The following is a 57,671-nucleotide window of genomic DNA, read 5'->3' as shown; positions in this document are numbered from 1 at the left end:
GCGGTCATGCTCAAGGGCCTCACGGTGCAGTACCTGTTGCGCCAGACCTACCCGGTCCAGCCCGGCGAAACCATCCTCTGGCACGCCGCCGCCGGCGGCGTCGGGCTGATCGCCTGCCAATGGGCCAAGGCCCTTGGCGTGAAGCTGATCGGCACTGTCGGTTCGCCGGAGAAGGCGGCGCAGGCCAAGGCGCACGGCGCCTGGGCAACCATCGACTACAGCCGCGAGAACGTGGTCGAGCGGGTCCTGGAACTCACCGATGGCAACAAGTGCCCGGTGGTCTACGACTCGGTGGGCAAGGACACCTGGCCGATCTCCCTGGACTGCGCCGCGCAGCGCGGCCTGGTGGTCAGCTTCGGCAACGCCTCGGGCGCGGTGGACGGGGTCAACCTGGGCATCCTCGCGCAAAAGGGCTCGCTGTTCGTCACCCGGCCGACCCTGTTCGGCTATGCGAATACCCCGGAGCGCCTGCAGGCCATGGCCGACGAGCTGTTCGGCATGCTCACCACGGGCAAGATCAAGGTCGAGATCAACCAGCGCTACGCCCTGGCCGACGCGGCTAAGGCACAGACCGAACTGGCGGCGCGACGCACCACCGGCTCGACCATTCTGCTGCCGTGATGCCACTGGCGGATAACGCTGTCGGCGTTATCCGCCTGGCAGGCCGCTCAGGCCGGGCGCACCACCCGGCCGCTGATCAGGTCGCGGATCAGGCTGGGGTTGCGCCGCCCGCCCAGGGCGCCGCCGAGCACGCCGTCCAGCTCGCCACGGAAGTACTGCTCGATGCGCAGGCGCGTGCGCGCCGCCGGGCGCCCGGCCGGGTTGGCCGAGGTCGATACCAGCGGTCCGGTGAGGGCGCAGAGTTCGCGGACCAGCGGATGCGCGCTGACGCGCAGGGCGACGCTGGTGTGCTCGCCGGTGATCCACTCCGGCAGGCGATTCTGGTGCGGCACCAGCCAGGTATTCGGTCCCGGCCAGGTGCCGCCGAGGCGGTCCTGCCACTCCTGCGGCAGGTCGGCGAGGAGGAAGTCGAACTGGCGGATATTGTCGGCCACCAGGATCAGGCCCTTCTCCACCGGACGCGCCTTGATCGCCAGCAGGCGATAGACCGCGTCTTCGTTCCACGGATCACAGCCCAAGCCCCAGACCGCCTCGGTCGGATAGGCGATCACGCCACCATCCCGGACTACCTTGGCCATTCGCCGTACCCGCCAACTACTGATCATCGAGAAACTCCCACCGAACACGAATGCGCGGCAGTTTACGTGCTCAACGGGCTCGATGCATCCAGACACCCGCCTCGCAGACCACCTCCCCGGCGACTTCCAGCTCGGTGAGTGCCGCCAGCACCTGCGGCAAGGTGCAACCACTGCTCGCCGCCAGTGCCTCGCTGCTCTGCGGCGCCGCGCGCAGCAAGGCCAGCAGCGGGTGGATCGGCGTCTCCGGGGCCGGCGCCGGGGCGCCTTGGCTCCAGCCGCGCAAGCCTTCGAGGATGTGCTCGATGCTTTCCACCAGGGTCGCGCCCTGGCGGATCAGCTCATGGCAACCACGGGCACCGGGGTGATGGATGGAACCGGGGATGGCATAGACCTCGCGTCCCTGCTCGGCCGCCATCCGTGCGGTGATCAGCGAGCCGCTGGAGGGGCTCGCCTCGACCACCAGCACGCCGAGCGAGAGGCCGCTGATGATGCGGTTGCGTCGGGGGAAGTTGGCCGCGTGCGGGGCGCAGTCCAGCACCAGCTCGGAGAGCAGGGCGCCGCCCTGTTCCGTGATGCGCCGGGCCAGGTCGCGGTGCCGGCTGGGGTAGATGCGCTCCAGGCCGGTGCCGAGCACCGCCAGGGTCTGCCCGCCGGCCGCCAGGGCGCCCTCGTGGGCGGCGCCGTCGATGCCCAGGGCCAGGCCGCTGGTGATGGCGAATCCCCCCTCAGCCAGGGCGCGGGCGAAGGCGCGCGCGCAGTCCAGCCCCGGCCGGCTGGCGCGACGGCTGCCGACCACGGCCAACTGTGGACGCTCCAGTGCCTGCGGATCGCCCTGGACGAACAGCAGCGGCGGGGCATCGGCCAGCTCGGCGAGCAGGGCGGGATAGCCCGGGTCGTCCCACATCAGCAGGTGTCGCCCCGGCGCCTCCAGCCAGCGCAGGGCGTGGGACGCGCTGTCACGCACACGGGCGCTGCGGCGCGCCTCGGCGCAGCCGCTCGGCATGCCCAGCGCGCGCCAGGCGCTGGCTGGCGCGCTGAGGGCGGCGGACGCCGAGGAAAAGGCCGCGAGCAGGCCGGCGAAACGTCGGGGACCGATCTCGGGCAACGCATGCAGGCGCAGGCGCGCTTCGAGTTCGGCGGGAGATCGGCAAGCGGAGGGGGCGAGGGACATGGCGGCATTCCATTGCGCGGCAAGGGGAGTCCCGACTATGCCGCCCCTGCGCCACCATGCCTGTCGGACGCTTCGGAAAATCGCCCGGCGCAAAAGAAAAACCCCGCATCGGCGGGGTTCTTCTCGGGCATCGGGACTCAGGGATTGCGCACTTTGTCCTGCACTTCCAGCGAGCGGCTGGCCGTGAGCACCAGGCCATAGCTCAGGCGGTTGTAGGTGCGGAAGATCATCACCAGGCCGGAGCGCTCGTTGGGAATCTTCACCAGATCGCCGCTGACGCGGTCGCGCACGGTTTCACCGAGCTTGTAGATGGCCAGGACGTTGCCTTCTTCGAGGCCGTCGCGGGCGCCCTTGTCGATGGTCACCACGTCGTACTTGCCGATCTGCGTCACGCCGCGCGGCACGTCGATGATGGTGCCCTGGATGCTGCGCTTCGGCTCGCTGGGCATGAAGGTCGAGGTGATCGCGCGCTCCTCGGTGGGGAACAGGCGGTCGCCCGGGCGCACTTCCTGAGTGGAGCGGGTGAGGTTCAGCGTGGCGATGTCGTCTTCCTTGGCCACGACGTTGGCGCTGCCGACGTCCATGGCATCGATGCCGAGGACTTCCTTGGTGTCCGGGTCGGTGTAGACCTTGCCCTGGCGGAAGATGCCGTAGCTGCCCTCTTCGTTAAGCTGGCGGCCACGGGCATAGGCGCGGTCACCGGCGCCGCTGACCACGCGATCGGCGTCGCCGGCGACCATGTAGGGCGCATTGCTGAAGTCACCTTCGCTGTTGACGATGCGGTTGGACAGCAGGAAGGCGTTGATCTTCTCCAGCGGGATGGTCGGCACCGCCTCGGCGATGGGCGTGCTGCGTACCTGCGGGGACAGTTTGATGGTGCCGTGGGAGGCGCCGCGATTGAGGACGATGCGCGGCTGACCGTTCACGTAGACCAGGCTGAGGACGTCGCCCGGATAGATCAGGTTCGGGTTGCGGACCTGTGGATTCACCTGCCAGATTTCCGGCCACTTCCAGGGCTTGCTCAGGAACTTGCCCGAGATGTCCCAGAGGGTATCACCCTTGACCACCGTGTAGCGGTCGGGATGGCCATCCTTGAGCTGCACAGCCCCCTGCGCCACGCTCCCTGCCGCCAGCAGCAGCACGGCGAGTAGTGTTTTCCTCATGCGGTGAATCCCTTTATTATGTGTACCCACAAACGCGTGAAAGCCGCCCCTACCGGGCTTTCCAGCGATTTTTCGATGCTGCTCATCATCTTAGCAGCCGATTTTTACTTTATTCCACAAGTGCATCACAAACGCATATGGCCATTCTGAACATTCTCGAATTCCCTGATCCGCGCCTGCGCACGATCGCCAAGCCGGTCGCGGAGGTCGACGACAGCGTACGTCAACTGGTCGACGACATGTTCGAAACCATGTACGAGGCACCGGGCATCGGCCTGGCCGCTACCCAGGTGAACGTGCACAAGCGCATCGTGGTGATGGACCTGTCCGAGGACAAGTCCGAGCCGCGCGTGTTCATCAATCCCGAACTGGAGCTGCTCACCGAAGAGATGGGCCAGTACCAGGAAGGTTGCCTGTCGGTGCCCGGCTTCTACGAGAACGTCGACCGACCGCTGCGCGTGCGCGTCACGGCACTGGACCGCGACGGCAAGCCCTTCGAGGAGATCGCCGAAGGCCTGCTGGCGGTGTGCATCCAGCACGAGTGCGACCACCTCAACGGCAAGCTGTTCGTCGATTACCTGTCTACCCTCAAACGCGACCGCATCAAGAAGAAACTGGAAAAGCAGCACCGCCTCCAGGCTTGAGCCCGACGCCCGAAAGGCTTGCTCCGGCAAGCCTTTTTTCTTTTCAGCGCACCCGCATGAGTGACCCCGCATGAGCCAATCCCTCCGTCTGGTCTTCGCCGGCACCCCGGAGTTCGCCGCCGCACACCTCAAGGCCCTGCTCGACGGCCCGCACCAGATCGTCGCCGTCTACACCCAGCCGGACCGCCCGGCCGGCCGCGGGCAGAAGCTGATGCCCAGCCCGGTCAAGCAGCTCGCGCTCGAACACGGCCTGCCGGTGCTGCAGCCGGCGACCCTGCGCGACCCGGCGGCCCAGGCCGAACTGGCGGCGCTCGCGCCGGACCTGATGGTGGTGGTGGCCTACGGCCTGATCCTGCCGCAAGTGGTGCTCGATATCCCGCGCCTGGGCTGCATCAACAGCCATGCCTCGCTGCTGCCGCGCTGGCGCGGCGCGGCGCCGATCCAGCGCGCGGTGGAAGCCGGTGATGCCGAGAGCGGCGTCACCGTGATGCAGATGGAGGCCGGCCTGGACACCGGCCCGATGCTGCTCAAGACAACCACGCCCATCTCGCCCAGCGACACCGGCGGCAGCCTGCATGACCGCCTCGCCGAGCTCGGCCCGCAAGCCGTGGTGCAAGCCATCGAAGGCCTGGCCGCCGCCACGCTGCAAGGCGAAAGACAGGACGATGCCCTGGCCACCTATGCGCACAAGCTGAGCAAGGACGAGGCGAAGCTGGACTGGCGGCGCCCCGCCGAGGAGCTGGAGCGCCGCGTGCGCGCCTTCGATCCCTGGCCGGTGTGCCATACCACGCTGAATGGCGAAGCCTTGAAAGTCTGGGGTGCGCGCCTCGGTGAAGGCCGTGGCGAGCCCGGCAAGATCCTCGCCGCCAGCCGCGACGGCCTGCTGGTCGGCTGCGGCGAAGGCAGCCTGTTGCTGACCCGCCTGCAGCTGCCCGGTGGCAAGCCGCTGGCCTTCGCCGATCTGTTCAACAGCCGCCGCGACCAGTTCGCCATCGGCCTGGTGCTCGGCCAATGAACGCCAGCCCGCGCCTCGCCGCGGCGCGCGCCCTGACAGCGGTGCTGGCCGGCCGTGCCTCGCTGGGCAGCTCGCTGCCGCCGCAACTGGAGCAGGTCGCCCCACGCGATCGCGGCCTGACCCAGGAACTGGCCTTCGGCGCCGCCCGCTGGCAGCCGCGCCTCGCCGCGCTGGCGGCGCGCCTGCTGCAGAAGCCGTTCAAGGCCGGCGACCGCGATGTCGAGGCGCTGCTGCTGGTCGGCCTCTACCAGTTGCTGTACACCCGCATTCCCGCCCACGCCGCCATCGGCGAGACCGTCGGTTGCGCCGACAAGCTGAAGAAGTCCTGGGCCAAGGGCCTGCTCAACGCCGTCCTGCGCCGCGCCCAACGGGAAGGCGAAACGCTGCTGGCCGAGGTCGATCGCGACCCGGCGGCGCGCCTGGCGCATCCGCGCTGGCTGCAAAAGGCGCTGAAGCAGGCCTGGCCGGAGCAGTTCGAAGCCATCTGCGCCGCGAACAACGCCCACCCGCCGATGACCCTGCGGGTCAATCGCCGCCATGGCAGCCGCGACGCCTACCTTGGCGAACTGCAGGCTGCCGGCATCGCCGCCAGCGCCTGCGCGTACAGCCGCGACGGTATCCAGCTCGAACAGCCATGTGACGTCCGCGAGCTGCCGGGCTTCGCCGATGGCCGCGTCAGCGTACAGGACGAAGCCGCGCAACTGGCTGCGGATCTGCTCGAACTGGCCCCCGGCCAGCGCGTGCTCGACGCCTGCTGCGCGCCGGGCGGCAAGACCTGCCACCTGCTGGAAGCCGAGCCCGGCCTGGCCAATGTGCTCGGCGTCGACCTGGAAGCGGCGCGCCTGGTGCGCGTGCGCGAGAACCTCGCGCGCCTGCGGCTGGACGCCACCCTGGTCGCCGCCGATGGCCGCGATACCGCGGCCTGGTGGGACGGCAAGCCATTCCAGCGCATCCTGCTGGACGCGCCCTGCTCGGCCACCGGGGTGATCCGCCGTCACCCGGACATCAAGCTGACCCGCACCGCCGAGGACATCGCGGCCCTGGCGCAGTTGCAGGGCGAGCTGCTCGACGCCCTCTGGCCGACCCTGGAAGTCGGCGGTGTGCTGCTTTACGCCACCTGCTCGGTCATGCCGCCGGAGAACAGCGACGGCATCGGCGCCTTCCTCGCTCGCACGCCGGGCGCGCGTGAACTCGACCTGGCCGGTCCCTGGGGCATCAAGCAGGCCCATGGCCGCCAGTTGCTGCCGCAGGAAGGCGGGCACGACGGTTTCTACTATGCCAAGCTGATCAAGATTTCCGCCCGTTAACTCCGCGCGGCGCCGTCAGCAACCAGGCGTAGAGCCCATCCCATGAAGATCATCATCCTCGGTGCCGGCCAGGTCGGCGGCACCCTGGCCGAGCACCTGGCCAGCGAAGCCAACGACATCACCGTGGTCGACACCGACGGCGAGCGCCTGCGCGACCTCAACGACCGCCTGGACATCCGCACCGTACAGGGCAAGGCGTCGTTCCCCACGGTATTGCGCCAGGCCGGCGCCGACGATGCCGACATGCTGGTGGCGGTGACCAACAGCGACGAAGTGAACATGGTCGCCTGCCAGGTCGCCTACACCCTGTTCAACACGCCGACGCGCATCGCCCGGGTGCGCGAGTCGGCCTACCTGACCCGCACCGGTCTGTTCGACAACGACGCCATCCCGGTGGACGTGCTGATCAGCCCGGAACAGGTGGTGACCAACTACATCAAGCGCCTGATCGAGTACCCCGGCTCGCTGCAGGTGATCGACTTCGCCGAGGGCAAGGCGCAACTGGTGGCGATCAAGGCGCACTATGGCGGCCCGCTGATCGGCCAGGAGCTGCGCCAGCTACGCGAACACATGCCCAACGCCGATACGCGGGTGGCGGCCATCTACCGACGCAACCGGCCGATCATCCCCCAGGGCGACACCGTGATCGAAGCCGACGACGAAGTCTTCTTCATCGCCGCCAAGGCCCACATCCGCGCGGTGATGGGCGAGATGCGGCGCATGGAGGAAAACTACAAGCGGATCATCATCGCCGGCGGCGGCAACATCGGCGAGCGCCTGGCCGAGGCCATCGAAAATCGCTACCAGGTGAAGATCATCGAGATGAACGCGGCGCGCTGCCGGCATCTGTCGGACAACCTGGACAGCGCCATCGTCCTCCAGGGCAGCGCCTCCGACCGCGACCTGCTGCTGGAAGAGGATATCGGCGAGACCGACCTGTTCCTCGCCCTGACCAATGACGACGAGGCCAACATCATGTCCTCGCTGCTGGCCAAGCGCCTGGGCGCGCGCAAGGTGATGACCCTCATCAACAACCCGGCCTACGTCGATCTGGTCCAGGGCGGCGAGATCGACATCGCCATCAGCCCGCAGTTGGCCACCATCGGCACCCTGCTGACCCATGTGCGCCGTGGCGATATCGAAAGCGTGCACTCCCTGCGCCGGGGCGCCGCCGAAGCCATCGAGATGGTCGCCCACGGTGACGCCAAGTCGAGCAAGGTGATCGGCCGCAAAGTCAGCGAGGTGCACCTGCCGCCGGGCACCACCATCGGCGCGGTGATCCGCGATGAAGCGGTGCTCATCGCCCACGGCGAAACGCAGATCGAAGCGGGCGACCATGTGATCCTTTTCGTGGTCGACAAGAAACGTATCCGAGACGTCGAGCGGCTGTTCCAGGCCGGGCTGACGTTCTTCTGAGGGGCTAGCCGATGCTCGAAGGTCTGGAAAAGATGCTCGCCAAGGGTGTGGATAACCCACTGCTGCGCTTTGGCCTGGGCAAGGGTTACCTGGACGCCGGAGATGCGGCAACCGCGGCCGTGCACCTGCGCCGCTGCGTGGAGCAGGATCCGAAGTACTCGGCGGCGTGGAAGCTGCTGGGCAAGGCCCTGCAGGCCCAGGGCGACCTGGACGGCGCGCGGCGCGCCTGGAGCGATGGCCTGGCTGCGGCCCAGGCCCACGGCGACAAACAGGCCGAGAAGGAAATGACGGTATTCCTGCGCAAGCTGGACAAGGCGCGCTAGGAAGGAACGCGATAAGGCCGGCACCTTTCCGGCAAAATCATTACGAAATATGTCTAGACTCATCCAGCAGCAGGTCTTGGTCATTAGCCAATGCTGGAGCTCCCATGTCAGCCGCACGTCCCGTACTGACCCTGGCGGACTGGCGTCCGCATGCCACGCCACCGAGCGACACACTGATCGAACGACTGGAACGCGGCGCGGTGCTGCTGTTCCCGGACCTTGGCTTCGCCCTCAATGATGAGGAACAGGCGCTGCTCGACCCCGCCTGGGTCGATCGCGGGCGCAAGAATGTCAGCCTCACCCCGCTCGACGGCCACTTGAATGGCATCAGCGACCCCGGCGCACGCCGCATTGCCAGCCAATTGCTGGAGCGCTACTACCGCTTCAGCCTGAATTTGCTCGAACAACTCTTCGTCGCTTACCGCGGCAACCTGCACCACCCCACCACCAGTCTGCGCCTGCACGCCATTGCCAACTGGTCGGAGCGCAGTTCCTGGCGCAAGGACGACCGCCGCCTGCACATCGACGCCTTTCCTTCGCGGCCGATCCATGGCGACCGAATCCTCCGCGTCTTCAGCAACATCAACCCCGACGGCCAGCCTCGCCGCTGGCGCCTCGGCAGCGATTTCGAAAGCTTGTGCCGGCGCTACTTGAGCGATCAGAAAGGTGCGAATCCATTGCACACCTGGTTGCTCGCGCAGTTGAAGATCACCAAACGCCGCCGCAGCGACTATGACCACCTGATGCTGCGTTTGCACGATCGCATGAAAGCCGACGAACGCTTGCAGGAGGAGCCGGCGAACACGGTGGATTTCCCTGCGGGCAGTACCTGGATCTGCTTCAGCGACCAGGCAGCCCACGCGGTGAGCGCCGGCCAGTTCATGTTGGAGCAGACGGTGCTCTTGCCCGTGACGGCGATGCAGGACCCGCAGCGCTCGCCACTGGCCGTGCTGGAACGCCTCAAGGGCCGCCGCCTGGCGTGAGGGGAGGCCTCAGGCCATGGCCGGCGAGTGCGCGCCGAGCCGGCGCAGGATCGCCCGCAGCAGCATGCCGTAGAGCGGCACGAAGAGGATCAGGCTGACGCCCAGCTTGACGCTGTAGTCGACCGTGGCGATTTCCACCCAGTGCTCGGCCATGAAGGGGTTGGCGCTGTGCCAGAAGGCCACTGAAAAGAACGCGAAGGTGTCCATCAGGTTGCCGAACAGGGTCGACACCACCGGGGCGATCCACCACTGGCGCAGCCTGCGCAGGCGGTCGAAGACCTGGATATCGAGAATCTGCCCGAGGGCATAGGCGAAGAAGCTGCCCAGGGAGATGCGCGCGACGAAGGTGTTGAACTCGGCGAGGGCGGCGACGCCGCGGAAGGCCCCCTCTTGGAACAGCACCGAGACGCCATAGGATGCCAGCAGCGCGGGCAGCATGACGCGGGCGATGACCAGGCGCGCAGGGCCCTTGCCGAGCAGGCGCACGGTCAGGTCGGTGGCCAGGAAGATGAACGGGAAGCTGAAGGCGCCCCAGGTGGTCTGCCAGCCGAACAGGGTCATCGGCAGCTGCACCAGGTAGTTGCTGGCGATGATGATGAGGATGTGGAAAACGATCAGACCGGCCAGCGCGTTGCGCCGGGCCGCCGGGGAAAAGGCAGACATGGATGCGTCCTTTTTGGTCGATGGGGTTAGGGAACCCATGCCCGGCCCTATGCCGAGCGGCGCGCATTCTAGCGGATAACGGACCCGAAAGTCAGGTTTCTCGTCGCCTGGCGCTCAGTCGACGAAGCGCAGGCCGGCGCCGTCGCCATCGGTGCGGGTCACCTCCATCTGCAGCACCGGCGCCTCGATGGGCAGGTCCTGGACCTGGCCGGTGACGCGGGTACCGGCGGGGAGCGCGGCGAGGAACTCATGGCGGACATAGACGCCGCCGTCGGAGAGATCGCGGGTATGCCCGAATATCTCACCGAAACTCGAGTGGGCGATCTTGATCCTGCACTTCATCGGGGTACGCGGGTACTGCCTCTGATTGGCCATGTGCGGCATCCTTACCTGAATGTCAGCGCATAGTCCGCCTGATCTGGCGGCGCGGGTCAAGCCATGAATGGCATCGGCCGCCAGCGATCGGCGCCATCGATGACCAGGGACAATCCCCCGCTCGGGCCTTGCGTCGTCCGGCCGTTGACCCCGGCGGGGTAGAGAGGGGCGCCACGGCGGTGGTCGGCAAGCCGGACCGGGCGACGCCCGGTTGTCAGCTCAGTACCACTTGGCCTCGCCTTCGGGGCGCTTCTTGAAGCGCTTCATGCTCCACATGTATTGGCTCGGGTAGGCGCGCACGTACTTGGCCAGTTCGCGGCTGAGGGCGGCCACCGAGACCTCCATGTCCTTGTCGTACATGTCCGCCGGGGCGGCTTCGAGGATGACCTTGTAGCCGCTGCCGTCGGGCAGGCGCACGGCGTGGAAGAACACCCCGCGGGCCTTGCCGCGCGACAACAGCGAGGGTACGAACTTGCTGGTCAGTGCCGTGGTGCCCAGGTAAGGCACGAAGAGGCCGGCGCCGAGAGCCGGCTCCGGGTCGGCCGGAATGCCCACGCAACCGCCGCGCTTCACTTCCTTGATCACGCTGAGGATGCCTTCCGGGGTGGACGGCGCCACCCGGTTGCCGAGCTGCACGCGCTGCTTCTTCAGCAGGTCGTCCACGGCCTTCAGCTTCGGCGGGCGGTAAAAGATGATCGGCTTGGCGTAGGAGCAGTAGAAGTGGTTGAGCACTTCCCAGTTGCCCAGGTGGCTGGTGATGCCGACCAGGCCGTCACCCGACGCCAGCGCTTCTTCCAGAACCTCCATGCCCTCGACTTCGCGGATGTACTGCAGCGACTTCTGCGGCGGCCAGATCCAGGCACAGGCGCTCTCGGTGAGGGTCTTGCCGATGTCCATCAGACTCTGCCCGACCAGCGTCTCCAGCTCCGCCGGCGACAGTTCCGGGAAGCAATGCGCCAGATTGATGCGCACCACCTCGCGGGAGCGGTTGGGCAACTTCCACATCAACCAGCCGATGGCCGCCCCCAGCCCCTGCACCGCGCGCCAGGGCAGCATGGCGAACAGGCGCAGACCGCCCACCACCAACGCACCTTTGAATTTCTCCACGGAAAACTCCTTCAGCCAGATGCGCGCATTCTAACCAGTGGTCATGACCGAAGGCGAAAAGCCTGTGGCGATAGCGGTGACAGACGTGCTAAAGCGTACGAACCGTACCATCACGGCACCCGCACAAGGACGTCGACATGATCCAGCAGACCGAACCGATCCGCCCCCTTCGCTCAACGCAACCTTGCGCGCTTCGCGCAGCGAAACCCTGCGAAGGGGCTCTTCAGGGCCTCCCTGAAAGAAAAGGATCCATCCCATGTCGAAAGAACTCTTTGGAGCCGCCGCTCTCCTCCTGATGGCCATCGGCGAACTGCTGGCCATCTACGCCGAACTGCTCGCCGCCCGCCTGGCCCAGGATGCCGGGCAATCGCTCACACCGCTCTGGCTGCCACTGCTGCTGATCAGCATCGCTGGCATCTGCCTGGTGCTGGCCTACTGGACCGGCTACCGCGCCCTCGGTGATATCTGGCTGGTCTCCGTGCTGTCCATCGTGCTGCTGTTGCTGATGGAGCCGCTGATCATCTGGCTGATGTTCGCTGAACTACCCAAACGCGGCGCCGCCCTGGGCTTTCTCTTTGGGGCACTGGGACTGGCGGCGGCAGTGATTCTCTGACGCCGCGACGTTCACGTCCGCCCTTACGGAGAAATGCCTTCGTGGGAGCGGGCGTAGCCACCTCAAGCCCATGCCCGCGGCTCCCGCGTTTCAGGACAGCTCGGCGTGTCGATCGCAGTCGGTGGTGTGGTCCATGACCATGCCGCTGGCCTGCATGAAGGCGTAGCAGATGGTCGGACCGACGAAGGTGAAGCCGGCTTTCTTCAGCGCCTTGCTCATCGCCTCCGCCTCGGGCGTTACCGCCGGCACCTCGCTACGACCGCCGAAACGATTGATCTTCGGCGCACCGCCGACGAAGGACCAGAGAAACGCCACTGGATCGGGCAGCGCGAGCCAGGCCTGGGCGTTCTGCCGGGCGGCCTTGAGCTTGGCCAGGTTGCGAATGATGCCCGGGTCCTGCATGCGCGCCGCGATTTCCTCGTCGCTCATGCGCGCCAGGCGTTCGGCATCGAAGCCGAACAGGACCTCGCGGTAGCGTTCGCGCTTCTTCAGCACGGTGATCCAGGAAAGCCCGGCCTGGGCGCCTTCGAGTATCAGCAGTTCGAACAGCGCTTTCGGATTGCGCTGAGGGACACCCCATTCGCTGTCGTGGTAGGCGATGTACAGAGGGTCGTCGTTGCACCAGAAGCAGCGTGGCATAAGGCCTTCCGTGTGGTCGGGCGGGGCGCTGGAGCGCACGCGGATGGGGTATACTCCGCGGTTTTATCTTGACACCCCAGCACAGGTGATTTTCGTGAGCCAGACTACGCCCGCCGTGCGCACCTTCCAAGACCTGATCCTGGCCCTGCAAAAATACTGGGCCGACCAGGGTTGCGTGGTGCTGCAACCCTATGACATGGAAGTAGGCGCCGGCACCTTCCATACCGCCACCTTCCTCCGCGCCATCGGCCCGGAAACCTGGAACGCTGCCTACGTGCAGCCCAGCCGCCGTCCCACTGACGGCCGCTACGGCGAAAACCCCAACCGCCTGCAGCACTACTACCAGTTCCAGGTGGTGCTCAAGCCGAACCCGGAGAACTTCCAGGAGCTGTACCTGGGCTCGCTGAAGGCCATCGGCATCGACCCGCTGGTGCACGACATCCGCTTCGTCGAGGACAACTGGGAATCGCCGACCCTCGGCGCCTGGGGCCTGGGCTGGGAAATCTGGCTGAACGGCATGGAAGTGACCCAGTTCACCTACTTCCAGCAGGTCGGCGGCATCGAGTGCTACCCGGTCACCGGTGAGATCACCTATGGCCTGGAGCGCCTGGCCATGTACATCCAGGGCGTCGACTCGGTCTACGACCTGGTGTGGGCCGATGGCCCGTTCGGCAAGGTCACCTACGGCGATGTATTCCACCAGAACGAGGTGGAGCAATCGACCTACAACTTCGAACACGCCAACGTCGAGAAACTCTTCGAGCTCTTCGATTTCTACGAGAGCGAGGCCAACCGCCTGATCGAGCTGCAACTGCCGCTGCCGACCTATGAAATGGTCCTCAAGGCTTCGCACACCTTCAACCTGCTGGACGCCCGCCGCGCCATCTCGGTAACCGAGCGTCAGCGTTACATCCTGCGGGTCCGCACCCTGGCCCGCGCCGTGGCGCAGAGCTACCTGCAGGCGCGCGCGCGCCTGGGCTTCCCGATGGCCACCGCCGAACTGCGTGACGAAGTACTGGCCAAGCTGAAGGAGGCCGAATAATGAGCGCGAAGGATTTCCTCGTCGAACTGGGCACCGAAGAACTGCCACCCAAAGCGCTGAAAAGCCTCGGTGAAGCCTTCCTCGCCGGTATTGAGAAAGGCCTGAAAAGCGCCGGCCTGAGCTATTCGGCTGCCCGCTACTACGCCGCGCCGCGCCGCCTGGCCGTGCAGATCGATGGCCTCGCCGCACAGCAACCGGATCGCACCGTCAATCTCGACGGCCCGCCGCTGCAAGCTGCCTTCGACGTCAACGGCAATCCCACCCAGGCCGCCCTCGGCTTCGCCAAGAAGTGCGGCGTGGACCTGGCACAGATCGACAAGAGCGGTCCGAAGCTGAAGTTCAGCCAGAGCATCGCCGGCCAGCCGGCAGTGAGCCTGCTACCAGCCATCGTCGAGACCTCACTGAACGAGCTGCCGATTCCCAAGCGCATGCGCTGGGCGGCGCGCCGCGAAGAGTTCGTCCGCCCGACCCAGTGGCTGGTGATGCTCTTCGGCGACGACGTGGTGGAGTGCGAGATCCTCACTCAGAAGGCTGGCCGCGAATCCCGCGGGCACCGCTTCCACAACCCGGATCAGGTGCGCATCTCCAGTCCGGCCAACTACCTGGAAGACCTGCGCAGCGCCCATGTGCTGGCTGACTTCGCCGAGCGCCGCGAGCTGATCGCCAAGCGCGTCGCCGAACTGGCCGCCGAGCAGAAGGGCAGCGCCATCGTCCCGGCCGACCTGCTCGACGAAGTGACAGCACTGGTCGAATGGCCGGTGCCGCTGGTCTGCTCCTTCGAGGAGCGCTTCCTCGCGGTGCCCCAGGAGGCACTGATCACCACCATGCAGGACAACCAGAAGTACTTCTGCCTGCTGGATGCCAACGGCAAGCTGCTGCCACGCTTCATCACCGTGGCCAACGTGCAGAGCAAGGCGCCGGAACACATCGTTTCCGGTAATGAGAAGGTGGTGCGCCCACGCCTGACCGACGCCGAGTTCTTCTTCAAGCAGGACAAGAAGCAGCCGCTGGAGCAGTTCAACGAGCGCCTGAAGAACGTGGTGTTCCAAGCCCAGCTCGGCACCGTATTCGACAAGGCCGAGCGGGTTTCCGCGCTGGCGGCGTTCATCGCCGAGCGCATCGGCGGCAACGCGCAGAATGCCGCGCGCGCCGGCATCCTGTCGAAGTGCGACCTGGCCACCGAGATGGTCGGCGAGTTCCCCGAGATGCAAGGCATCGCCGGCTACTACTACGCCACTGCCGGCGGCGAGGCGAACGATGTCGCCCTGGCCTTGAACGAGCAGTACATGCCGCGCGGCGCTGGCGCCGAACTGCCGAGCACCCTCACCGGTGCTGCGGTAGCGGTGGCTGACAAGCTCGACACCCTGGTCGGCATCTTCGGCATCGGCATGCTGCCCACCGGCAGCAAAGACCCCTACGCCCTGCGCCGTGCCGCCCTTGGCGTGCTGCGCATCCTCATCGAGAAGCAACTCGACCTCGACCTCGGCGAGGCCATTGCCGTCGCCGTTGGCCAGTACGGCGACAAGGTCAAGGCCGAGGGCCTGGCTGCCCAGGTCCAGGACTTCATCTTCGACCGCCTGCGGGCGCGCTACGAGGACGAAGGCGTGGATGTCGCCGTGTACCAGGCGGTACGTGCGCTGACCCCGACCGCGCCGCTGGACTTCGACCAGCGTGTGCAGGCCGTGCAGGCCTTCCGTCAACTGGCCGAAGCCGAGACCCTCGCTGCAGCCAACAAGCGCGTGTCGAACATCCTCGCCAAGGCCGAAGGCGAAGTGCCGGCGTCGGTCAACGACAGCCTGCTGAACGAAGCCGCCGAGAAGGCGCTGGGCAGCGCCGTGGCAGCCGCCGCAAGCGAAGTGGCTCCGCTGGCCGCGGCACGCGACTATCGTGCCGCCCTGGCACGCCTGGCCGCCCTGCGCGCGCCGGTCGATGCCTTCTTCGAGGAAGTCCTGGTCAACGCCGACGACAGCGCCGTACGGGCCAACCGCTACGCACTGCTGGCGCAGTTGCGTGGGCTGTTCCTCGGCGTCGCCGACATTTCCCTGCTGGGATAAGGAATGCGAAGAGCCGCCGGCCCCCAGGGCCGGCGGTTCGGAGCCCAGGCCATGAAGCTACTCATTCTCGACCGCGACGGTGTCATCAACGAGGACTCCGACGCCTATATCAAATCCCTCGACGAGTGGATTCCGATTCCCAGCGCCATCGCCGCCATCGCTCGCCTCAGTCGCGCCGGCTGGACCATAGCGGTCGCCACCAACCAGTCTGGCATCGCCCGCGGCTACTACGACCTGGCGACACTGGAGAGCATGCATGCGCGCCTGCGTGAACTGGTGGCGGAGCAGGGCGGTGAAGTCGGCCTGATCGCCTACTGCCCGCACGGCCCCGACGACGGCTGCGAATGCCGAAAACCGAAGCCGGGCATGCTCTGGCAAATCGCGGCTCACTATGACGTTTCGCTCAGCGGCATCTGGTTCGTTGGCGACACCCGGGGTGACCTGGACGCGGCCCTGGCCGTCGATTGTCAGCCCGTTCTGGTGAAGACCGGCAAGGGCGAACGTACCCTGGCCAAGCCGCTGCCCGAAGGTACGCTGGTATTCGACGATCTCGCGGCGGTCGCCGCCCACCTCTTGCCCTAAGGACCCGCTGAACATGTCGACAGTGCAGGCTATCAGAACCACCCTTTTCTACCTGCTGCTGTCATTCAGCGCCTTTGTCTGGGGCACCCTGAGCCTATTCATCGCTCCGTTGCTGCCCTTCCGCGCGCGCTACCGCTTCGTCGTCCAGCGTTGGTGCCGCTTCGCCGTCTGGCTGGCCTGGGTATTCGTCGGCGTGCGCTACCGGATCCGTGGCGTGGAGAATATTCCTGAACAGCCCTGCGTGATCCTTTCCAAACACCAGAGCACCTGGGAAACCTTCTTCCTCTCCGGCTACTTCGAGCCGCTCAGCCAGGTGCTCAAACGCGAGCTGCTGTTCGTGCCTTTCTTCGGCTGGGCGCTGGCGCTACTCAAGCCTATCGCCATCGACCGCAGTCAACCGAAGATCGCGCTCAAGCAACTGGCCAAGCAGGGACATGAACGTCTGCAGCAGGGCGCCTGGGTGCTGATCTTCCCGGAAGGGACCCGCATTCCCACTGGCCAGATGGGCAAGTTCTCCCGTGGCGGCGCCGCCCTGGCAGTGAATGCCAAGCTGCCGGTACTGCCGATCGCGCATAACGCCGGACATTGCTGGCCGAAGAACGGCTGGGCCAAGCATCCGGGTGTGATCGACGTGGTCATCGGACCATTGATGCAGCCGGAAGGCGAAGGGCCACGCGCCATCGCCGAACTCAACCAACGCGCCGAGGAATGGGTGATTCAGACCCTTCGCGAGATGGGCGAACTGCCGCCCCAGGACCAGGCCGACGTCGCCTGAAGACGACAGCGCATCCTCATTTGAGAACAGGGCCGAAAGGCCCTGTTTTCGTTTCTGCGGCATGAAAATGGGTGAGGGTAGGGGAGACTCAACCTGAGTCATAGTGATCGCCCGTAAGCGTTTTTTCCTTGTCGGAGCCGCTGCGATAACTACTCCGTCGTCTCCACTTAAATCAGTATCCAGGCAAGCCAAAGCGGATGGCTCGTTCGCCACCCATAAAAAAGCCCCCGACCACGAAGTGGCAGGGGGCTTTTCGATGCAGGCGGGTCAGATACCCGCCTCGGTCGAGTAGCGGTCAGACGTCCAGGTTCGACACCGCCAGGGCATTGCTTTCGATGAAGTCGCGGCGCGGCTCCACGGCATCGCCCATCAGGGTGTTGAAGATCTGGTCGGCGGCAATGGCGTCCTCGATGGTCACCTTGAGCATGCGCCGCACGTTCGGATCCATGGTGGTTTCCCACAGTTGATCCGGGTTCATCTCTCCCAGTCCCTTATAGCGCTGGATGCTGTGGCGCTTGGTGCTTTCGTTCATCAGCCATTCGAGCGCTTCCTTGAAGCTGCTCACCGGCTTCTTGCGCTCGCCCTTCTGCACATAGGCGCCATCTTCCAGCAGGCTGGTGAGTTGCTGGCCCAGCTCGGTGACAGAGCGGTAGTCGTTACTGGCGAAGAAGTCGCGGTTGAAGGTGACATAGCTGGAAAGGCCATGGGCGACCATCTCCACCTCTGGCAGCCACAGGTGGCGCTCGCGGTCTTCGCGCAGGCTGGCCTTGAGGGTCAGGCCGGACTTCTCGGCTGCCTTCAGGCGCGCTTGATACAGCTCCAGCCAGGCACGCATGGCCGACTCCTCACCCAACTGCTCGACGCTGATACGCGGCAGGTAGACGAAGTGCTCGGTCAGGTCCTGCGGATACAGGCGCGACAGGCGGGAGAGGGTACGCATCACCCCACGGTACTCGTTGACCAGTTTCTCCAACGCTGCGCCAGACAGGCCAGGAGCGCTTTCATTGACGTGCAGGCTGGCATCTTCAAGAGCCGACTGGGTCATGTACTCTTCCATGGCCACGTCGTCCTTGATGTACTGCTCCTGCTTGCCTTTCTTCACCTTGTACAGCGGCGGCTGGGCGATATAGATGTAGCCGCGCTCGACCAGCTCGGGCAACTGACGGAAGAAGAAGGTCAGCAGCAAGGTACGGATGTGCGAACCGTCAACGTCGGCATCGGTCATGATGATGATGTTGTGGTAGCGCAGCTTCTCGATGTTGTACTCCTCACGTCCGATACCGCAGCCGAGGGCGGTGATCAGGGTGCCGACCTCCTGGGAGGAGAGCATCTTGTCGAAGCGCGCCTTCTCGACGTTGAGGATCTTGCCCTTGAGCGGCAGGATCGCCTGGGTCTTGCGGTTGCGGCCCTGCTTGGCAGAACCGCCCGCGGAGTCACCTTCCACGATGTAGAGTTCGGAGAGGGCAGGGTCCTTCTCCTGGCAGTCGGCCAGTTTTCCCGGCAGTCCCGCGATATCCAGGGCGCCTTTACGGCGAGTCATTTCGCGGGCCTTGCGGGCGGCCTCGCGGGCACGCGCGGCGTCGATCATCTTGCCGACCACGGCCTTGGCTTCGTTGGGGTTTTCCAACAGGAAGTCGGCGAAGTACTTGCCCATCTCCTGTTCCACCGCGGTCTTCACCTCGGACGAGACCAGCTTGTCCTTGGTCTGCGAGCTGAATTTCGGATCCGGTACCTTGACCGAGATGATCGCGGTCAGGCCTTCGCGGGCATCATCACCGGTGGTGGCGATCTTGTACTTCTTCGCCAAACCCTCGGTTTCGATGTAGTTGTTCAGGTGACGAGTCAGTGCCGAACGGAAGCCGGCCAGGTGGGTGCCACCGTCACGCTGGGGAATGTTGTTGGTGAAGCAGAGGATGTTCTCGTTGAAGCTGTCGTTCCATTGCAGGGCGACTTCGACACCCACACCGTCTTCTTCACGCTGAACGTTGAAGTGAAAGACTTCGTTCACCGGAGTCTTGTTGGTGTTCAGGTACTCGACGAACGCGCGCAGACCACCCTCGTATTTGAACAGCTCTTCCTTACCGCTGCGCTCATCACGGAGCACAATGCCCACGCCAGAGTTGAGGAAGGACAGTTCGCGAATCCGCTTGGCCAGGATGTCCCAACTGAAGTGGATATTGCTGAAGGTCTCAGCCGACGCCTTGAAGTGTACTTCAGTGCCGGCGCCCTCGGTCTCGCCGACCGGGCGCAGCGGGAACTGGGGCACGCCATGGCGATAAATCTGCTCCCAAACCTTGCCCTCGCGGCGGATGGTCAGACGCAGCTCCTCGGAAAGCGCGTTGACCACGGAAACACCTACACCGTGGAGACCACCGGACACCTTATAAGTGTTGTCGTCGAACTTACCGCCGGCATGCAGCACGGTCATGATGACCTCGGCCGCGGAGACCCCTTCTTCCTTGTGGATATCCACCGGAATGCCGCGGCCATTGTCGCGAACGGTGATCGACTCGTCGGTATGGATGGTGATGCTGATCTCGGTGCAGAAGCCAGCCAAGGCTTCGTCGATCGAGTTATCCACGACCTCGAACACCATGTGGTGCAGACCGGTGCCATCGTCCGTGTCGCCGATGTACATGCCAGGACGCTTGCGTACCGCGTCCAGCCCTTTCAGCACCTTGATGCTGGAAGAGTCGTACGTATTGTTCTCGCTCATTCTTCACTCCCGAGGGTGGTCTGAGAGACTTGCCCATGTTCCACGTGGAACATGGAAACCGGCGTATCCGTTCGCCAGCCGTCCTTCAATAATTCAGGGTCGACACAGGTGATGAATACCTGGCAACCCAAGTCTTCGAGCAACCGGCATAACGCACGCCGATGCTTCTCGTCCAACTCAGAGGGGAGATCGTCTACCAGGTAGACGCATTGTCCTCTCTTTGCCTGATTGATCAGGTAGCCCTGGGCGATACGCAGGGCACAAACCACTAGCTTCTGCTGCCCTCGCGACAGGATATCCGCCGCGTTGTGTCCGCCCAGACGAATTCGTAAATCAGCCCGCTGAGGTCCCGCCTGGGTGTGTCCCATCTGCTGGTCACGGAGCAGACTGCTGCTGAGCACCTCGCTCAACTCACGGTCCTTATCCCAGCCGCGGTAATAGCTCAAGGTGAGTTGATCCAACTGAATCAACTCACCGAGGGTCTCTTCGAAGACCGGCTTTAGTGCCTGGATATACGACCGCCGATAGGCATCGATTTCTTCACTCGCGCTGCATAATTCGCGGTCCCACGCAGCTTGCGAAGCATCGTCCAGTTTACCATGCCGGAGCCACGAGTTCCGCTGGCGAAGCGCTTTCTGCAGCCGCTGCCAGGCGACCATGAAGCGTTGTTCCACGTGGAACACACCCCAATCGAGGAACTGGCGACGAACTTTGGGCGCCCCTTCCAGCAATCGGAAGCTATCTGGATTGATCAGTTGCAGCGGCAGGGTTTCCGCCAACTGTGCCGCGCTGCGGGCATTCTGTCCGTCGACACGAATCTGGAACTCCCCTTGGCGATCACGGGAAACCCCAAGATTACTGGGCACGCCGTTCGCGAGCATCACCTGACCGAATACCGTACAGGCAGACTGCTCATATTGAATGACGGGGTTAAGACGCAAACTACGGAACGAGCGCGCGAGGCCGAGCAGGTGAATGGCTTCAAGCAGGCTGGTCTTGCCGCTGCCATTTTCGCCGTAAAGGATGTTGATGCGGGGGGAGGGGGAGAAGGTCACCGGGTGCAGATTGCGCACCGCGGTGACCGAGACGCGGGTCAGGGACATTCAGTAAATGTCAGAGCCGCATCGGCATGACGACGTAGGCGGAATCATCGTTGTCGGCTTCCTGCAGCAGAGCGCTGCTATTGGCATCCGACAAGATGATGCGAACCTGCTCGGTACTCATTACGCCGAGGACGTCGAGCAGATAACTAACGTTGAAGCCGATCTCCAGGCTACCGCCGTTGTAATCCACTTGTACCTCTTCTTCAGCCTCTTCCTGCTCCGGGTTATTGGCCTGGATCTTGAGGAGACCGGAAGACAGCTGCAGGCGGATACCACGGTACTTTTCATTGGATAGAATCGCGGTGCGGCTGAAGGCTTCGCGTAGAAGCTGCCGATCGCCAACCACCAGCTTGTCTCCACCCTTCGGCAGCACACGCTCGTAGTCTGGGAACTTGCCGTCGACCAGTTTCGAGGTGAAGGTGAACTCACCGGTGGTCGCGCGAATGTGATGCTGGCCGAGCACGATGTCGACTTGGCCATCCTGCTCGGTCAGCAGACGAGCGAGTTCGAGGATACCCTTGCGCGGAACGATCACTTGGTGACGGTCCTGTGCTTCCGGCACGGCGCCACTGAAAGAGCACATGGCCAGGCGGTGACCATCGGTGGCCACTGCGCGCAGCACACCGCTGCCGACTTCCAGCAACATTCCGTTCAGGTAGTAGCGGACATCCTGTTGTGCCATGGCGAAGCTGGTACGGTCGATCAAACGACGAAGCTTGCTCTGCACCAGGCTGAAGGTCATCGACCCCGGGCCTTCTTCGACAGTGGGGAAATCATTCGCCGGCAGCGTCGAAAGGGTGAAACGGCTACGGCCTGCCTTTACCAGCAACTTCTGTTCATCGACACGAATGTCGATCAGCACATCGCTAGGCAGACTCTTGCAGATGTCCATGAGCTTGCGCGCCGGCACGGTGATCTCGCCGGGCTCGGCAGGCTCTTCCAGATTGACGCGCCCTACCAGCTCGACTTCGAGATCGGTACCGGTGAGAGACAGTTGCTGACCCTGGACAACCAACAGAACGTTGGAAAGAACCGGCAGCGTCTGGCGGCGTTCCACAACGCCAGCGACCAGTTGCAGGGGTTTCAACAGAGCTTCGCGTTGAATTGTGAAATGCATGGTCTATCCCTTGCCTCGTGGGGCTGCAGCTTGGCCTCAGGTGGTCAGCGTGCGCAGCAGGTTCTTGTAGTCCTCGCGGATATCCGCGTCGGATTCCTTCAATTGAGCGATCTTACGACAGGCATGTAGCACGGTGGTGTGATCCCGACCGCCGAAGGCCACGCCGATCTCCGGCAGGCTGTGGTTGGTCAGTTCCTTGGACAAGGCCATGGCTACCTGCCGCGGGCGTGCCACCGAACGCGAGCGGCGTTTGGACAGCAGGTCGGCGATCTTGATCTTGTAGTACTCGGCGACAGTGCGCTGAATGTTGTCGATGCTGACCAGCTTGTCCTGCAGGGCAAGCAGATCCTTCAGCGACTCACGGATCAGTTCGATGGTGATCGGTCGCCCCATGAAGTGCGAGTGAGCGATCACCCTTTTCAGGGCACCCTCAAGCTCACGCACGTTGGAACGAATACGCTGGGCGATGAAGAACGCCGCATCGTGCGGCAGCTCGACTTTGGCCTGCTCGGCCTTCTTCATCAGAATCGCCACGCGGGTTTCCAGCTCAGGTGGCTCAACGGCGACGGTCAGTCCCCAGCCAAAGCGCGACTTCAGGCGCTCCTCGAGTCCCTCGATTTCCTTCGGGTAACGATCGCTGGTGAGAATGACTTGCTGTCCCCCTTCCAGCAACGCGTTGAAGGTGTGGAAAAACTCCTCCTGGGAGCGCTCTTTGCGCGCGAAGAACTGAATATCGTCGATCAAAAGCGCGTCCACAGAGCGATAGAAGCGCTTGAACTCGTTGATGGCGTTGAGCTGCAGCGCCTTGACCATGTCCGCGACGAAACGCTCGGAGTGCAGATACACGACCTTGGCGTTAGGGTTTTTCTTCAGCAGGTGGTTACCCACGGCATGCATCAAGTGAGTCTTGCCCAGGCCGACACCACCATAAAGGAACAGCGGGTTGTAACCGTGCTTGAGATTGTCCGCGACTTGCCATGCCGCTGCACGAGCCAACTGGTTGGACTTGCCCTCGACGAAGTTCTCGAAGGTAAAGGTCCTGTTCAGATAGCTGGTGTGCTTGAGCGCGCCTTCCACCTGGACATTACGCTCGGTGCGCACCGCCGGAGCCGTCGTCGGAAGAGCGGCCGCCAGCGGATCGATGCTCGGGCTGGATTCGTCCAGATCGGCCAGCGGTTGCTGCATGGACAACTGCATCTGCTGCACGTTGTCCGCCACCGCCTGCGCGGGCAATTCGGCTTGATAGGCCTCAGCCTTGGCCGCGCGTACCTGGGCAGGGGTCGGCTGCGGTGTGATGGTGGGCGCCGGCATCGCATGGCTCTGCGGAACCAAGGCCGGTCGCGGTGCACGGCTGCGACGGCTGCCGATCAACAAGGAGAGCGCTGGGATCTGCCCATTGCCGCGCTCCCCCAGGAGCTCGAGCAAGCGACCCATGTATTTTTCGTTGACCCAGTCCAACACGAAACGGTTAGGCGCGTAGACACGCAACTCCTCTCCCTCGGCTTCGACCTGCAGAGGACGGATCCAGGTGTTGAATTGCTGGGACGGCAACTCGTCGCGGAGCAATTCCACGCACTGCTGCCAAAGTTCCACGGACACGGATATCCCCCAAAATTGGAAAGGCGCGGAGCGAAAATGAAGCGCCTATTGTAGCTGCCCGCTGATGACTTATCCACACGAGAAATCAACAAGTGGGTAAGCAAAATCAATACCTTAATGGGCGCATACGGCGTATGGGATGGCCATTGGCATGCTTGTGGATAACGCCTCGTGGAGGCAGTGTAAAAGCCCCTTTGAAAGGCTGTTGAAAACCAGCCTGTGGACAAACCCGCTTTTCCTCCCCAGCTTGTCCACCGGAGCCGCACAGCTGGAGCACCGCTTCTCGACAGAACCATAAAATCCGCCAAGCGTCGAAACCAGTGGCTTTTGAGCGCTTATCCACAGCTGATACGACCGCTAACAGTAGTAAGCTCCACAATTCTTTCAAAGAAATCTTTTCCCCTCTTTTATCTATTTTCCAAACGACGTTGGTTGGAAATTGACCTGCCCCGGTGTTTTCACTAGAATCGCCGGTCTCTTTAAACGGGGTCACTGCGACCTCAAGTCGTCAACCCAGGTACCGAACAATGAAACGTACTTTCCAACCCAGCACTCTCAAGCGCGCTCGCGTCCATGGTTTCCGCGCTCGCATGGCTACCAAGAACGGCCGTCAGGTCCTGTCGCGTCGTCGCGCCAAAGGCCGTAAGCGTCTGACCGTCTGATTCGCCCGGCACAGGTGGTGAGTCGAGGATTCGACCGGGAAAAGCGTCTTCTGACAGCCCGGCACTTCACTGCGGTCTTCGACTCCCCCGACGCCAAGGTTCCTGGCAAGCACGTCCTGCTGCTGGCGCGCGAAAACGGTCTCGATCACCCCCGGCTCGGCCTGGTGATCGGCAAGAAGAACGTCAAGCTCGCCGTCGAACGTAACCGCCTCAAACGCGTAATCCGCGAGTCATTCCGGCACCACCAGCAGACACTGGTCGGTCTGGATATCGTGGTGATCGCACGAAAAGGCTTGGGCGAGCTGGAGAATCCCGAACTGCATCAGCAGTTTGGCAAGCTCTGGAAACGCCTGGCGCGTAACCGACCACGGCCGGAAAGCCCGCCCGAACCTCCGGGGGTAGCCGATAGTTCCCATGCGTAAACTGGCGCTTCTTCTGATCCAGTTTTACCGCTATGCCATCAGCCCTTTGATGGCTAATCACTGTCGCTTCCACCCCAGCTGTTCCTGCTACGCGCAGGAAGCCATCGAACATCATGGTTTCCTGCGCGGTGGCTGGCTGGCCCTGCGCAGATTGGGCCGCTGCCATCCCTGGCATCCCGGTGGCTACGATCCAGTACCACCTGCCAACTCCAAGCCCCGCCCTTCCTCGATGGCCGAGTAACCATGGACATTCAACGCTCGATCCTAATCGTCGCCCTGGCCGCCGTGTCCTACATGCTGGTTCTCCAGTGGAACAAGGACTACGGACAGCCCGAACTGCCGGCTCAGACCGCGTCGTTCAACCAGCAGACACAAGGTCTGCCGGATACTTCCGTGCCTGCCGCCAGCGGCACCAGTGCCGATGTGCCCCCGGCTCAAAGTGCGAGCGCTTCGCTGCCTTCGACGCAGCAGCCGGCAGCCGCCAATGGCCAGATGATCCAGGTGAAGACCGATGTCCTCAGCCTGGCTATCGATCCGCGCGGTGGCGATGTGGTGCAACTGGGACTGACCCAGTACCCGCTACGTCAGGATCGTCCAGACGTTCCCTTCCCGCTGTTCGAGCATGACCAACAACGCACCTATCTGGCACAAAGCGGCCTGACGGGTACCGATGGTCCGGATGCCGCGGTCGCTGGTCGCCCGCTGTACAGCAGCAGCAAGACCGAATACCAGCTGGCCGACGGCCAGGATCAGCTGGTTGTGGATCTGAGCTTCGCCCACGAAGGCGTCAATTACATCAAGCGCTTCACCTTCCACCGCGGGCTCAAGGCCGACTGCAGTGAGAAAGAGAAGGCTCAGAAGAAGCTCGACTGCATCAACCCGAATGCCTACCAGGTCGACGTCAGCTACCTGATCGATAACCAGAGCGCCAAGGCCTGGAGCGGCTCGCTGTTCGCCCAGCTGAAACGCGACGCCAGCGCCGACCCGTCGTCGACCACCGCCACCGGCGTATCCACCTACCTCGGCGCAGCCGTATGGACCCCTGAAAAGGCCTATACCAAAGTGTCGATGAAGGACATGGACAAAGAATCCTTCAAGCAGAGCGTGCAAGGTGGCTGGGTAGCCTGGCTGCAGCATTACTTCGTCACCGCGTGGGTCCCGGCCAAGGGCGAAACCCACAACGTCATGACTCGCAAGGACAGCCAGGGCAACTACATCGTCGGCTTCACCGGTCCGACGCTGAACGTCGCTCCCGGTGCCAAGGCAGAAACCAGCCTGACCCTTTACGCGGGTCCGAAACTGCAGAAGTACCTGGGCGAACTGTCCCCGGGCCTGGAACTGACCGTCGACTACGGTCCGCTGTGGTTCATCGCCCAACCGATCTTCTGGCTGCTGCAACATATCCACAGCCTGGTCGGTAACTGGGGCTGGTCGATCATCCTGCTGACCATGGTCATCAAGCTCGCCTTCTTCCCGCTGTCCGCCGCCAGCTACAAGTCGATGGCGCGCATGCGTGCCGTATCGCCGAAGATGCAAGCGATCAAGGAACAGCACGGTGACGATCGCCAGAAAATGTCCCAGGCGATGATGGAGCTGTACAAGAAGGAGAAGATCAATCCGCTGGGCGGCTGCCTGCCGATTCTGGTGCAGATGCCGGTCTTCCTCTCCCTCTACTGGGTTCTTCTGGAAAGCGTCGAGATGCGTCAGGCCCCGTGGCTGGGCTGGATCATCGACCTGTCGGTGAAAGATCCGTTCTTCATCCTGCCGATCATCATGGGCGGCACCATGCTCGTCCAGCAGATGCTCAACCCGACTCCGCCGGACCCCATGCAGGCCAAGGTGATGAAGCTGATGCCGGTCATCTTCACCTTCTTCTTCCTGTGGTTCCCCGCTGGTCTGGTGCTGTACTGGGTAATCAACAACTGCTTGTCCATCACTCAGCAGTGGTACATTACCCGGCAGATCGAAGGGGCGGCGAAGAAGGCCTAAACAGCCTCACGCCGTTACCAGCCAAACGCCAGAACGCCCCCTCGTGGGGCGTTCTGCTATCTGGAGAAAGCCCATGAACGCAGCCCAGGAAACCATCGCCGCCGTCGCTACCGCCCAAGGCCGAGGCGGGGTCGGCATCGTCCGCGTCTCCGGGCCTCGCGCCCTGGCAATCGCCATCACCCTCAGTGGTCGCGAACCACAGCCGCGCTATGCGCATTACGGGCCTTTCCACGCCGACGACGGTGAAGTCATCGACGAAGGCCTGTTGCTGTTCTTCCGCGGGCCCAATTCCTTCACAGGTGAAGACGTCCTTGAACTGCAGGGCCATGGAGGCCCGGTCGTCATGGATATGCTCCTGCAGCGCTGTCTGGAGCTTGGCGCACGCCAGGCACGTCCAGGGGAGTTCAGCGAACGCGCCTTCCTCAACGACAAGCTCGATCTGGCCCAGGCCGAAGCCATCGCCGACCTCATCGAGGCCAGCTCGGCCCAGGCAGCACGCAATGCCGTACGCTCACTGCAAGGCGAATTCTCCCGGCGGGTGCACCTGCTGACCGAGCAGCTCATCCAGCTACGCATCTATGTCGAAGCGGCAATCGACTTCCCCGAGGAAGAGATCGACTTCCTGGCCGACGGGCATGTCCTCGCCCAATTGGACAAAGTGCGCGCCGAGCTCGCCGGCGTGTTGAGAGAAGCCGGACAGGGCGCACTGCTGCGCGACGGCATGACGGTGGTCATCGCCGGCCGGCCGAATGCCGGCAAATCCAGCCTGCTCAACGCCCTGGCCGGGCGCGAAGCAGCTATCGTCACCGACATCGCCGGTACCACGAGGGACGTGCTGCGCGAACATATCCACATCGACGGCATGCCTCTGCACGTGGTCGACACCGCTGGCTTGCGCGACACCGAAGATCATGTGGAGAGAATCGGCGTGGAGCGCGCGCTCAAAGCCATTGGCGAAGCCGATAGAGTCCTGCTGGTGGTCGATTCGACAGCCCCTGAAGCGGCGGATCCTTTCGCCCTCTGGCCGGAATTTCTCGACGAACGGCCCGATCCGGCGCGGGTAACGCTGATTCGCAATAAAGCTGACTTATCCACATGTGCGATCGGCCTCGAAGAAAGTGCCGATGGCCATGTAACCCTGACCTTATCCGCGCGTTCGGGCGACGGGCTGGATCTGCTTCGCGAGCACCTCAAGACCTGCATGGGCTTCGAACAGACCGCCGAGAGCAGCTTCAGCGCCCGCCGACGCCATCTGGAAGCGCTACGCCTGGCCAGTGCTCATCTGGAGCATGGCCATGCGCAACTGTTGCTGGCTGGCGCGGGAGAATTGCTTGCCGAGGACCTGCGCCAGGCCCAGCAGGCGCTTGGCGAAATCACGGGGGCCTTCAGCTCCGATGACTTGCTGGGACGGATCTTCTCGAGCTTCTGCATCGGTAAATAGCAGGCTGTGGACAATCCATTCGCCAAGCGGCCAGTTGGCGTGATTGTTCATATGTGGAAAAAATCCATTGCCGCTGATACGCCACCATAGGCTTGTGTCGAATCACGCCCTGGCCTGTGGATAAGGCATTGATAGCCTTGCCCAGCCGCTCTGGATAGGGCTTTTAAAGCGATCGTTCTCTCCCCCGAATAAAACCCGCAATATCCTCGTTAGCCGCACAGGCCTGATTATTCCCCAGCCTTGGGCGCCCAATCAGGCCTCGCATGGCTAGCGGTGACCCGCATCTCTTCCCGTCCCCACACTAAATGGGCGCTCTCTATCCACAGCCCAGCTCTACCGTCGTTGCGCCGTTCATTCTGCCCCTGCCCAGGCGGAAAGAAGCTGCGGCCAGCGCGGATCGCCTGCATGCAATCCCTAGCCATTGTGGATAGCGCTATTCCGAATACGCCTGAATTGCCCGGCAGGCTTGGCCTCTGGACGGCTATTCACACCCAGGATTGAACCCTGTGGAAAACTACCGTATAGACCAGTAGACAAGGCGGTGTGTAAGACCTTGGATAACTGCCCTGTGAATAACCTTGCCATTCATGCACAGGTGATCTACCGGCAATCCCCCGTTTCCAGACATCTTCAGCACACCCTTATCCTTGGCCGAAACGCCTGAATCTGCTGGGGTAAAAGGTGTTATCCACAGAAGATGTCCACACCAAACATAATCACTAGCTCTAAAAAGATTTAAAAATTCCCTTCTCTCTTTTTTATGACAACAAGGTCTCTCGCTGATCCAGGGATCGAAAAGGTTGGCTATTTTTTATCCACCTACCTTCAATCCCCAGCGCTAAATCCCCTATACTGTGCGGCTCTCTTTTTCTCCTGATCGACAGGCACGAGGTGCGTGGTGGATTTCCCTTCCCGTTTTGACGTGATCGTGATCGGCGGTGGCCATGCCGGCACAGAGGCCGCGCTTGCGGCTGCACGCATGGGCGTGAAGACCCTGCTGCTCACCCACAATGTGGAAACCCTTGGACAGATGAGCTGCAACCCAGCCATCGGCGGGATCGGCAAGAGCCATCTGGTCAAGGAAATCGATGCACTCGGCGGGGCAATGGCCCATGCAACCGACAAGGGCGGTATCCAGTTCCGCGTCCTCAACAGCCGCAAGGGCCCTGCAGTGCGTGCCACCCGAGCGCAAGCGGACCGCATTCTGTACAAGGCGGCCGTGCGCGAAATCCTGGAAAACCAGCCGAACCTGTGGATATTCCAGCAAGCCTGCGATGACCTGATCGTCGAACAGGATCAGGTGCGCGGCGTGGTCACGCAGATGGGGCTCAAGTTCCATGCCGACAACGTGGTTCTCACCGCCGGTACCTTCCTCGGCGGACTTATCCACATCGGTCTGGAGAACTACTCCGGCGGTCGAGCCGGAGACCCGCCTGCCATCGCTCTGGCCAAGCGCCTGCGTGAACTGCCGTTACGCGTGGGTCGCCTGAAAACCGGCACGCCTCCCCGCATCGATGGACGCAGCGTGGACTTCTCGGTGATGACCGAGCAGCCGGGCGACACACCGATCCCCGTGATGTCTTTCCTCGGTTCGAAGGAAGAGCATCCACGCCAGGTCAGTTGCTGGATCACCCACACCAACGCGCGTACCCACGAGATCATCGCCAGCAACCTCGATCGCTCGCCGATGTACTCCGGAGTCATCGAAGGCATCGGCCCGCGCTACTGCCCGTCGATCGAGGACAAGATCCATCGCTTCGCCGACAAGGACAGCCACCAGGTCTTCCTCGAACCCGAAGGCCTGACCACCCATGAGCTGTACCCCAACGGCATCTCCACCTCGCTGCCGTTCGACGTGCAATTGCAGATCGTCCGCTCCATCCGTGGCATGGAGAACGCCCATATCGTTCGCCCCGGCTATGCGATCGAATACGACTTCTTCGATCCCCGCGACCTGAAGTACAGCCTGGAAACCAAAGTCATCGGCGGCTTGTTCTTCGCCGGGCAGATCAACGGCACCACCGGCTACGAAGAAGCTGGCGCCCAGGGCCTGCTCGCCGGCACCAACGCCGCGCTGCGTGCGCAGGGCCGTGACAGCTGGTGCCCGCGTCGTGACGAAGCCTACATCGGGGTACTGGTCGACGACCTGATCACGCTCGGCACCCAGGAGCCGTATCGCATGTTCACTTCGCGCGCCGAGTACCGGCTGATCCTGCGAGAGGACAATGCCGACCTGCGCCTGACCGAAAAGGGCCGCGAGCTGGGCCTGGTCGACGACCGCCGCTGGGCGGCCTTCGAGGCCAAACGCGAAGGCATCGAACGTGAAGAACAGCGCCTGAAGAGCACGTGGGTGCGGCCGAACACCCCGCAGGGCGATGCCATCGCCGAGCGTTTCGGTACGCCGCTGACCCACGAATACAACCTGCTCAACCTGCTTGCCCGCCCGGAGATCGATTACGCCAGCCTTGCCGACGTCACCGGCGTTTCCGCCGAAGACCCGCAAGTGGCGGAACAGGTCGAAATCCGCACCAAGTACGCGGGTTACATCGATCGCCAACAGGAAGAAATCGCTCGCCTGCGTGCCAGCGAAGACACCCGGCTGCCTGCGGATATCGACTATGCGAGCATTTCCGGTCTGTCCAAGGAGATTCAGCACAAGCTGACCCAGTCCCGTCCGGAGACGCTTGGCCAGGCCGGGCGTATTCCCGGCGTCACCCCGGCAGCCATCTCGCTGCTGCTGATCCACCTGAAGAAACGTGCGTCTAGCCGCCAACTGGAGCAAAGCGCCTGATGTCCCTGGTTACCCAACGCCACGCCGATGAGCTCGTGCGTGGCGCAACGGCGCTTGGCGTGCCACTCGACGCCGACAAGCAAGAACGACTGCTAGCCTACCTGGCCCTGCTGGCGAAGTGGAACAAGGCTTACAACCTCACCGCGGTGCGCGACATCGACGAAATGGTTTCGCGCCACTTGCTCGACAGCTTGAGCATCGTCCCCCAATTCATCGCTGCCGGCGGTGAGCGTTGGCTCGATGTCGGCAGCGGCGGCGGCATGCCAGGCATCCCGCTGGCCATTCTGTTCCCCGAGAAGCGCCTGACGCTGCTCGACAGCAATGGCAAGAAGACGCGTTTCCTGACCCAGGTGAAGCTGGAGCTCAAGCTGCACAATCTCGAGGTTATCCACAGCCGGGTCGAAGCCTACCAGCCGGACCAGGCGTTCAACGGTATCGTCTCGAGGGCTTTCAGCAGCCTCGACGATTTCTGCAACTGGACTCGTCATCTCGGCGACGGCGAAACCCGCTGGCTGGCGATGAAGGGCGTGCACCCGAACGATGAGCTGGCGGCACTCCCGGAGGATTTCCGGGTCGAAGCCGAGCACGCCCTGAGCGTGCCGGGTTGCCAAGGCCAGCGGCATCTGCTGATACTGCGCCGGAGCATGACGGGGAGTGGGGAACACCATGGCTAAGGTATTCGCGATCGCCAACCAGAAGGGCGGCGTCGGCAAGACCACGACCTGCATCAACCTGGCCGCGTCGCTGGTCGCCACCAAGCGTCGCGTGCTGCTGATCGATCTCGATCCACAGGGCAACGCCACCACTGGCAGTGGTGTGGATAAGTTGTCCCTCGACCACTCCATCTACGATGTCCTGACCGGCGAATGCGATCTGGCGCAAGCCATGCAGTTTTCCGAGCACGGTGGCTACCAGTTGCTCCCGGCCAACCGCGATCTGACCGCGGCGGAAGTGGTGCTGCTGGAAATGGACATGAAAGAGCACCGGCTGCGTCAGGCGCTGGCGCCGATCCGTGAAAACTACGACTACATCCTCATCGATTGCCCGCCGTCGCTGTCGATGCTGACGGTCAACGCCTTGTCCGCCGCCGATGGGGTGATCATCCCCATGCAGTGCGAGTATTACGCGCTGGAAGGGCTGACCGACCTGATGAACAGCATTCAGCGCATCGCCGAGCGCCTCAATCCCGCCCTGAAGATCGAAGGTCTGCTGCGTACCATGTACGACCCGCGCATCAGCCTGACCAATGACGTCAGCGCGCAATTGCAGGAACACTTCGGCGACAAGCTCTACACCACCGTCATCCCGCGCAACGTGCGACTGGCCGAGGCGCCCAGCTTCGGTATGCCGGCGCTGGTCTACGACAAGCAATCCCGCGGTGCCGTCGCCTACCTGGCGCTGGCTGGTGAACTCGCGCGCCGTCAGCGCGCCTCCCGCACTACTGCCCCCGTTTAAGGAATTAAGGAACCCGCATGGCCGTGAAGAAACGAGGTCTCGGACGCGGGCTGGATGCCCTGCTCAGCGGCTCCAGCGCCGCCACCCTGCAGGAAGAGGCAGTCCAGACAGACAGCCGTGAGCTGCAGCATCTGCCGCTCGACCTGATCCAGCGGGGCAAGTATCAACCGCGTCGCGACATGGACCCGCAGGCTCTGGAAGAGCTGGCCCAGTCGATCAAGGCGCAGGGGGTGATGCAGCCGATCGTGGTGCGTCCGATCGGCGGCGGCCGCTACGAGATCATTGCCGGAGAGCGCCGTTGGCGTGCCGCCCAGCAGGCTGGCCTGGATAAGATTCCGGCCATGGTCCGCGAAGTGCCGGACGAAGCAGCCATCGCCATGGCGCTGATCGAAAACATCCAGCGCGAGGACCTCAATCCCATCGAGGAAGCCGTCGCGCTGCAGCGACTGCAGCAGGAATTCCAGCTGACCCAGCAGCAGGTCGCCGACGCGGTGGGTAAATCCCGCGTGAGCGTGGCCAACCTGTTGCGTCTTCTCGCCCTGCCCGAAGAGATCAAGACCTTGCTCTCCCATGGCGACCTGGAAATGGGCCATGCCCGTGCTTTACTCGGTTTGCCCGAGGCAAAGCAGGTCGAAGGTGCGCGACATGTTGTCGCACGCGGGCTGACCGTGCGCCAGACTGAGGCACTGGTGCGCCAGTGGCTGAATGCCCCGGAGGAACCTGCCAAAGCGGTCAAGACCGATCCGGACATCAGCCGCCTGGAACAGCGCCTGGCTGAGCGTCTAGGGGCTCCGGTGCAGATTCGCCATGGACAGAAAGGCAAAGGCCAATTGGTCATCCGCTACAATTCGCTGGATGAGCTGCAAGGGGTTCTCGCCCACATCCGCTGAGACAAAGGTCTATGTAGCGATAGTCGGAAATGACTACCCGGCTGTTGAATGGGTATGCCTGGCCCCCTATACTCTGCGCGCAATTTTGTCGGCACAAAGTATGCCAAGTTATTGATTTACGAAGCCGACGCCAGAGGACTGTGAGACAGATGGAACCCAGCAAGCCGAACCGTTTGCCCTTCCATCGCCAACCGGCTTTTCGCCTGTTGCTCGTCCAACTGGTGGTGCTGCTTTTTGGTGCTGCGGCCCTGTGGTTCATCCGGGGTTCGGTCGCAGGTTACTCGGGACTGCTCGGGGGCCTGATCGCGTGGCTGCCGAATGTTTATTTCGCACGCAAGGCGTTCCGCTACAGCGGCGCGCGCTCGGCTCAGATGATCGTCCGCTCTTTCTATGCGGGCGAAGCCGGGAAACTGGTTTTGACGGCAGTGCTCTTCGCACTGGCGTTTGCAGGAGTGAAGCCACTGGAGCCTCTGGCTCTGTTTGGTATCTACCTGCTGGCCTTGCTGGTCAGCTGGTGCGCACCCCTGCTGATGGGACACACATTTACAAGACCTTAGAGCGATTGAGGCAAACATGGCAGCAGAAAGCGCTTCGGGTTACATCCAGCACCACTTGCAGAACCTGACCCTGGGTCGTCTGCCGGATGGTTCCTGGGGGTTTGCCCACACAGCCGAACAAGCCAAGGAAATGGGCTTCTGGGCATTTCACGTTGACACCTTGGGCTGGTCGGTATTCCTCGGCCTGGTGTTCATCTTCCTTTTCCGCATGGCGGCCAAGAAGGCTTCCAGCGGAGTTCCGGGGGGCCTGCAGAACTTCGTCGAAGTTCTGGTGGAGTTCGTCGACGGCAGCGTGAAGGACACCTTCCACGGCCGTAACCCGCTGATCGCGCCCCTGGCGCTGACCGTGTTCGTCTGGATCTTCCTGATGAACCTGATCGACCTGGTGCCGGTGGACTTCCTGCCGCTCGCCGCGGCCAAGATCACCGGCAACGAACACCTGTTCTTCCGTGCCGTCGCCACCACCGACCCGAACGCTACCTTTGGCATGTCCATCGCGGTGTTCGCCTTGATCATCTTCTACAGCATCAAGGTCAAGGGCATCGGCGGTTTCCTCGGCGAACTGACCCTGCATCCGTTCCACAGCAGCAACATCATCGTGCAGATCATCCTGATCCCGGTGAACTTCCTGCTCGAGTTCGTGACCCTGATCGCCAAGCCGGTTTCCCTGGCTCTGCGTCTCTTCGGCAACATGTACGCCGGCGAGCTGATCTTCATCCTGATCGCCGTGATGTTCGGCAGCGGCCTGCTGCTGCTCGGCGGTCTCGGCGTGGTGCTGAGCTGGGCGTGGGCGGTGTTCCACATCCTGATCATCACCCTGCAGGCCTTCATCTTCATGATGCTGACCATCGTCTACCTGTCGATGGCGCACGAAGACAGCCACTGATCCACCGGTTCTGAAACCCCTTCCCCCCGCGGGAAGGGGCGCGCGGGTCACCCTGCGAACAGAAAGAAGTTTCACCACTTAACTTGCTTCAACCTTTAACCAACACGACAAAAAGTCGGGAGGAAAAATGGAAACTGTAGTTGGACTCACTGCTATCGCCGTTGCACTGCTGATCGGTCTGGGTGCCCTGGGTACCGCTATTGGCTTCGGTCTGCTGGGCGGTAAGTTCCTGGAAGGCGCTGCTCGCCAGCCGGAAATGGTTCCGATGCTGCAGGTGAAGATGTTCATCGTCGCCGGTCTGCTCGACGCCGTAACCATGATCGGCGTTGGTATCGCGCTGTTCTTCACCTTCGCTAACCCGTTCATTGCTCAGGTAGCCCACTAATTTCCGGCTTCCGGAAATCTGTGACTGACAACGAACGAGCGAGGTGTTGGCGTGAACATTAATGCAACTCTGATCGGCCAGGCCATTGCGTTCGCCATCTTCGTCATCTTCTGCATGAAGTTCGTATGGCCTCCGGTCATCGCGGCTCTGCACGAGCGTCAGAAGAAGATCGCCGACGGCCTGGACGCTGCCAACCGTGCAGCTCGTGATCTGGAGCTGGCCCATGAAAAAGCGGGTCAGCAACTGCGCGAAGCCAAGAATCAGGCAGCCGAAATCATCGAGCAGGCGAAGAAAAGCGCTAACCAGATCGTTGACGAAGCCCGCGAGCAGGCTCGTGCCGAAGGTGATCGCATGATCGCCCAGGCCAAGGCCCAAATCGAACAGGAACTGAACAGCGTCAAGGATGCCCTGCGTGCCCAAGTGGGTGCTCTGGCCGTGTCCGGCGCCGAGAAGATCCTGGGTGCTTCGATCGATGCCAACGCGCAAAAGCAGCTGGTTGATCAACTGGCCGCTGAGATCTAAGCGAGGGCGATATGGCAGAACTGACCACGTTGGCTCGACCTTACGCGAAGGCGGCTTTCGAGTACGCCCAGGCTCATCAGCAATTGGCCGATTGGTCTGCTGCTCTGGGTGTGCTGGCTGCAGTGTCGCAGGACGACACCGTGCGCCAGCTGCTCAAAGAGCCTCAGCTGACCGCTTCGTCCAAGGCTGATGCCCTGATCGACGTGTGTGGCGACAAGCTCAATGCTCCGGCCCAGAACTTCGTCCGGACTGTGGCTGAAAACAAGCGGCTCGACCTGCTGCCGATCATCGCTGAGATGTACGAGCAGCTGAAGGCCGAGCAGGAAAAACTGGTCGAGGTCGAGGTCACCAGTGCCTTCACCTTGAGCCAGGAACAGCAGGACAAACTCGCCAAGGCTCTCAGCGCCCGGCTCAGTCGCGAAGTGCGGCTACATGCGTCGGAAGACGCGAGCCTGATCGGCGGCGTGGTGATCCGCGCCGGTGACTTGGTAATCGATGGCTCGGTGCGCGGCAAGCTCGCGAAACTGGCCGAAGCGTTGAAATCTTGAGTTTGAAGGGGCAGCGGCATGCAGCAACTCAATCCTTCCGAAATTAGTGAAATCATCAAGGGGCGCATCGAGAAACTCGATGTAGCGTCCCAAGCGCGCAACGAAGGCACCATCGTCAGTGTTTCCGACGGCATCGTGCGCATCTACGGTCTGGCCGACGTCATGTACGGCGAGATGATCGAGTTCCCGGGCGGCGTCTACGGTATGGCGCTGAACCTGGAGCAAGACTCCGTCGGCGCTGTGGTACTGGGTGAATACCAGGACCTCAAAGAAGGCATGAACGCCAAGTGCACCGGCCGCATCCTGGAAGTTCCGGTTGGTCCGGAACTGCTGGGCCGCGTGGTCGACGCACTGGGCAACCCGATCGACGGCAAAGGCCCGATCGATGCCAAGCTGACCGACGCCGTGGAAAAAGTGGCGCCGGGCGTGATCTGGCGTAAGTCGGTAGACCAGCCGGTGCAGACCGGTTACAAGTCGGTCGACGCCATGATCCCGGTAGGCCGTGGCCAGCGCGAGCTGATCATCGGTGACCGTCAGATCGGTAAGACCGCCCTGGCCATCGACGCCATCATCAACCAGAAGAACAGCGGCATCCGCTGCGTCTACGTTGCCATCGGTCAGAAGCAATCGACCATCGCCAACGTCGTCCGCAAGCTGGAAGAGAACGGCGCCCTGGCCAACACCATCGTGGTGGTTGCCAGCGCTTCCGAATCCGCTGCTCTGCAGTACCTGGCTCCGTACTCCGGCTGCACCATGGGCGAGTACTTCCGTGACCGCGGCGAAGACGCACTGATCGTTTATGACGATCTGTCCAAGCAAGCTGTCGCCTACCGCCAGATCTCCCTGCTGCTGCGCCGTCCGCCGGGCCGTGAAGCTTACCCGGGCGACGTGTTCTATCTCCACAGCCGTCTGCTGGAGCGCGCTTCCCGCGTTTCCGAAGAGTACGTAGAGAAGTTCACCAACGGCGAAGTGAAAGGCAAAACCGGTTCCCTGACCGCTCTGCCGATCATCGAAACCCAGGCTGGCGACGTTTCCGCGTTCGTTCCGACCAACGTGATCTCGATCACCGACGGTCAGATCTTCCTGGAATCGGCCATGTTCAACTCGGGCATCCGTCCGGCGGTCAACGCCGGTATCTCGGTATCCCGTGTTGGTGGCGCGGCCCAGACCAAGATCATCAAGAAGCTCTCCGGTGGTATCCGTACCGCACTGGCGCAGTACCGCGAACTCGCGGCCTTCGCCCAGTTCGCTTCGGACCTGGACGACGCGACTCGCAAGCAGCTCGAGCATGGTCAGCGCGTTACCGAGCTGATGAAGCAGAAGCAGTATGCGCCGATGTCCATCGCCGAGATGTCGCTGTCCCTGTATGCCGCCGAGCGTGGCTTCCTGCAGGACGTCGAGATCGCCAAGGTCGGTAGCTTCGAACAGGCGTTGATCGCCTACTTCCAGCGCGAGCACGCTGCTCTGCTGGCGAAGATCAACGAGAAAGGTGACTTCAACGACGAAATCGACGCTGGCATCAAAGCCGGTATCGAGAAGTTCAAGGCCACCCAAACCTGGTAAGCCGCAGCGGGGGCCTGTGAGGGCCCCCGCCTGCTAACCCGATAGGTGTGAAATGGCAGGCGCAAAAGAGATTCGCAGCAAGATTGCGAGCATCAAAAGCACGCAGAAAATCACCAATGCCATGGAAAAGGTGGCGGTGAGCAAGATGCGCAAGGCACAAATGCGCATGGCGGCCGGCCGTCCCTACGCGGAGCGCATTCGCCAGGTGATCGGCCATCTGGCCAACGCCAACCCGGAATACCGTCACCCGTTCATGATCGAGCGTGAAGTCAAGCGCGTCGGTTATATCGTGGTGAGTTCCGACCGTGGCCTGGCTGGCGGCCTGAACATCAACCTGTTCAAGGCGCTCGTCAAGGACATGAGCGGGCAACGCGATCAAGGCGCAGAAATCGACCTGTGCGTGATCGGTGCCAAGGGCGCATCCTTCTTCAAGAACTATGGCGGCAATGTGGTCGCAGCCATCAGTCACCTGGGCGAAGAGCCGTCGATCAACGATCTGATCGGCAGCGTCAAGGTCATGCTGGATGCCTACCTGGACGGGCGCATCGATCGCCTGTACGTGGTTTCCAACAAGTTCATCAACACCATGACCCAGAAGCCGACCGTGGAACAGCTGATTCCGCTGGTGGCCGAGGACAACGAAGCCCTGAAACACCACTGGGACTACCTCTACGAGCCCGATGCCAAGGCCCTGCTCGACGGCCTGCTGGTGCGCTACGTGGAATCCCAGGTGTATCAGGCGGTGGTTGAGAACAACGCCTGTGAGCAGGCGGCCCGGATGATTGCAATGAAGAACGCTACCGACAACGCCGGCGATCTGATCAGCGGACTGCAGCTGATCTACAACAAGGCGCGTCAGGCGGCGATCACCCAGGAAATCTCGGAAATCGTCGGCGGCGCTGCCGCGGTGTAAGAACAGGTTCAAAATTCAGAGGAACCAGACATGAGTAGCGGACGTATCGTTCAAATCATCGGCGCCGTGATCGACGTGGAATTCCCGCGCGATGCCGTGCCGAGCATCTACGAGGCCCTGAAGGTTCAGGGCGTCGAAACCACCCTGGAAGTCCAGCAGCAGCTGGGTGACGGCGTGGTCCGTTCCATCGCCATGGGTTCCACCGAAGGCCTCAAGCGTGGTCTGAACGTGGACAGCACTGGCGCAGCCATCTCCGTACCGGTCGGCACCAAGACCCTGGGCCGGATCATGGACGTACTGGGTAACCCGATCGACGAAGCCGGTCCCATCGGCGAAGACGAGCGCTGGGGCATCCACCGTGACGCTCCTTCCTACGCGGACCAGGCAGGCGGCAACGACCTGCTGGAAACCGGCATCAAGGTCATCGACCTGGTCTGCCCGTTCGCCAAGGGCGGTAAGGTCGGCCTGTTCGGCGGCGCCGGCGTGGGCAAGACCGTGAACATGATGGAGCTGATCCGTAACATCGCCATGGAACACAGCGGTTACTCCGTGTTCGCTGGTGTGGGCGAGCGTACCCGTGAGGGCAACGACTTCTACCACGAGATGAAGGATTCCGGCGTACTGGACAAGGTAGCCCTGGTCTACGGTCAGATGAACGAGCCGCCGGGCAACCGTCTGCGCGTCGCCCTGACCGGCCTGACCATGGCCGAGAAGTTCCGTGACGAAGGCCGTGACGTACTGTTGTTCATCGACAACATCTACCGTTACACCCTCGCCGGTACCGAAGTATCCGCACTGCTGGGCCGTATGCCTTCCGCAGTAGGTTACCAGCCGACCCTGGCCGAAGAGATGGGCGTTCTGCAAGAGCGCATCACTTCCACCAAGAAAGGCTCGATCACCTCGATCCAGGCCGTCTACGTTCCCGCGGACGACCTGACCGACCCGAGCCCGGCGACCACCTTCGCCCACCTTGACGCCACCGTCGTACTGTCCCGTGACATCGCCTCGCTGGGTATCTACCCGGCCGTCGACCCGCTGGACTCGACCTCCCGTCAGCTGGACCCGCTGGTGATTGGCCAGGACCACTACGACACCGCTCGTGGCGTGCAGTACGTTCTGCAGCGCTACAAAGAGCTGAAGGACATCATCGCGATCCTCGGCATGGACGAACTGTCCGAAGCCGACAAGCTGCTGGTGGCCCGTGCTCGTAAGATCCAGCGCTTCCTGTCCCAGCCGTTCTTCGTGGCTGAAGTATTCACCGGCTCGCCGGGCAAATACGTCTCCCTGAAGGACACCATCGCTGGCTTCAAAGGCATCCTCAACGGCGACTACGACCACCTGCCCGAGCAGGCGTTCTACATGGTCGGCGGCATCGAAGAAGCCATCGAGAAAGCGAAGAAGCTGTAATCCGTGCGCCCGGTAACGGGCGCCCAGGCCGTCGATGAGCGTCGCGAACGCCGCCTGGCCTAGCGCAGTAGCTCATCGACAGCCTAATTACGTGAGGCAAGGGTATGGCTATTACTGTCCACTGCGACATCGTCAGCGCCGAAGCGGAGATCTTCTCCGGCCTGGTCGAGATGGTCATCGCGCACGGCTCCCTGGGTGATCTGGGTATCGCTCCGGGCCACGCGCCGCTGATCACCGAGCTCAAGCCGGGTCCGATCCGTGTGGTCAAGCAAGGTGGCGACCAGGATGTGTACTACATCTCCGGTGGCTTCCTGGAAGTACAGCCGAACATGGTCAAGGTTCTCGCCGACACCGTGATCCGCGCTGGCGACCTCGACGAAGCGGCCGCTCAGACCGCTCTGAAAGAGGCTGAGAAGGCTCTGCACGGTAAAGGTGCCGAGTTCGACTACAGCTCCGCCGCAGCCCGCCTGGCCGAAGCCGCAGCGCAACTGCGCACGGTCCAGCAGGTTCGCAAGAAGTTCGGCGGCTGAGTCGTTCGCCGGAGTCCTTGGGCTTCAGCGAGCAAATGGAAAAGGGTAGCCTTGGCTACCCTTTTTCTTTTTCCACCCCATGATTCTCCAGGACGGTCCTTCTCCCATGTCCCTCGAAATCGTCATTCTCGCCGCCGGCCAGGGCACCCGCATGCGCTCGTCCCTGCCGAAAGTCCTCCACCCGGTCGCCGGCAAGCCCATGCTGGCCCATGTGATAGACACCGCGCGTGGTCTGAACCCCGAGCGGATCCATGTGGTGATCGGGCATGGCGCCGACCTGGTCCGTGAACGCCTGCAAGGGGACGACCTGAACTTCGTCGTCCAGGAGCAGCAGCTCGGTACCGGCCACGCGGTGGCCCAGGCCGCGCCCTTCCTCAGCGCCGACAGCGTGCTGATTCTCTATGGCGACGTGCCGCTGATCGAGCAGCCGACCCTGGAACGCCTGCTGCAGCAAGCCAGCGGCGAACAACTGGCGCTGCTCACCGTCGAGCTGGACGATCCCACCGGCTATGGGCGGATCATTCGCGACGCGGCCGGCGAGGTGCAGGCCATCGTCGAGCAGAAGGATGCCAGTGCCGAGCAGCGCGCCATCCGTGAAGGCAACACGGGCATCCTGGCGGTGCCGCGCGGGCGTTTGGCCGGCTGGCTGAGTCGCCTGTCCAACGCCAATGCCCAGGGCGAGTACTACCTCACCGACGTCATCGCCATGGCCGTGGGCGATGGCCTGCGCGTGGCCACGGCCCAGCCGCAGGCGGCCATGGAAGTGCAGGGCGCCAACGATCGCCTGCAACTGGCCGAGCTGGAGCGTTACTACCAGTTGCGCCTGGCTCGCCGCCTGATGGCCCAGGGCGTCACCCTGCTCGACCCCGCGCGGTTCGACGTACGCGGCGAGGTGAGCGTCGGCCGCGACGTACAGATCGATATCAACGTGATCCTCGAAGGCCATGTGGAAATCGAAGATGGCGTGCAGATCGGCCCCAACTGCGTGATCAAGAACAGCATTCTGCGCAGCGGCGCCATCATCAAGGCCAACAGCCACCTGGAAGGCGCCGATGTCGGGCCGGGCAGCGATGTCGGTCCCTTCGCGCGGCTGCGCCCGGGCAGTGTGCTGGAGCGCCAGGTACATGTGGGTAACTTCGTCGAACTGAAGAACGCCCACCTGCAGGACGGCGTCAAGGTTGGCCACCTCACCTACCTCGGCGACAGTGACGTCGGCAGCCGCACCAACATCGGCGCCGGCACCATCACCTGCAACTACGACGGTGCCAACAAGTGGCGCACGGTGATCGGCGAAGACGTCTTCATCGGCTCCAACAACTCCCTGGTCGCACCTGTGGATATCGGTGCCGGCGCCACCACTGGCGCGGGTTCCACCATCACCGCCGACGTTCCGACGCAGACCCTCGCGATCGGCCGCGGCAAGCAGCGGGTCATCGACGGCTGGAAACGCCCGGAGAAAATCAGAAAATCCTGATTGCCCTGTGGGTAATCCACATCCACGCTGACCGGCCAGTTGGAATAAGGGATATCCACAGATGGCCGGAGCATTTTCGACCTGGCGCTACACTGAACTATCCACAGAGTGGCGCAAGGATTCGGCTCGGCGCATCGGCGCCGACTCGTTGTGCCTGGAGTTATTCACAATGCTCGGCGTTGCCATCCTGATCTTTCTGATCACCGACCCTTTCGGCAACATCGCGGTGTTCCTTGCCGCCCTCAAGTCGGTTCCGGCTGAACGTCGCCTCAAGGTCGCGCTGCGCGAGCTGCTGTTCGCGCTCGGCCTGCTGCTGCTGTTCCTCACCCTTGGCGAACACATCCTCACCGGCCTCGGCCTATCCCGCGAGGCAACCGGCATTGCCGGCGGCATCATTCTCTTCGTGGTCGCCATGCGCCTGATCTTCCCCACCCCGCAGGGGGTATTGGGCGATATGCCGGACAGCGAACCACTGCTCGTGCCCCTGGCGACCCCCGCAGTGGCAGGCCCCTCGGCGCTGGCCATGCTGATCACCCTGCGCACCACCTACACTGGTCCCTTATGGGAGCTGTACCTGGCGGTGATCCTGGCCTGGGCCGCGACCGCACTGATCCTCCTGCAGGCCTCCTACCTGCAGCGCTTCCTCGGCCCCCGCGGCCTCACCGCGATCGAGCGATTGGCCGGCATGCTGCTGATCATGCTCAGCGTCAACATGCTGCTGCAGAACCTGCGCAGCGTCCTGCACATAGCAGGCTGATGCCTGGAGGCACGATGCGTTATCTGTTGCTTGCTTTCTCCGCCCTCCTGCTCGCCGGTTGCGCCGGCAAGGGCGGTCTGCAGATCGACCGCGAGCATCCCTCGCGTAACCAGGACAGCCGTGTCCAGTACGTCATCATTCACTACACCTCCGCCGACCTGGATCGCTCGCTGCAACTGCTCACGCGTGGCGAAGTGAGCGCCCACTACCTGATCGGCGCCAACCCGCCGACCATCTACCAATTGGTGGACGAGAACCGCCGCGCCTGGCATGCCGGTCAGAGTGAGTGGCAGGGCCGCACTTGGCTCAACGCCACCTCCATCGGCATCGAACTGGTCAACCCCGGTTATCAGGACACACCATCCGGTCGCGTCTGGGGAGCTTATCCACAGGCGCAGATCGATGCTCTCATCCTGCTCCTCAAGGACATCGTCAAGCGCCAGGGCATCACCCCCGAGCACATCCTTGGGCACAGCGATATCGCCCCGCAGCGCAAGGTAGATCCAGGGCCGTTGTTTCCCTGGAAGCGCCTGGCCGATGCCGGGCTGATCCCCTGGCCGCAACCCGCCGAGGTCGCGCGCCATCAAGCCGAGTTCAACGGCCAGCTCCCGCCACCGGCGTGGTTCCAGCAACAGCTGGCCCGGCATGGCTATGCGGTTGCGCTCGATGGCCAACTGGATCAGTCCACGCGTAACGTGATCGCCGCCTTCCAGATGCGCTACCGACCGCAGCGCTTCGATGGCGAGCCGGATCTGGAAACCGCCGCGCTGCTGCTTGCCGTGCCCACCTCCTTGGCCACGTCGCCGGCCCAAAGCAGCAGCATGTGATCGCTCGCCGCGCATCGCCAGATGGCTGCCGGGTTTCCGTTGCTTCTGCGCCGTTGCCGCTGCTGAGTCAGCGGCAAGCCGAGCACGGCATGGCGCTCTGATTCGCGCTTGTGGATAACAATTTCTCGCGAGCCCGATCCCTTCCAAGGCTGGCCGCGTGCACTTATCCACAGGGCGCGAGCACGGCGGGCGATGACCTCGCTCCCGCGTTCAAGGTGACCGTACATCGTTTTTAGAGTCGTCTGAGCCTTGCCTGGGCGCGTGCTCAGCGGCGTCCTGTGGGCGGGATATCCGCGGGCGTCTCCTGCCTGCGGCGCAGCGGAAAAACCCGGTATGACGGCACTTTCAGCCTTGCTTCCGAGTGAAAAAGCAAGAGCCGGTCACCCTGGAACGGGAGTTCCATCGGCTTTTTTTCATGCCGATTCAGCATGGGGTAGTCATTTCCGGCATTAGACGGCGGGGGAGGGGGTGGGAATCATGCGGCGCTTTTTTCCCCGCTCGCCGGCACCCCGGCAATGGGCGGGACTCCCGACTTCCACAAGAATCAAGGGTGAATAGACATGGGCAAAGCCAAGCTCAGCCTCGCCTGGCAGATCGTTATCGGCCTGGTATTGGGTATCGCCGCAGGCGCCTTGCTGAACCACTTCAGCGCGGAGAAGGCCTGGTGGATCAGCAATATCCTGCAACCGGCGGGTGACATCTTTATCCGTCTGATCAAGATGATCGTCGTACCGATCGTCATCTCCTCGCTGGTGGTGGGTATCGCCGGCATGGGCGATGCGAAGAAGCTCGGTCGCATCGGTCTGAAAACCATCCTCTATTTCGAGGTGATCACCACCGTCGCCATCGTCGTCGGCCTGCTGCTGGCGAACTTCTTCCAGCCCGGCGCCGGCATCGACATGAGCCATCTCGGCACTGTGGATATCTCCAAATACACGGAGACCGCCAAGGAAGTCGGGCAGCACCACGCGCTGGTCGAGACCATCCTCAACCTGATCCCGCCGAATGTCTTCGCCGCCATGGCGCGCGGCGAGATGCTGCCGATCATCTTCTTCTCGGTGATGTTCGGCCTTGGCCTGTCGTCGCTGCCGGCGCCGACCCGCGAGCCCCTGGTGAAGATGTTCCAGGGCGTCGCCGAGGCCATGTTCCGCGTCACTCACATGATCATGCTCTACGCCCCCGTCGGCGTGTTCGCGCTGATTGCGGTGACGGTCGCCAGCTTCGGTTTCGCCTCGCTGCTGCCGTTGGCCAAGCTGGTGCTGCTGGTTTACTTCGCCATCGCCTTCTTCGCCTTCATGGTGCTCGGCCTGGTGGCGCGCCTGTTCGGTTTCTCGATCACCAAGCTGATGCGCATCTTCAAGGACGAACTGGTCCTGGCCTACTCCACTGCCAGCTCGGAAACCGTGCTGCCGCGGATCATCGAGAAGATGGAGGCCTATGGCGCGCCCAAGGCGATCAGCAGCTTCGTGGTGCCCACCGGCTATTCCTTCAACCTCGACGGTTCGACCCTGTACCAGAGCATCGCGGCGATCTTCATCGCCCAGCTCTATGGCATCGACCTGTCGATCGGCCAGCAGATCATGCTGGTGCTGACCCTGATGGTCACCTCCAAGGGCATCGCCGGCGTGCCGGGTGTGTCCTTCGTGGTACTGCTGGCGACCCTCGGCAGCGTCGGAATTCCGCTGGAAGGGCTGGCCTTCATCGCCGGCGTCGACCGCATCATGGACATGGCGCGCACCGCGCTGAACGTCATCGGCAACGCCCTGGCGGTGCTGGTCATCTCCAAGTGGGAAGGCCTCTACGACAGCAAGCAGGGCGCGCTGTACTGGAGCGCCGTGGAGCAAGGTCGCGGTGAAGAGTGGCTGAGCGCCGCCAAGGCCAGCACCGCACACTGAGTTTGCAGGCCGCCCGAGGGCGGACATCTGTCCACCAGCAAGGCCCCGGCACTGACCGGGGCCTTGGCGTTTCTGGCCGCGCCGGGCGCGCGCCGTTATCATCGCCGCCATCGCAGAGGGGGATGCATATGCTCAACGGCCTGTGGCTGGGGTTTTTCCTGGTGGCGGCGCTGACCGCGTTGTCGCGCTGGCTGCTGGGCGGCGAGCCCACGGTGTTCGCCGCCATGGTGGAGAGCCTGTTCGCCATGGCCAAGCTGTCCGTCGAGGTCATGGTCCTGCTGTTCGGCACCCTGACCCTCTGGCTCGGCTTCCTCCGCATCGCCGAGAAGGCCGGCTTGGTGGAAGGCCTGGCGCGCCTGCTCGGGCCGCTGTTCCGCCGGTTGATGCCGGAGGTGCCGGAAGGTCACCCGGCCATCGGCCTGATCACCCTCAACTTCGCCGCCAACGGCCTGGGCCTGGACAACGCCGCCACGCCGATCGGCCTCAAGGCGATGAAAGCCCTGCAGGAACTCAACCCCAGTTCGACCACGGCGAGCAACGCGCAGATTCTCTTCCTGGTGCTCAACGCCTCGTCGCTGACCCTGCTGCCGGTGACCATCTTCATGTACCGCGCGCAGCAAGGCGCCGCCGACCCGACCCTGGTATTCCTGCCGATTCTCCTGGCCACCAGCGCCTCGACCCTGGTCGGCCTGCTGTCGGTGGCCTTCATGCAGCGGCTGCGCCTGTGGGACCCGGTGGTCCTCGCCTACCTGATCCCCGGCGCCATCGCTCTCGGCGCCTTCATGGCGCTGCTCGCCGGGCTCTCCGCCACGGCCCTGGCGCAACTCTCCTCGCTGCTCGGCAACCTGACCCTGTTCGGCCTGATCATGCTGTTCCTGGTCATCGGCTGGCTGCGCAAAGTACCGGTCTACGAAACCTTCGTCGAAGGCGCCAAGGAAGGCTTCGACGTCGCCAAGAACCTGCTGCCCTACCTAGTCGCCATGCTCTGCGCCGTCGGTGTGCTGCGCGCCTCCGGGGCGCTGGAAATGCTCCTCGGCGGCATTCGCTGGGTGGTCGAAGGACTGGGCTGGGACACGCGCTTCGTCGACGCCCTGCCCACCGCCCTGGTCAAGCCATTCTCCGGCAGCGCGGCGCGCGCCATGCTCCTGGAAACCATGCAGAGCCAGGGGGTCGACAGCTTCGCCGGGCGCCTGGCAGCGACCGTACAGGGCAGCACCGAAACCACCTTCTATGTGCTGGCGGTGTACTTCGGCTCGGTCGGCATCCAGCGCGCCCGGCATGCCGTGGGCTGCGCGCTGTTGGCCGATCTGGCCGGCGTGCTGGCGTCCATTGCGGTGTGCTACTGGTTCTTCGGTTGAGTGCGCTGCGACTAAAGTTGGAGTAGTTCCTCGGCTATTTCCAGGCAGTTTGTGAGAAAAGTCTTAAAACGATGTCATTTTCCCATCACCCGGCACTGATGGCACATTGATCATGTTTTAATCTGCGCCCCTTCAATTGAAGTAGCGTTCTCAGGACTGCAAGGATGTCGTCTCTTTTCCGTGGCTTGACGCCTGTTATATGCCTGTTCGCCGTATTTCCCGCTTTTTCCGCCGCCCTGCCGACGACCCCCGGCGACCGCGATTTCCAGCGCGACCGCCAGGAGCAATTGCTGCGCGAGCAGCAGAAGCGCCTGGACGAGTTGCAGCAACTGCCCGGCAAGGCCGCGCCGGAAAAGCCCGCTGAAGGGCAGGCCGACACCCGCTGCTTCCGCATTCGCAACATCGTCCTCGAAGGCGCCGAGCACCTCGCCGCGTCCAGCCGCGAACGCCTGCTGGCGCCCTACCGCGATCAATGCCTGGGCGTCGGCCAGCTCAATGAGCTGCTCAAGCGCATCACCGACGACTACCTGGGCCGCGGCTTCGTCACCACCCGCGCCTACCTGCCGCAACAGGACCTCTCCAGCGGCACCCTGAAGATCATCGTGGTCGAGGGCCGCCTCGAAGGCTTCGACGACTCCGCCGTGGCCAGCCCACGGGAACAGGCCATGACCTTTCCCGGGCAGACCGGCGACGTGCTCAACCTGCGTGAGCTGGAACAGATGGTCGACCAGCTCAATCGCTTGCCGTCGCGCCAGGCGCAACTGGAGCTGGTGCCCGGCCAGCAGGTCGGCGGCAGCCGCGTGCAGCTCAAGGGCGAGCGCAGCAAAGCCTGGCGCGTGTCCGCCTACCGCGACAACAGCGGCGACCGCAGCAGCGGCGAGCAACAGGCCGGCCTCGGCTTCGACTGGGACAGCCCGCTGGGCCTGGCCGACCAGCTCAGCTTGCGCACCGGCGCCGACGTGGTCAGCGATCACTGGAAGCATTCCGACAACCAGAGCCTGTTCTACAGCCTGCCCTACGGCTGGTGGACCTTCAGCTACGGCTACAACCAGAGCTACTACCGCACGCGCAATCAGGACAGCGGCTTCGCCTTCAAACTCGATGGCGACAGCGAGTCCCACCAACTGCGCGCGGAGCGGGTGATCCAGCGCGATGACGTGAGCAAGACCGCGCTCAATGCTGGCTTGGCGCATGTCCGCTCGCGCAACTACATCGACGACGAACTGATTGGCGTCTCCAGCAGCCGCATCAGCGAAAGCCAGTTCGGCTTCAACCATGGCCGCCGCATCGGCAACGCCTTCGTCAACCTGGACGCCGGTTGGCAGCGCGGCATCGGTGGCTTCGGCGCCCAGGGCGAGCACGACCCGCAACCCGGCGAACCGCACAGTCGCTACGACAAATACACCCTGACCCTGAGCTACCTGCAGCCCTTCCAGTTGTGGGGCGAGAACTTCAGCTTCGATGCCCTGGCCACCGGCCAGAAGAGCGAGGACGTGCTCTACAGCCCGCAGCGCATCAGCCTTGGCGGACTCAACTCGGTGCGCGGCTTCAAGGACCAGAGCCTCTCTGGCGACAGCGGTTACTACTGGCGCAATCAACTGCGCTGGCGCCGCCCGGTCACCTGGGTCGCGTTACAGCCCTGGCTGCAGGAATACGGCGTCGGCTATGGCTACGACTTCGGCGCCATCGAGCACGACCGTTACAACCCCGAAGTACATGGGCGCATGAGCGGCCACGCGCTGGAGTTCAACGCGCGCGGCCAGCACCTCGCCGCCACCCTGAGCTTCGCCCGCTCCCTGGAACGGCCCAACGCCATCGAGCGCCGCGAGCACCCGGTGTACTTCCGCGTCGACCTGTTCTTCTGATTCGGCCCCAGGTTACGGCAGGTGAATACCCATCCGTAGGTGCAGAGCAGCAGGTTGCTTTCAGTTCCACCAATGCCGCCTAGGCGGTCTGCGCAATCACTCAAGGAGTTCAATGTGATCGCTCATAAAAAAGGGATGTTGTTAGCCACGACAGCCATTGCTCTGGCCACTTTGGCCGGATGCGCTACGGAAACGTCCAGGGCATTGTCGGTGCCGCAAGTCGAAAGCGTCGCACGGCCCTATAGCGGAACTCGGACGCCGATTGCCGTAGGTAAGTTCGATAACCGTTCCAGCTACATGCGCGGGATTTTCTCCGACGGCGTCGACCGCCTCGGCGGTCAGGCCAAGACGATTCTCATCACCCATCTGCAGCAAACCAATCGCTTCAATGTGCTGGACCGCGACAACCTCAAGGAGATCCAGCAGGAAGCCTCGATCAAGAGTCAGGCTCAGCACCTCAAGGGGGCAGATTTTGTCGTTACCGGCGACGTAACCGAGTTCGGTCGCAAGGAAGTTGGGGACCGTCAGCTATTCGGCATTCTCGGGCGCGGAAAGTCTCAGGTGGCCTACGCCAAGGTCGCGTTGAACATCGTCAATATCACGACCTCCGAGGTTGTCTACTCAACCCAGGGAGCTGGTGAGTTCGCTTTGTCGAACCGCGAAATCATTGGTTTCGGTGGCACTGCGAGCTACGACTCGACCCTGAACGGCAAAGTACTAGATCTGGCTATGCGCGAGGCTGTGAATAAGTTGGTGGATGCCATCGACAACGGGGCTTGGACGCCGCGGATTCAGTGATACCGAAACGATAAGGAGTAGTAAGCCATGAAAAGGAAAACGGTATTTGGGCGTATCTCGTCGTGTGGAATTCTGCTGAGTCTCGCCCTGGCAGGATGCTCGGGGCAGCAGACGATATATCAGTGGGAAGGCTATCAGCCGCAGGTTTATCAGTACTTCAAGGGTGAATCCAAGGAGGCACAAATCGAGGCCCTTGAAGCCGACTTGCAGAAGATCAAGGCCAAGAACGGCGTGGTTCCGCCCGGTTACCACGCACAACTGGGGTTGCTCTACTCCAATCTCGGCAAGGACGACCAGATGTTCCAGGAGTTCCAGACTGAAAAGGCTCTGTTTCCCGAGTCGGCCGCGTACATGGATTTTCTCCTGCGTAACGCCAAGGAAGGAGACAAGAAATGATGCGTAGCCTATTGAAACTGTTCGCCGGCCTCCTGGTAGCTAGCTTTGTCGTCGGTTGTGCGCCAACCAAGACCGTTGATTATTCGGCTTTCAAGCAGGCACATCCGCGCTCCATCCTGGTACTGCCGCCACTCAACGAATCGCCCGATGTGAAGGCGAGCTACAGCATGCTGTCGCAGGTCACCATGCCACTGGCAGAGGCCGGTTATTACGTGTTGCCGGTGGCGCTGGTCGACGAAACCTTCCGACAGAATGGCTTGACCACGCCCGGCGATATCCATCAGGTGTCGACTGCCAAGTTGAAGGAAATCTTCGGTGCCGACGCAGCCCTGTACATCACCGTCAAGGACTATGGCACTCGCTACATGGTGATCAGCAGCGAAACCATCGTCACAGTGAACGCCAAGCTGGTAGACCTGAAATCTGGGACCACTCTGTGGACTGGATCGGCTAGCGCTTCCAGTGAAGAAGGCAAAAACAACAATAACGGCGCTGGTCTCGTAGGGCTGCTCATCTCTGCCGCAGTGAAACAGATCGTCAGCAGTGCGGTGGATGACGCGGGTTATCCCATCGCTGGTGTGGCCGGAAGTCGATTGCTTTCGGCGGGCAAACCTGCAGGCCTGCTGTACGGGCCGCGTTCGCCGAAATACGGCACCGACTGACCCTTGCCCCGAAGCACCGCACGCCTGGTGGCATGAGGCGAAGTTGCGGTGCTTTGGCCAGCCTTCGCTGGCATCGGGGCATTCCTACTTTCGAATCGAACATTTGCTGCGATCCGAACTCTTGGGAGTTTCTTGATATGGATATCCGCCGCCCGCTGTTCCAAGCCATCGCCAGCGCCCTGGCCGGCATTCTGTTCCTCAACCCGATCGTCGCCACGGCGGCGCAATTGGCGGTGGATGCTGCGGCTGGCGGCAATACCCAGATCGGCGCGGCGGGCAATGGCGTGCCCATCGTCAATATCGCCACGCCCAATGGGGCTGGGCTTTCACACAATAAATTTTCGGACTTCAACGTCGGCCCGCAGGGCCTGATCCTCAACAATGCCACCGGCAAGACCCAGGCCACGCAGCTGGGCGGGATCGTCGTCGGCAACCCCAACCTCAAGGGCCAGGCCGCGCAGAAGATCCTCAACGAAGTCACCGGCGGCAGCCCTTCGCACCTGCAGGGCTACACCGAGGTGGCCGGGCAGGGCGCGCATGTCATCGTCGCCAATCCGAACGGGATTACCTGTTCCGGCTGCGGCTTCATCAATACCCCGCGCGCGACCCTGGCCACCGGCAAGCCGATCCTCAATGGCGAGCGCTTGCAGGGCTACGACGTCGATGGCGGCGCGATCAGCATCGATGGCGCCGGGCTGAACGCCAGCAACATCGACCGCTTCGAGCTGATCACCCGCAGCGCCAAGCTGAATGCCGACCTCTATGCCCGGCAACTGACGGTGGTCGCCGGGCGCAACCAGGTGGATGCCGAAACCCTGGCCGCCACGCCCAAGCCGGACAACGGTAGCGCCAAGCCGCAACTGGCGATCGACAGTGCGGCGTTGGGCGGCATGTACGCCAACACCATCCGCCTGGTCGGCACCGAGGCCGGCGTCGGCGTGCGCCTGGCGGGGAACATGGCGGCCAGCGCCGGCGACATCCGCATCGACGCCAACGGCAAGCTGGAACTGGCGCAAACGGCTGCCAGCGGCAACCTGGCGCTCAAGGGGCAGGACGTGGCACTGAACGGCCCGGTCTATGCCGGCGGCAGTGCCAACATCCAGGCCGGCGGCACGCTGAGCAACGCGCAAAGCCTGGCCGCGTCCTCGACCATCGCCCTGCAGGCGAACCAGCTCAACAACAGCGGGGTGATCGAGGCCGGGGTCAACCCGGACAACAGCCGCAACGGCCAGGGCGACGTGACCCTCACTGCCCAGGGCGTGCGTAACACTGGCACCGTGCTCGCCAGCCGCACCCTGCAGGCGAACGTCGGCGGCACCCTCGACAACCAGGGCGGCACCCTCAAGGGCAGCAGCACCGCGCTCAGCACGGGCAGCCTGGACAACCGCCAGGGCCGCCTGCTGGCCGGCGGTCAGCTGAGCCTGAACGCCGCGCGCCTGGACAACCGCAACGGCAAGGCTGTGGCGACCGCGCTGCAAGTCACGGGCGGCACGCTGGACAACCGCCTCGGCCTGTTCTCTGCCGACCAGGCGCTGAGCCTCGACCTCGCGAGCATCGACAACAGCGGCCAGGGCACCCTGATCAGCAATGGCACCCTGCAGGCCAAGGTCAGCCAGCGGCTGGACAACCATGCCAATGGCCTACTCTCGGCCAAGGGCGCGCTCGGCGTTCAGGCTGGCGCGCTGGACAACCGCGGCGGCGCTTTGCTCAGCGATGCCGGCCTGAGCCTCTCCGGCGGCAGCCTGAACAACAGCGCCCAGGGCGTGGTCAGCGGCAAGGGCGCGGTGCAGGTGGACCTCGACCAGCTCGACAACAGCCAGGGCGGCACCCTCAACAGCGACGCCGGCCTGCAACTGCACGCCAACCAGGTGAACAACGCCAGCCAAGGCTCGATCGCCGCCAAGGGCAACCTGCAAGCCGATATCGGCAACCTGCAACAGCAGGGCGGGGAACTGCTCAGCCAGGGCGCGCTGGACCTGACCGTCGGCCAACTCGACAACGGCAACGGCGGTCTGCTCGCGGCCAACCAGGGCGTGACCCTGCACGGCGGCGACCTGCTCAACCAGGGCGGCGAGATATCCAGCAAGGCTGGCGTCGCCGTGCGCGCGGACAGCCTCGACAACAGCGGCGGCAAGCTTATCGGCGATGCCGGGCTGACGCTCGACGTGCAGCGGCTGGTCAATCGCCAGGGCAACCTGTCCGGCCGCGCCGGCCTGAGCCTGCAAGGCGGCAGCCTGGACAACAGCCAGGGCGGCCTGCTCAGCAGCCAGGGCGACATTCGCCTGCAACTGAGCGGCGCGCTGGACAACCACGGCCAGGGCGCCGTGCTTAGTGAGCGGTCGCTGACCCTGAACGCCGCCAGCCTGAATAACGGGGGCGGCGTGCTCTCCACCGCCGGCCCGCTATTCGCCCGCCTCGCCGGGGCGCTGAACAACCAGGGCGGCAAGCTGCTCAGCGATGCCGGCATCGACCTGGCCAGCGGCGACCTCGACAACAGCCACGGCGGCACCCTCAGTGCCGCAGGCGACATCCAGCTGCAGACCGCGCGGCTCGACAACAGCCAGGCCGGTCGTATCGTCACCGATGCCGGCATCCACCTGGCCAGCGCCCAGCTGGATAACAGCCAGGGCGGTAGCCTCTCCGCGCGCGGCGCCATCGACGGCCGCGTCAGCGGGCTCGACCAGCACGGCGGCGGGCAACTGGTCAGCCAGACCGGCATCGACCTCGACCTGCAGGGCGGCGCTCTGAACAACGCCAGTGCCGGCCTCATCACCACCCCCGGCGCGCTGCTGTTGCGCAACGCCGGGAGCATCGACAACCGCGGCGGCGAAATCTCCAGTGACCGCGCCTTCACCCTGGCCACCGGCAACCTGCTCAACCAGGGCGGCAAGATCCTCTCCGCCGACCGCCTGCAGGTGCAAGGCGCGGCGGTGAACAACAGCCAGGGCGGCGTGCTTTCCGGCAGCCAGGGGCTGAGCGTCAACGCCGCCAGCCTGGATAACAGCCAGGGCGGCACCCTCGCCAGCCGTGGCGACCTGCTCGTGCGCAGCCAGGGCGCGCTGGACAACAGTGGCAATGGCGCACTGGTCGCCGGCGGCCAGCTCGACGTCGGCAGCGCCAGCCTGAACAACCAGGGCGGCCTGCTGTCCGCCAGCGGCAACCTGCTGCTGGCCACCGGCAACGCCGACAACCGCAACGGCAAGGTCATCGCCCAGGGCCGCCTCGACGCGACCACCGCCAACCTCGACAACCGCGACGGCGTGCTCAGCGGCCAGCAGGGCCTCACGCTGCACGCCGGTGATCTGCGCAACGGCAGCAACGCCGTCGGCCAACCCGGCGGTCTGATCACCAGCCAGGGCGCGCTCGACTTGCACGCCGGGCAGTTCGAAGCCATCGGTGGCGGCGAAGTCTCGGCCAAGGGCGACCTGCAACTGGCGGTCGCCAAACTGATCCAGCAGCAGGCGCAGCTGATCGGCGAAGGCAAGGTCCGTATCGACCTGGGCAGCGCCGGCCAACCCGGCGACTTCGACAACCGCGGCGGCCTGCTCAGCGCGGGCGGTGCGCTGCAGGTCAACGGCCTCGGCAACCTCGACAACCGCGGCGGGGAAATCTCCAGTGCCCAGGGCTTCGCCCTGAATGCCAGCGGCACCCTCGACAACGGCGACCAGGGCCGCCTCATCAGCGCCGGGCAACTGACCCTGGGCGCCGCCGCGCTGCGCAACGCCAACCAGGGCCTGCTCTCCGGCTGGCAAGGCCTGAGCGTCCACGCCGCGAGCCTGGACAACAGCGCCGGCGGCACCCTCTCCAGCCGCAACGGCAGCCTCGACCTGAGCCTCGGCGGCGCGCTGGACAACCACGACCAGGGCGCGCTGGTCAGCCAGGGCAAAGTGACCCTCGCCGCCGCCAGCCTGAACAACGCCAACGGCATCCTCTCCACCCAGGGCGACCTCGGCCTGACCCTGGCCGGCGACCTCGACAACCGCAATGGCGGCCTGCTCAGCGCCCAGGGTGCGCTGACCGGCAGCGGCGCCGCGCTGGACAACCGTGGCGGGCAGATCAGCGCCAACGGCGTGCAGTTCGACGCCACCCTCCTCGACAACAGCGGTGGCAGCCTCTCCAGCCGGGGCGGCCTGCGCCTGGGACTGCTCGGCGCGCTGCTCAACGTCGGCGCCAATTCCAAGCTGGCCAGCGCCGGTCCGCTGAACCTCAGCGCCGGCAGCGTCGACAACCGCGGCGGCCAACTGGTCAGCCAGGGCTTGCTCAGCGTCCTCGCCGGGCGCTTCGACAACGGCGCCGGCGGCACCGTCGCCAGCCAGGACGGCCTCGGCCTCACCCTCAGCGGCGCGCTGCTCAACGGCCAGGACGGCCTCATCTACAGCAAGGCCGGCACGCTCGACATCGGCGCCGCCAGCCTCGACAACACCGCTGGCACCCTGCAGGGCCAACTCGACACCACCCTGCGCATCCAGGACGCCGCCGCCAACCAGGGCGGGCGCATCACCAGCCAGGCTGGCAACCTCGACCTGCAGGCGGCCAGCCTCGACAACGGCAGCGGCGGCATCCTCAGCAGCGCCGCCGGTTGGCTGAAACTGGTCAGCGGCTGGTTCGGCAACAACGCCGGCATCACCCAGGCGCAAGCGCTGGACGTGCAAGCCACGGGCGGCATCGACAACCGCAACGGCCACCTCTCGGCGGTCAGCGGCGACAACCAGATCGTCACCTCCACGCTGGACAACGGCAACGGCGGCCTCTATGCCGGCGGCCTGCTTTCCCTGCGCGGCAACCAACTGCTCAACCAGAGCGGCAAGGTCGGTGCCGGCAGCCTCGACTTCGGCCTGGCCGGCGCCCTGAACAACCAGTCCGGCCTGATCGAGGCCAGCAACACCCTGACCCTCGGCGCGGCCAGCATCGACAACGTGGCCGGCGCCATCCGCGCCCTCGGCCAGGCGCCCGCGAGCCTCGCCCGCAGCGCCAGCCCGAGCCTGATGCAGATCACCACCAGCGGCCTGCTGAACAACAACCTCGGCCGGATCGAAGGCGCCACCTCGGACTTCAGCCTGCAAAGCGGCTCGCTGCAGAACGGCGGCGGCAGCGTCCTGCATGTCGGCAGCGGCACCTTCGGCCTCGACCTGGCCCAAGCCGGCCTTGCCGGCGGCAGCTTCACCTCCAACGGCAGCCTCAGCTACCAGGCGGCCAGTTGGACCAACAACGCAGTGATCCAGGCGCGCGATCTGACCCTGGACATCAGCCAACTGAGCCAGGGCAGCGGCGGCCAACTGCTCGCGGCGCAGACCTTCAGCGGCAGCGGCGGCGACTGGAGCAACGACGGCCTGATCGCCAGCGACGGCCGCCTCGATCTCCACCTCACTGGCCGCTACAGCGGCACCGGCCGCCTGAGCAGCCTCGGCAACCTCAGCCTGGGGGCCGGCTACATCGGCCTGGGCGCCAACGCCAGCCTTGCCGGCGGCGGCACCACCAGCGTCAGCAGCAGCGGCAGCCTCGACAACAGCGGCCGCCTGACCTCGGCGGCAGACCTCAAGCTCAGCGCCGCCAGCCTGAACAACGACGGCACCCTCGGCAGCGCCGGCGCCCTGCGCATCGAAGCCGCCAACCTGCTCAACCAGAACGGTCTGATCTTCAGCGGCGGCGACATGGCGCTGCGCGTGGGCAGCTTCGTCAACCGTTATGCGGATGTGTACAGCCTGGGCGCCCTGGACCTCGCCGCCGACGACCAAGGAAACTGGGCGAGCAGCGTGCTCAACAGCTCCGGCAGCCTCGAAAGCGTGGGTGATTTCAGCCTGCGCGCGGCCAGTATCAGCAACACCCGTGAGGGGCTGAGCGTCAACGACCTGGGGGTCTACACCGCGCGTATCACCGAACTGGCGTGCGATCACCGCTATGTCGGCGATTGCGAAGGCAGCAATCGCAACGGCATTTTCGAAGTGGTGCAGCGGGAGAAGCTGACGGTGAGCGGCGGTGCCGCCGCGCAGATGACCAGCGGCGGCAATATGCGCCTGCTGGGTGGCCAACTGACCAACCAGAGCAGCGCCATCGCCGCTGGCGGGGCGCTGTCGATCAGCGTCGACAGCCTGAGCAACCAAGGCGTGGTGCCGGGGGAAACCCAGAGCACCCGGGTCTACGTGACCGCCCGGCATACCCTGGGCGTGCACCAGGACGCGGCGAACGACTTCACCCGGCAGTACTGGTTCGAAAGCAGCGACTACGACCCGAACAACCTGAGCGGGTTGCAGCCGACGCTGTCGCACTACCTCTCCACCACCGAGAGCGAAATTAGCAGCCTGGCTAAAAGCGAAACGCTGTCAGCGGGTGACCAGAGCTATGCCGCCGTCATCCAGGCCGCAGGCAACGCCGACATCCGCGTGGGTGGCAACCTCGACAATACGGTCGTGCGCCCCGGTTACACCTACATCAATCCCGGAAGGAACACCAATACCGCCGTTGGCGCCAGCCCGGTCAGCACCGTGGTGCCGATCAACGCGCAACTGCCGCCGAGCCTCGCCCAACAGCAGATCAACCCCATCACCCTGCCGGGCTTCAGCCTGCCCACGGGCAGCAACGGCCTGTTCCGCCTCAGCGGCCAGTCCGGCAGCGGTGGCAGCGCCAGCAGCGTGCAAGGCCCCCAAACGCTGAGCTTCGCCGGCCAGAGCATCGGAGCGGCCCAGCGCCAACAGGCCCTCGACGTCGGCAACCGGCAGACGGATGGGGTCTCCGCGCCCGTCGCATCGGCCGCCGTCAGCGGCCCGTCCAGCGGCGCCCTGAACGTCGCTCGCGTGCAGGGCCTGCCCAGCAGCGCCGTGCCGGACAACAGCCACAAATACCTGATCGAGACCAACCCGGCGCTGACCAGCCTGAAAAGCTTCCTCAGCTCCGACTACCTGCTCGGCCAACTCGGCTACGACCCGGATCGGGCACAGAAGCGCCTCGGCGACGGCCTCTATGAACAGCGCCTGCTCCAGCAGGCCGTGGTGGCGCGCACCGGGCAGCGCTTCATCGACGGCATGGCCAGCGACGAAGCGCTGTTCAAGTACCTGATGGACAACGCCATCGCCTA

Annotated in this window: 52 protein-coding genes (1 of these 52 running past the window's edge); 40 read left to right on the top strand and 12 right to left on the bottom strand. The window is 63.7% G+C overall.

All coding sequences use genetic code 11. From position 1 onward, the window contains the following. Nucleotides 1-621 carry the 3' portion of an NADPH:quinone reductase gene (locus tag BLQ74_RS23235; protein WP_090267238.1) on the top strand. It extends 357 nt beyond the left edge of the window, so 621 of the gene's 978 nt are visible here — the last part of the coding sequence; its start codon lies off the left edge, out of view; it ends in the stop codon at nt 619-621. Between the two features lie 47 nt (nt 622-668). Here BLQ74_RS23235 and tsaC read toward each other — a convergent pair whose 3' ends face one another. From tsaC to BLQ74_RS23220, 3 genes are all read right to left on the bottom strand, one after another. Next, nucleotides 669-1,226 carry an L-threonylcarbamoyladenylate synthase type 1 TsaC gene (gene tsaC, locus BLQ74_RS23230; protein ID WP_090267233.1) on the bottom strand — a complete coding sequence of 186 codons (558 nt, stop codon included), beginning with the start codon at nt 1,224-1,226 and terminating at the stop codon, nt 669-671. A 43-nt stretch (nt 1,227-1,269) separates the two neighbouring features. Beyond that, a complete protein-coding gene (dprA, locus tag BLQ74_RS23225) occupies nt 1,270-2,370 on the bottom strand; it encodes a DNA-processing protein DprA (protein ID WP_090267229.1) in 1,101 nt (366 codons plus the stop codon). Between the two features lie 137 nt (nt 2,371-2,507). Further along, entirely contained in the window at nt 2,508-3,533 is a 1,026-nt protein-coding gene (locus BLQ74_RS23220) for a LysM peptidoglycan-binding domain-containing protein (RefSeq protein WP_090267225.1), read from the bottom strand. 137 nt (nt 3,534-3,670) lie between these two features. Here BLQ74_RS23220 and def point away from each other — a divergent pair, with 137 nt between their 5' ends. From def to kdoO, 6 genes are all read left to right on the top strand, one after another. Further along, a complete protein-coding gene (gene def / locus BLQ74_RS23215; protein ID WP_090267222.1) occupies nt 3,671-4,177 on the top strand; it encodes a peptide deformylase in 507 nt (168 codons plus the stop codon). A 70-nt stretch (nt 4,178-4,247) separates the two neighbouring features. Next, nucleotides 4,248-5,192 carry a methionyl-tRNA formyltransferase gene (gene fmt, locus BLQ74_RS23210; RefSeq protein ID WP_090267219.1) on the top strand — a complete coding sequence of 315 codons (945 nt, stop codon included), beginning with the start codon at nt 4,248-4,250 and terminating at the stop codon, nt 5,190-5,192. Continuing rightward, nucleotides 5,189-6,499, top strand: coding sequence for a 16S rRNA (cytosine(967)-C(5))-methyltransferase RsmB (gene rsmB, locus BLQ74_RS23205; protein ID WP_090267217.1), 1,311 nt, complete (start codon nt 5,189-5,191; stop codon nt 6,497-6,499). The genes fmt and rsmB overlap by 4 nt, the downstream gene beginning before the upstream one ends. Nucleotides 6,500-6,541: 42 nt before the next feature. Next, nucleotides 6,542-7,915 carry a Trk system potassium transporter TrkA gene (gene trkA, locus BLQ74_RS23200; protein ID WP_090267214.1) on the top strand — a complete coding sequence of 458 codons (1,374 nt, stop codon included), beginning with the start codon at nt 6,542-6,544 and terminating at the stop codon, nt 7,913-7,915. Nucleotides 7,916-7,926: 11 nt separating this feature from the next. Next, nucleotides 7,927-8,238, top strand: coding sequence for a tetratricopeptide repeat protein (locus tag BLQ74_RS23195; RefSeq protein ID WP_090267212.1), 312 nt, complete (start codon nt 7,927-7,929; stop codon nt 8,236-8,238). 104 nt (nt 8,239-8,342) lie between these two features. After that, complete coding sequence (gene kdoO / locus BLQ74_RS23190; RefSeq protein WP_090267210.1) at nt 8,343-9,221, top strand: Kdo hydroxylase KdoO; 879 nt, start codon at nt 8,343-8,345, stop codon at nt 9,219-9,221. A 9-nt stretch (nt 9,222-9,230) separates the two neighbouring features. On the opposite strand, the gene BLQ74_RS23185 is transcribed toward kdoO, so the two are convergent. The 3 genes from BLQ74_RS23185 to BLQ74_RS23175 all read right to left on the bottom strand — a co-directional run bounded on the left by BLQ74_RS23185 (nt 9,231) and on the right by BLQ74_RS23175 (nt 11,366). Further along, nucleotides 9,231-9,884: a 7-cyano-7-deazaguanine/7-aminomethyl-7-deazaguanine transporter gene (locus tag BLQ74_RS23185; protein WP_090267207.1), complete on the bottom strand. Its 654-nt coding sequence runs from the start codon at nt 9,882-9,884 to the stop codon at nt 9,231-9,233. Between the two features lie 114 nt (nt 9,885-9,998). After that, nucleotides 9,999-10,259, bottom strand: coding sequence for a PilZ domain-containing protein (locus BLQ74_RS23180; protein WP_090267203.1), 261 nt, complete (start codon nt 10,257-10,259; stop codon nt 9,999-10,001). Nucleotides 10,260-10,478: 219 nt separating this feature from the next. Then, nucleotides 10,479-11,366 (bottom strand): lysophospholipid acyltransferase, encoded by an 888-nt coding sequence (locus BLQ74_RS23175; protein ID WP_090267200.1) that lies wholly within the window; start codon nt 11,364-11,366, stop codon nt 10,479-10,481. A gap of 256 nt (nt 11,367-11,622) precedes the next feature. Between BLQ74_RS23175 and BLQ74_RS23170 the strand changes: the two genes are divergently transcribed. After that, nucleotides 11,623-11,979 carry a hypothetical protein gene (locus BLQ74_RS23170; protein WP_170842857.1) on the top strand — a complete coding sequence of 119 codons (357 nt, stop codon included), beginning with the start codon at nt 11,623-11,625 and terminating at the stop codon, nt 11,977-11,979. Between the two features lie 90 nt (nt 11,980-12,069). Here the strand turns inward: BLQ74_RS23170 and BLQ74_RS23165 are convergent, their stop codons facing one another. Continuing rightward, nucleotides 12,070-12,618: a DNA-3-methyladenine glycosylase I gene (locus tag BLQ74_RS23165; RefSeq protein ID WP_090267197.1), complete on the bottom strand. Its 549-nt coding sequence runs from the start codon at nt 12,616-12,618 to the stop codon at nt 12,070-12,072. A gap of 94 nt (nt 12,619-12,712) precedes the next feature. Here BLQ74_RS23165 and glyQ point away from each other — a divergent pair, with 94 nt between their 5' ends. The 4 genes from glyQ to BLQ74_RS23145 are packed head-to-tail and all read left to right on the top strand — an operon-like array spanning nt 12,713 to nt 17,071. Continuing rightward, a complete protein-coding gene (gene glyQ, locus BLQ74_RS23160) occupies nt 12,713-13,660 on the top strand; it encodes a glycine--tRNA ligase subunit alpha (protein WP_090267194.1) in 948 nt (315 codons plus the stop codon). Then, complete coding sequence (gene glyS, locus BLQ74_RS23155; protein WP_090267190.1) at nt 13,660-15,714, top strand: glycine--tRNA ligase subunit beta; 2,055 nt, start codon at nt 13,660-13,662, stop codon at nt 15,712-15,714. The genes glyQ and glyS overlap by 1 nt, the downstream gene beginning before the upstream one ends. A gap of 51 nt (nt 15,715-15,765) precedes the next feature. Next, the gene (gmhB, locus tag BLQ74_RS23150; RefSeq protein ID WP_090267187.1) at nt 15,766-16,296 is read left to right on the top strand and encodes a D-glycero-beta-D-manno-heptose 1,7-bisphosphate 7-phosphatase; all 531 of its coding nucleotides are present in this window, start codon (nt 15,766-15,768) and stop codon (nt 16,294-16,296) included. A 13-nt stretch (nt 16,297-16,309) separates the two neighbouring features. Next, complete coding sequence (locus tag BLQ74_RS23145; protein WP_090267183.1) at nt 16,310-17,071, top strand: lysophospholipid acyltransferase family protein; 762 nt, start codon at nt 16,310-16,312, stop codon at nt 17,069-17,071. A 295-nt stretch (nt 17,072-17,366) separates the two neighbouring features. Here BLQ74_RS23145 and gyrB read toward each other — a convergent pair whose 3' ends face one another. From gyrB to BLQ74_RS27215, 5 genes are all read right to left on the bottom strand, one after another. Then, nucleotides 17,367-19,787 carry a DNA topoisomerase (ATP-hydrolyzing) subunit B gene (gene gyrB / locus BLQ74_RS23140; protein WP_090267180.1) on the bottom strand — a complete coding sequence of 807 codons (2,421 nt, stop codon included), beginning with the start codon at nt 19,785-19,787 and terminating at the stop codon, nt 17,367-17,369. Then, nucleotides 19,784-20,890, bottom strand: a complete 1,107-nt coding sequence (gene recF / locus BLQ74_RS23135; protein ID WP_090267176.1) for a DNA replication/repair protein RecF — start codon at nt 20,888-20,890, stop codon at nt 19,784-19,786. The genes gyrB and recF overlap by 4 nt, the downstream gene beginning before the upstream one ends. Before the next feature lie 10 nt (nt 20,891-20,900). Next, nucleotides 20,901-22,007, bottom strand: a complete 1,107-nt coding sequence (dnaN, locus tag BLQ74_RS23130) for a DNA polymerase III subunit beta (RefSeq protein ID WP_090267173.1) — start codon at nt 22,005-22,007, stop codon at nt 20,901-20,903. 36 nt (nt 22,008-22,043) lie between these two features. After that, nucleotides 22,044-23,606, bottom strand: a complete 1,563-nt coding sequence (gene dnaA, locus BLQ74_RS23125) for a chromosomal replication initiator protein DnaA (protein WP_090267169.1) — start codon at nt 23,604-23,606, stop codon at nt 22,044-22,046. Between the two features lie 106 nt (nt 23,607-23,712). Beyond that, nucleotides 23,713-24,099: a hypothetical protein gene (locus tag BLQ74_RS27215; protein WP_139199116.1), complete on the bottom strand. Its 387-nt coding sequence runs from the start codon at nt 24,097-24,099 to the stop codon at nt 23,713-23,715. A 34-nt stretch (nt 24,100-24,133) separates the two neighbouring features. On the opposite strand from BLQ74_RS27215, the gene rpmH reads away from it, so the two are divergent. The 28 genes from rpmH to BLQ74_RS22985 form a co-directional block, all read left to right on the top strand. Beyond that, on the top strand, nt 24,134-24,268 hold the full coding sequence (rpmH, locus tag BLQ74_RS23120; protein ID WP_003100258.1) for a 50S ribosomal protein L34: 135 nt from the start codon (nt 24,134-24,136) through the stop codon (nt 24,266-24,268). A 14-nt stretch (nt 24,269-24,282) separates the two neighbouring features. Beyond that, nucleotides 24,283-24,690 (top strand): ribonuclease P protein component, encoded by a 408-nt coding sequence (gene rnpA, locus BLQ74_RS23115; protein WP_090267166.1) that lies wholly within the window; start codon nt 24,283-24,285, stop codon nt 24,688-24,690. Next, nucleotides 24,683-24,931, top strand: coding sequence for a membrane protein insertion efficiency factor YidD (gene yidD, locus BLQ74_RS23110; RefSeq protein WP_090267163.1), 249 nt, complete (start codon nt 24,683-24,685; stop codon nt 24,929-24,931). Before rnpA ends, yidD begins: the two co-directional genes overlap by 8 nt. A gap of 2 nt (nt 24,932-24,933) precedes the next feature. Next, entirely contained in the window at nt 24,934-26,679 is a 1,746-nt protein-coding gene (gene yidC / locus BLQ74_RS23105) for a membrane protein insertase YidC (protein ID WP_090267159.1), read from the top strand. Between the two features lie 73 nt (nt 26,680-26,752). After that, the gene (gene mnmE / locus BLQ74_RS23100) at nt 26,753-28,120 is read left to right on the top strand and encodes a tRNA uridine-5-carboxymethylaminomethyl(34) synthesis GTPase MnmE (RefSeq protein WP_090267155.1); all 1,368 of its coding nucleotides are present in this window, start codon (nt 26,753-26,755) and stop codon (nt 28,118-28,120) included. Nucleotides 28,121-29,018: 898 nt separating this feature from the next. After that, a complete protein-coding gene (gene mnmG / locus BLQ74_RS23095) occupies nt 29,019-30,911 on the top strand; it encodes a tRNA uridine-5-carboxymethylaminomethyl(34) synthesis enzyme MnmG (protein ID WP_090267152.1) in 1,893 nt (630 codons plus the stop codon). After that, nucleotides 30,911-31,585, top strand: a complete 675-nt coding sequence (rsmG, locus tag BLQ74_RS23090; protein ID WP_090267149.1) for a 16S rRNA (guanine(527)-N(7))-methyltransferase RsmG — start codon at nt 30,911-30,913, stop codon at nt 31,583-31,585. The genes mnmG and rsmG overlap by 1 nt, the downstream gene beginning before the upstream one ends. After that, nucleotides 31,578-32,366, top strand: coding sequence for a ParA family protein (locus BLQ74_RS23085; protein WP_090267146.1), 789 nt, complete (start codon nt 31,578-31,580; stop codon nt 32,364-32,366). Before rsmG ends, BLQ74_RS23085 begins: the two co-directional genes overlap by 8 nt. Nucleotides 32,367-32,383: 17 nt before the next feature. Further along, nucleotides 32,384-33,256: a ParB/RepB/Spo0J family partition protein gene (locus BLQ74_RS23080; protein ID WP_090267142.1), complete on the top strand. Its 873-nt coding sequence runs from the start codon at nt 32,384-32,386 to the stop codon at nt 33,254-33,256. 149 nt (nt 33,257-33,405) lie between these two features. Next, nucleotides 33,406-33,813, top strand: a complete 408-nt coding sequence (locus tag BLQ74_RS23075) for a F0F1 ATP synthase subunit I (RefSeq protein WP_090267139.1) — start codon at nt 33,406-33,408, stop codon at nt 33,811-33,813. Nucleotides 33,814-33,829: 16 nt separating this feature from the next. Then, entirely contained in the window at nt 33,830-34,699 is an 870-nt protein-coding gene (gene atpB / locus BLQ74_RS23070) for a F0F1 ATP synthase subunit A (protein ID WP_090267135.1), read from the top strand. Between the two features lie 127 nt (nt 34,700-34,826). Next, nucleotides 34,827-35,084 carry a F0F1 ATP synthase subunit C gene (gene atpE / locus BLQ74_RS23065; RefSeq protein ID WP_043256731.1) on the top strand — a complete coding sequence of 86 codons (258 nt, stop codon included), beginning with the start codon at nt 34,827-34,829 and terminating at the stop codon, nt 35,082-35,084. A gap of 51 nt (nt 35,085-35,135) precedes the next feature. After that, nucleotides 35,136-35,606, top strand: a complete 471-nt coding sequence (locus BLQ74_RS23060) for a F0F1 ATP synthase subunit B (protein WP_090267133.1) — start codon at nt 35,136-35,138, stop codon at nt 35,604-35,606. Nucleotides 35,607-35,617: 11 nt separating this feature from the next. Beyond that, nucleotides 35,618-36,154, top strand: a complete 537-nt coding sequence (locus BLQ74_RS23055; RefSeq protein ID WP_090267129.1) for a F0F1 ATP synthase subunit delta — start codon at nt 35,618-35,620, stop codon at nt 36,152-36,154. Between the two features lie 18 nt (nt 36,155-36,172). Further along, nucleotides 36,173-37,717 carry a F0F1 ATP synthase subunit alpha gene (gene atpA, locus BLQ74_RS23050; protein WP_090267125.1) on the top strand — a complete coding sequence of 515 codons (1,545 nt, stop codon included), beginning with the start codon at nt 36,173-36,175 and terminating at the stop codon, nt 37,715-37,717. Nucleotides 37,718-37,769: 52 nt separating this feature from the next. Further along, entirely contained in the window at nt 37,770-38,630 is an 861-nt protein-coding gene (gene atpG / locus BLQ74_RS23045) for a F0F1 ATP synthase subunit gamma (protein WP_090267122.1), read from the top strand. Between the two features lie 30 nt (nt 38,631-38,660). Then, on the top strand, nt 38,661-40,037 hold the full coding sequence (atpD, locus tag BLQ74_RS23040; RefSeq protein WP_090267118.1) for a F0F1 ATP synthase subunit beta: 1,377 nt from the start codon (nt 38,661-38,663) through the stop codon (nt 40,035-40,037). Nucleotides 40,038-40,141: 104 nt separating this feature from the next. Then, the gene (locus BLQ74_RS23035; protein WP_090267115.1) at nt 40,142-40,567 is read left to right on the top strand and encodes a F0F1 ATP synthase subunit epsilon; all 426 of its coding nucleotides are present in this window, start codon (nt 40,142-40,144) and stop codon (nt 40,565-40,567) included. Between the two features lie 106 nt (nt 40,568-40,673). Then, a complete protein-coding gene (glmU, locus tag BLQ74_RS23030; protein WP_090267112.1) occupies nt 40,674-42,041 on the top strand; it encodes a bifunctional UDP-N-acetylglucosamine diphosphorylase/glucosamine-1-phosphate N-acetyltransferase GlmU in 1,368 nt (455 codons plus the stop codon). A gap of 169 nt (nt 42,042-42,210) precedes the next feature. Then, complete coding sequence (locus BLQ74_RS23025; protein WP_090267108.1) at nt 42,211-42,798, top strand: MarC family protein; 588 nt, start codon at nt 42,211-42,213, stop codon at nt 42,796-42,798. 14 nt (nt 42,799-42,812) lie between these two features. Beyond that, nucleotides 42,813-43,625, top strand: a complete 813-nt coding sequence (locus BLQ74_RS23020; RefSeq protein ID WP_090267104.1) for an N-acetylmuramoyl-L-alanine amidase — start codon at nt 42,813-42,815, stop codon at nt 43,623-43,625. Between the two features lie 560 nt (nt 43,626-44,185). After that, nucleotides 44,186-45,520: a glutamate/aspartate:proton symporter GltP gene (gene gltP / locus BLQ74_RS23015; protein WP_090267100.1), complete on the top strand. Its 1,335-nt coding sequence runs from the start codon at nt 44,186-44,188 to the stop codon at nt 45,518-45,520. A gap of 128 nt (nt 45,521-45,648) precedes the next feature. Then, entirely contained in the window at nt 45,649-46,878 is a 1,230-nt protein-coding gene (locus tag BLQ74_RS23010) for a nucleoside recognition domain-containing protein (RefSeq protein ID WP_090267097.1), read from the top strand. Nucleotides 46,879-47,042: 164 nt separating this feature from the next. Beyond that, nucleotides 47,043-48,743 carry a ShlB/FhaC/HecB family hemolysin secretion/activation protein gene (locus BLQ74_RS23005; RefSeq protein WP_090267095.1) on the top strand — a complete coding sequence of 567 codons (1,701 nt, stop codon included), beginning with the start codon at nt 47,043-47,045 and terminating at the stop codon, nt 48,741-48,743. Between the two features lie 117 nt (nt 48,744-48,860). Beyond that, nucleotides 48,861-49,541, top strand: coding sequence for a CsgG/HfaB family protein (locus BLQ74_RS23000; RefSeq protein ID WP_425287513.1), 681 nt, complete (start codon nt 48,861-48,863; stop codon nt 49,539-49,541). Nucleotides 49,542-49,568: 27 nt separating this feature from the next. Further along, the gene (locus tag BLQ74_RS22995; RefSeq protein ID WP_090267086.1) at nt 49,569-49,937 is read left to right on the top strand and encodes a DUF4810 domain-containing protein; all 369 of its coding nucleotides are present in this window, start codon (nt 49,569-49,571) and stop codon (nt 49,935-49,937) included. Further along, entirely contained in the window at nt 49,934-50,599 is a 666-nt protein-coding gene (locus BLQ74_RS22990) for a DUF799 domain-containing protein (RefSeq protein ID WP_090267083.1), read from the top strand. The genes BLQ74_RS22995 and BLQ74_RS22990 overlap by 4 nt, the downstream gene beginning before the upstream one ends. A gap of 137 nt (nt 50,600-50,736) precedes the next feature. Beyond that, a partial coding sequence (locus BLQ74_RS22985; RefSeq protein ID WP_139199115.1) for a two-partner secretion domain-containing protein occupies nt 50,737-57,671 on the top strand: 6,935 nt, incomplete at its 3' end.

The sequence above is a fragment of the Pseudomonas panipatensis genome (assembly GCF_900099785.1).
Classification (GTDB): Bacteria; Pseudomonadota; Gammaproteobacteria; order Pseudomonadales; family Pseudomonadaceae; genus Pseudomonas; species Pseudomonas panipatensis.
The sequence above is the reverse complement of the archived record's forward strand: the minus strand, read 5'-3'. Positions and strand labels throughout refer to the sequence as shown.

Bases quoted from the DNA above. Each gene is read 5' to 3' on its own strand.
- tsaC (WP_090267233.1), bottom strand. From the start codon at position 1,226: ATGATCAGTAGTTGGCGGGTACGGCGAATGGCCAAGGTAGTCCGGGAT.
- dprA (WP_090267229.1), bottom strand. From the start codon at position 2,370: ATGTCCCTCGCCCCCTCCGCTTGCCGATCTCCCGCCGAACTCGAAGCG.
- BLQ74_RS23220 (WP_090267225.1), bottom strand. From the start codon at position 3,533: ATGAGGAAAACACTACTCGCCGTGCTGCTGCTGGCGGCAGGGAGCGTG.
- def (WP_090267222.1), top strand. From the start codon at position 3,671: ATGGCCATTCTGAACATTCTCGAATTCCCTGATCCGCGCCTGCGCACG.
- fmt (WP_090267219.1), top strand. From the start codon at position 4,248: ATGAGCCAATCCCTCCGTCTGGTCTTCGCCGGCACCCCGGAGTTCGCC.
- rsmB (WP_090267217.1), top strand. From the start codon at position 5,189: ATGAACGCCAGCCCGCGCCTCGCCGCGGCGCGCGCCCTGACAGCGGTG.
- trkA (WP_090267214.1), top strand. From the start codon at position 6,542: ATGAAGATCATCATCCTCGGTGCCGGCCAGGTCGGCGGCACCCTGGCC.
- BLQ74_RS23195 (WP_090267212.1), top strand. From the start codon at position 7,927: ATGCTCGAAGGTCTGGAAAAGATGCTCGCCAAGGGTGTGGATAACCCA.
- kdoO (WP_090267210.1), top strand. From the start codon at position 8,343: ATGTCAGCCGCACGTCCCGTACTGACCCTGGCGGACTGGCGTCCGCAT.
- BLQ74_RS23185 (WP_090267207.1), bottom strand. From the start codon at position 9,884: ATGTCTGCCTTTTCCCCGGCGGCCCGGCGCAACGCGCTGGCCGGTCTG.
- BLQ74_RS23180 (WP_090267203.1), bottom strand. From the start codon at position 10,259: ATGGCCAATCAGAGGCAGTACCCGCGTACCCCGATGAAGTGCAGGATC.
- BLQ74_RS23170 (WP_170842857.1), top strand. From the start codon at position 11,623: ATGTCGAAAGAACTCTTTGGAGCCGCCGCTCTCCTCCTGATGGCCATC.
- BLQ74_RS23165 (WP_090267197.1), bottom strand. From the start codon at position 12,618: ATGCCACGCTGCTTCTGGTGCAACGACGACCCTCTGTACATCGCCTAC.
- glyS (WP_090267190.1), top strand. From the start codon at position 13,660: ATGAGCGCGAAGGATTTCCTCGTCGAACTGGGCACCGAAGAACTGCCA.
- gmhB (WP_090267187.1), top strand. From the start codon at position 15,766: ATGAAGCTACTCATTCTCGACCGCGACGGTGTCATCAACGAGGACTCC.
- BLQ74_RS23145 (WP_090267183.1), top strand. From the start codon at position 16,310: ATGTCGACAGTGCAGGCTATCAGAACCACCCTTTTCTACCTGCTGCTG.
- gyrB (WP_090267180.1), bottom strand. From the start codon at position 19,787: ATGAGCGAGAACAATACGTACGACTCTTCCAGCATCAAGGTGCTGAAA.
- recF (WP_090267176.1), bottom strand. From the start codon at position 20,890: ATGTCCCTGACCCGCGTCTCGGTCACCGCGGTGCGCAATCTGCACCCG.
- dnaN (WP_090267173.1), bottom strand. From the start codon at position 22,007: ATGCATTTCACAATTCAACGCGAAGCTCTGTTGAAACCCCTGCAACTG.
- rpmH (WP_003100258.1), top strand. From the start codon at position 24,134: ATGAAACGTACTTTCCAACCCAGCACTCTCAAGCGCGCTCGCGTCCAT.
- yidD (WP_090267163.1), top strand. From the start codon at position 24,683: ATGCGTAAACTGGCGCTTCTTCTGATCCAGTTTTACCGCTATGCCATC.
- yidC (WP_090267159.1), top strand. From the start codon at position 24,934: ATGGACATTCAACGCTCGATCCTAATCGTCGCCCTGGCCGCCGTGTCC.
- mnmE (WP_090267155.1), top strand. From the start codon at position 26,753: ATGAACGCAGCCCAGGAAACCATCGCCGCCGTCGCTACCGCCCAAGGC.
- rsmG (WP_090267149.1), top strand. From the start codon at position 30,911: ATGTCCCTGGTTACCCAACGCCACGCCGATGAGCTCGTGCGTGGCGCA.
- BLQ74_RS23085 (WP_090267146.1), top strand. From the start codon at position 31,578: ATGGCTAAGGTATTCGCGATCGCCAACCAGAAGGGCGGCGTCGGCAAG.
- BLQ74_RS23080 (WP_090267142.1), top strand. From the start codon at position 32,384: ATGGCCGTGAAGAAACGAGGTCTCGGACGCGGGCTGGATGCCCTGCTC.
- BLQ74_RS23075 (WP_090267139.1), top strand. From the start codon at position 33,406: ATGGAACCCAGCAAGCCGAACCGTTTGCCCTTCCATCGCCAACCGGCT.
- atpB (WP_090267135.1), top strand. From the start codon at position 33,830: ATGGCAGCAGAAAGCGCTTCGGGTTACATCCAGCACCACTTGCAGAAC.
- atpE (WP_043256731.1), top strand. From the start codon at position 34,827: ATGGAAACTGTAGTTGGACTCACTGCTATCGCCGTTGCACTGCTGATC.
- BLQ74_RS23055 (WP_090267129.1), top strand. From the start codon at position 35,618: ATGGCAGAACTGACCACGTTGGCTCGACCTTACGCGAAGGCGGCTTTC.
- atpA (WP_090267125.1), top strand. From the start codon at position 36,173: ATGCAGCAACTCAATCCTTCCGAAATTAGTGAAATCATCAAGGGGCGC.
- atpG (WP_090267122.1), top strand. From the start codon at position 37,770: ATGGCAGGCGCAAAAGAGATTCGCAGCAAGATTGCGAGCATCAAAAGC.
- atpD (WP_090267118.1), top strand. From the start codon at position 38,661: ATGAGTAGCGGACGTATCGTTCAAATCATCGGCGCCGTGATCGACGTG.
- BLQ74_RS23035 (WP_090267115.1), top strand. From the start codon at position 40,142: ATGGCTATTACTGTCCACTGCGACATCGTCAGCGCCGAAGCGGAGATC.
- glmU (WP_090267112.1), top strand. From the start codon at position 40,674: ATGTCCCTCGAAATCGTCATTCTCGCCGCCGGCCAGGGCACCCGCATG.
- BLQ74_RS23025 (WP_090267108.1), top strand. From the start codon at position 42,211: ATGCTCGGCGTTGCCATCCTGATCTTTCTGATCACCGACCCTTTCGGC.
- BLQ74_RS23020 (WP_090267104.1), top strand. From the start codon at position 42,813: ATGCGTTATCTGTTGCTTGCTTTCTCCGCCCTCCTGCTCGCCGGTTGC.
- gltP (WP_090267100.1), top strand. From the start codon at position 44,186: ATGGGCAAAGCCAAGCTCAGCCTCGCCTGGCAGATCGTTATCGGCCTG.
- BLQ74_RS23010 (WP_090267097.1), top strand. From the start codon at position 45,649: ATGCTCAACGGCCTGTGGCTGGGGTTTTTCCTGGTGGCGGCGCTGACC.
- BLQ74_RS23005 (WP_090267095.1), top strand. From the start codon at position 47,043: ATGTCGTCTCTTTTCCGTGGCTTGACGCCTGTTATATGCCTGTTCGCC.
- BLQ74_RS22995 (WP_090267086.1), top strand. From the start codon at position 49,569: ATGAAAAGGAAAACGGTATTTGGGCGTATCTCGTCGTGTGGAATTCTG.
- BLQ74_RS22990 (WP_090267083.1), top strand. From the start codon at position 49,934: ATGATGCGTAGCCTATTGAAACTGTTCGCCGGCCTCCTGGTAGCTAGC.